Source organism: Rhizobium sp. GR12, from assembly GCF_036596185.1.
Lineage (GTDB): Bacteria > Pseudomonadota > Alphaproteobacteria > Rhizobiales > Rhizobiaceae > Agrobacterium > Agrobacterium nepotum.
Map to the genome: position 1 here is coordinate 115,343 of NZ_JASXTH010000008.1, position 57,139 is coordinate 172,481.

The following is a 57,139-nucleotide window of genomic DNA, read 5'->3' on the forward strand; positions in this document are numbered from 1 at the left end:
TGTTCGAAGCGGGCTGCCGCAATTTCTTCGTTGCCCATATCGATGAGGCGCTGGCGCTCCGGCTTCGCCTTTCAGCGCAAGCGAATATTTTCGTCCTCAACGGTCTTCAACCCGGCAACGAGACTGCCTGCGCCGCCATGGCCGTCACGCCAGTTCTGAATTCGCTCGAACAGATCGCACAATGGGCGGCCCATGCCAAAAAGCTCGGCAAGCCGCTCACCGCCGCAGTGCAGATCGATACCGGCATGTGCCGCCTTGGCCTCTCGCCTGAAGAGCTCGAAGTCCTCGCCTCCCGGCCACAATTGCTTGATGGTATCGACATCGCTTTCGTAATGAGCCACCTCGCCTGCGCCGACGAGCCGGATCACCTCTCCAATGCCGCGCAGCTCTCCGTGATGCGAAAAGCCGCCATCGCCTTTCCTCACGTGCCCGTCTGTTTTTCCAACTCCGGCGGCATCTTTCTCGGCAATGATTATCACAACCACCTGCTGCGCCCAGGCATTGCGCTTTACGGCGGCGCGCCCTCCGTTGCCCGCCCAAATCCGATGAAGCCGGTCGTCCGTCTGGACATCGCCGTCATCCAGACCCGCACGGTTCCGGCCGGCTCGCTGGTCGGTTACGGTGGCTCCTTCGAAGCGCCCGGCCCGACGAGCCTTGCGACGATCGCCGCCGGTTATGCCGATGGCCTGCCGCGTTCGCTCAGCAATCGCGGCGCGGCATGGTACGATGGCGTTCGCCTGCCGATTGCGGGACGTGTTTCGATGGACAGCATCATTCTCGACATATCCGCCCTGCCCCAGGGAACATTGACGCAGGGCAGTCTCGTGCAGATGATCGGGCCTGACCAGACGCTGGAAGACATTGCAGGCGATGCGGGTACGATCGCCTATGAAATCCTGACCGGCCTCGGACGCCGTTACCGCCGCACCTATATTCAGCCGGGCGAAACCCCGGCCGCCGCTTCAACATCTGTCAGCCATAAGTGAGACGATCATGAACGTCACTATTCTCGGAGCCGGCGTCATCGGCGTGACCTCCGCCTGGTATCTGGCCAAAGCCGGACACAAGGTGACGGTGATCGACCGCCAGCCGGCCGCAGCGCTCGAGACCAGCTTCGCCAATGCGGGTGAGGTTTCCCCCGGCTATTCTTCACCATGGGCTGCTCCCGGTATCCCGATGAAGGCCATGAAATGGCTGTTCATGAAACACGCACCGCTCATCATTCGCCCGACCGCCGACCCGGCAGCGTGGCGCTGGATGAGCCAGATGCTGCGCAATTGCACATCGGCCCGCTACGCCACCAACAAAAGCCGCATGGTGCGCATCGCCGAATACAGCCGCGATTGCCTGATGGCGCTGCGCGACGAGACCGGCATAGAATATGACCAGCGCATGCAGGGCACACTGGAGGTGTTCCGCACCCAGAAGCAATTCGACTCCATCGGCAAGGATGTGGATGTGCTGACCGCGGGCGGTGTGCCTTTCGAGATTCTCGACCGTGATGGCTGTGCCGCCATCGAACCCGGTCTTTCCCCCGCTAAGGAAAAGATCGTTGGTGGCCTGCGCCTGCCCGGAGACGAGACCGGCGACTGCTTCATGTTCACGACCGAACTTGCACGTATGGCGCAAGAGGCGGGCGTTACTTTCATCTACGATACCGGCATCATGCGCCCCATCGTCGAAGCGGGCCGCATCAAGGCCGTGGAGACCACCAAAGGGTTGGTGGAGGCCGATATTTTCGTGGCAGCACTGGGCAGCTATTCTCCGCAATTCGTGCGCCAGCTCGGCCTTACCCTGCCGGTTTATCCGGTCAAGGGTTACTCCATTACGGTTCCGATCGTGAAGGAGGAGCGCGCACCGGTTTCCACCGTCATGGACGAAACGTTCAAGGTGGCGATCACCCGGCTCGGCTCGCGCATCCGCGCCGGCGGCATGGCGGAGATCGCCGGTTTCAGCAAGGACTTGCCCGAAGCGAGAAAAGAAACGCTGGCCCATTCGGTGGAAGACCTGTTCGGTGGCGCGGGCGACCAGACACAGGCGAAATTCTGGTGCGGCCTGCGCCCGATGACACCGGACGGAACACCGGTCATCGGCGCTACCCGTTACAGCAATCTGTATCTCAACACCGGCCACGGCACGCTTGGCTGGACCATGTCCTGTGGCTCGGCCCGAGTGCTCGCCGATCTCATCAGCGGGAACAAGCCCGAGATAGACACACACGATCTGGCACTCAGCCGTTACGCAGCCTGAGGCGCGGCAGAAATGCCGATCCCCCACGAGGGGATGGGCAGCCGTTCAAAGCGCCAGCGCATCCTTCAGCGCCAGACCTTCCTTCATGCGAAGGTCGAGATCGGCCTCAATGTGGTCGAGATGCTGCAGCATGAGCGCGCGGCCCTTCGCTGCATCCTTCGCCTCCAGCGCATCGAGCAGGTCGGCATGATCGTTGTGGCCGCAGCTTGAAACACCCGAGCGCCCGTAGAGCGCGATGACCAGCGATGAGCGAGCGACCAGCTCGTCCATGAATTTTTCCAGAATGGCATTGCCCGCAAGCGAGGCCAGCATCAGGTGGAAATCGCCCGACGCCTTGATTTCCGCGCGCCTGGCGTTCGGGCCACGCTCATGCTGGTGGCGGCTTTCCTGAACCAGATGCTCTCTCAGCTGTTTCACCGCCGCAGGCGTGATCTTTTCGATTGCCGCGTCCAGGACGCCGGGTTCTATCAGCCGGCGCGAGGCGAAAACCTGGCGCGCCTCATCCGGTGTCGGATTGGAGACGAAAGCGCCGCGGTTGCGCTCGGCCTTCACCAGCCCCTCATAGGCCAACATCTGAAGTGCAGCGCGCACCACCGTGCGGCTGACGTCGAACAGCGTTCCCACTTCCGATTCCGACAATTTCGTTCCCGGTGCGAGCCGCCGGTCGACAATGGCGTCGCGCAGCGTATCGCGAATGGTCTGGGCACGGTCTTCATGCGACGAATCGGAATTGACGGTTATCTGGGCAAGGCTCATGGGCGTGTCCTGTTTGTTCTTGAGTTCTAGCGCGAAGCGTGCGGACCAAGCAAACAGGAATTGAGTATCGCCGCCGGCCCGCCACAATTCATTCAGCGGCCGTTCAGCAGGGGAGCTATATTTCTTTAACCATCGAATTTGCAACTGGCAGCGCCCTGCCAACCCGGATGGAAAAAGACCATGTCGTCCTTTGCAGCTAAAACCGTTCTGACTATCGCAGTCGCCGCTGCGACGATCGTTCCTTTCAACAGCGCATCCGCCGATGACTGGGGTCGCCGCGACCGTCGCGATGCCGCCATTCTGGGTGGCGTTCTCGGTCTTGCCGCCGGTGTCGCCGTTGGTTCAGCCCTTTCCCGCCCGGCACCCGTGGACGATGAGCGCGTCTATGTCGACCCGCCCCGCCGTTATGAGCCGAGCTACGTCTATGAAGAGCCGGAGTACCGGAACTACCAGCCGCAGCCGGTCTATCGTCCTGCCCCCGCCTATCGTCCGGCACCGGTTTACCGCGCGCAGCCCGTCTATGACAGCCGCCCCGTATACGGTCAGCGTCCCGCCTATCGCACCATCGAGCCGTGGACCAATGCGTGGTACGACTATTGCTCGCAGCGTTACAGAAGCTTCAATACCCGGACCGGCACCTTTACGGACTATGACGGCCAGCGCCACTTCTGCGTAGCGGGCTAATCGCGAGAGCGAGTTCCGGCAGGAGCCACAGCCGAGAGGCTGCGGCTCTTTTCACGCCGCGCCGTTCTTCACATAATCCGCCCGATTGATGCCGTGGCGTTGCAACTTGTCGTAAAAGGTCTTGCGGGCAATGCCGAGCGTTGCGATGGTTTCCGCTACGTCTCCGTTCGATTGCGCCAGCGTTTCGCGGATGATCTGCGCCTCGATCTGGTCCATGCGCTCCGGCAGGGTGCCGGAAGCCGGGATAGCGGTTTGCGAAACCGGCGCAGCCGCCGCTTCCGTCTCCAGCCCCAGCACCACCCTTTCGGCGAAATGCCCGAGTTCGCGCACATTGCCCGGCCAGTCGTGATCGTTGAGACGGCGGGAAACGCCGGCGCTTATCTGCGGCACCGGCATGTTGAAACGGTTGGCGGCCTTGGTGACGAAGTGGGAGAAAAGTAGCGGAATATCCGCCCTGCGTTCGCGCAACGGCGGGATGGATAGTGTCACCACATTCAGCCGGTAATAAAGATCCTCGCGAAAGGTGCCGCGCTCGGCCGGATCGCCAAGATCAACCTTGGCTGCCGCCACCACGCGAATATCGACCTGCCGCTCCTCGTTGGAACCGAGCGGCGAGACCTCGCGCATTTCCAGAACGCGCAGCATCTTCACCTGCACGGCAAGCGGCATGCTTTCGACCTCGTCCAGAAACAGCGTGCCGCCACTGGAATGCTCGATGCGGCCGACGCGCTTTTTTTGCGCCCCGGTGAAAGCCCCAGGCTCATGGCCGAAAAGCTCGCTTTCGATCACCGTTTCCGGCAACGCCCCGCAATTCAGCGCCACGAAATTACCCCTGGAGCGCTTCTTGCTCCAGCGGTGAAGCGCCGTTGCCACCACTTCCTTGCCGCTGCCCGTTTCGCCCGCCACCAGCACATCCACATCCGTATCGGCAATGTGCCTGAGCGTGGTGCGCAGGCGCTCCATGGCGGGGGTCTGGCCGATCAACGGCAGATCGTCCTCCGCTTGAGCCCCTGCCCGACGAAGGGCACGGTTTTCCAGCACCAGACGGCGCTTTTCCAGAGCGCGGCGGGCACTTTCCACCATGCGTTCGGCCGGAAAAGGCTTGGCGATAAAATCGTAAGCCCCGTTGTGAATCGCATCAATCGCCATCGGCACATCGCCGTGGCCGGTGATGAGGATGACCGGCAGATCGGCGTCGATCCTGCGCACACGCTCGAAGAACTCAAGGCCGGTCATGCCGGGCATGCGCACATCGGTGATAATGATGCCGTCGAAATCCTCATTCAGGGCCGCAAGCGCCTGCTCGGCGCGGGAAAAGGACGTGACCGGTAATCCGTCGAGTTCCAATGTCTGCACCATCGCCTTGCGCAGTTGGGAATCGTCGTCCACCAGAAATATGGTTCCATCCATCGTCATGTCATGCTCGCTTCAGATAAACGGAAAAAGACGTGCCCGCCCCGGTGCTCGTCACCTCGATGCGACCGCCATAGTCGGAAGCGATATCGTTGGAGATGACGAGGCCAAGACCGAGGCCGCTTTCCTTGGAGGTATTGAAGGGCGAAAAAAGCTGGGCGCGGATGGCTTCGGGGATGCCTGCGCCATTGTCGCTGACCGAAAGCACGACCATGTCGCTTTCTTCGCGCACACGCACCTCGACGCAGGCAGCGCCAATCTCTTCAGTGGCTTCCAGCGCGTTTTGCAGAAGGTTGATGAGGATTTGCTCGAGCCGGATGCGGCTGCCGAGCACTTTCATATCCTGATCCGGCAACACGATATCCAGCGCATCCATCTGTCCGGAAAAACGGCTGCGCAACAGCATGACCGCACCTTCGACGACCAGTTTGACGCTTACAGGCTCGGCGGCGGTGCGGCCCTTGCGGGCCAATATCTTCAGGTCGCCGGTGATCGTGCCGATACGCTCGGTCAAGGCCGCGATGTTTTCGAGATTTTCGGTCGCCTCGGACACGCGGCCGCGTTTCAGCAGGGTGCGGGCATTGTCGGCAAAGGTGCGGATTGTCGCCACCGGCTGGTTGATCTCATGCGCCACCCCCGCCGCCACCTGGCCGAGAATGGAAAGGCGGTTGGCCTGCACCAGTTCGTGCTGCACATTGCGCAATTCGCCTGTCGTCTTTTCATGCAGGGCAATTTCCGCCTGAAGGTGGTCGCGGGTTTTCGTCAGGTCGCGCGTCCGCTCCTGCACCTTTATTTCCAGCTCGGAACGGGCGCGCTGCTCCTCTTCCTTTTCCCGCAGCGCCTTGTGCCTGCGCCACAGCCACAGCGCCGAAAGAGCCATCAGCGGCATCAGCATCGCCAACGCCACCACCCTGCCCTCGCGGATGGCGGCGTTCAGCGCCGGTGCGACGGGTTGCAGATAATGCAATGTCCATGAGGTCGTCGGCACCGGCATTTCCAGCCGCAGATAATCGCCGCGCTGCCCGCCGGGTTCGCCAACATGGACGAGCGGAGCCCCAACCTGCGGCGACCGGATTGCCCGGAAGGGCAATAAGGAAAGTGCTTCGTTGCCGAATTGCAGGCTTTCGGAAATGGCTTTCCGCCGCGCCTCGTCAATCGGTGCAACGGTCTTGAAGCGCCATTCCGACACGCTCGTCATCAGCACGACGCCGTTTCCGTCAACCACATAGACCGGCTTGCCGCCGATGTTCCAATCCGCTTCCAGCCGGTTGAACTCGACCTTGGCAATGACGACCCCAAGTGGTCTCCCGTCGGCGGCATCGACGCGGCGGGAAATGTAGAGACCCGGCCGGCGGCTGACATTGCCGAGCGCATAATGTTCGGACATGCCGGTATTCATCGCCGCCTGAAAATACTCCCGGAATGCATAATTGGTGCCGACGAAGCTGTCGGCCTGCCGCCAGTTGCTGGATGCAATGGTCAATCCGGTCGGCCCGGTGACATAGATCACCGAGGATTGCGTGCCTTCGATCAGCCCTTCCAGCTTGCGGTTCAGCCGGTCAATGGCGGAGGCCCCGCCGCCGTCCAGCGCGGTGGCCAGATCGGGATCGCCGGACAGAACCAGCGGAATGGCGCGGGGCCGTTCCAGCGCTACATTCAGAAGCGCAATCTTCAGTTCCGCATCCGTGGAAGCTTCAAGCCCCGTCGTCCGCATCGCCCGGATACGGGCGAACTCATCCGCCGCCAGCAGGATGCCGAGACTGACGAGCAGCCACAGGCCCGCCAGCGCCAGCCATTGCGCCCGCCGTTTCGCCTGGGAATGAGATACCTGCTCTTCATGGGCCATGCGACAATTGTGCGGATTTACACACAGATCGCAAGGGATTTTGTCCGGAATTCCACACAGATGTCTCCGGGCCGGCAAAGCGCCAATAAAAAGTACTTTTCAAATCAGTCAGTTACACCAAATAAGCACATCTGGCATGCGTATTGCTCATGACTCCTCAATCGGCGCGAAGCCGTCAACGTCATGGCGATCCCGGGAGGCCAATAAAGGCAGGGTGAGGCCGAGGAGGAAAAAACATGATCGATACGACAGCCGTGGCTGCAGGCCACGCCAAGCAGCCATTCTACAAGCACCTGTATTTCCAGGTTCTGGTCGCCATCATCGCCGGTATCGCGCTCGGCCATTTCTATCCGGCCTTCGCTGAACAGCTGAAGCCGCTGGGCGACGGCTTCATCCGCCTCGTCAAGATGATCATCGCTCCCGTCATCTTCCTCACGGTTGCAACCGGCATTGCCGGCATGAACGACATGAAGAAGGTCGGACGCGTGGCCGGCAAGGCTATGATTTACTTCCTCACATTCTCCACGCTCGCGCTCATCGTCGGTCTCATTGTCGCCAACACGGTGCAGCCGGGCGCCGGCATGAACATCGATCCGTCCACGCTGGATGCCTCGGCCGTCGCGACCTACGCCGACAAGGCCCATGAGCAGACCATCACCGGCTTCCTGATGAACATCATCCCGACCACCATCGTCGGTGCATTCGCCAGCGGTGATATCCTGCAGGTGCTGTTCTTCTCCGTGCTGTTCGGTATCGCGCTCGGCATCGTCGGCGAGAAGGGCAAGCCCGTCACCGATTTCATGCATGCCATGATGTACCCGATCTTCAAGCTGGTCGCGATCCTGATGAAGGCAGCCCCCATCGGCGCTTTCGGCGCCATGGCTTTCACCATCGGCAAATACGGCATCTCGTCCGTCACCAACCTCGCCATGCTGATCGGCACCTTCTACATCACGTCCGCCCTGTTCGTGTTCGTGGTTCTCGGTGCCGTCTGCCGCTATAACGGCTTCTCCATCGTCGCCCTCATCCGCTATATCAAGGAAGAACTGCTGCTGGTTCTCGGCACGTCATCTTCCGAAGCCGCCCTGCCCGGCCTGATGAGCAAGATGGAAAAGGCGGGCTGCAAGCGCTCCGTCGTTGGTCTCGTCATCCCCACCGGTTATTCCTTCAACCTCGACGGCACCAACATCTACATGACGCTGGCGGCTCTCTTCATCGCGCAGGCAACCGGCATCCACCTGTCCTTCGGCGAACAGATCCTGCTGCTGCTCGTGGCGATGCTGTCGTCCAAGGGTGCTGCCGGCATTACCGGCGCAGGCTTCATCACGCTGGCCGCAACGCTCTCCGTCGTGCCTTCGGTTCCGGTTGCGGGCATGGCGCTGATCCTCGGCATCGACCGCTTCATGTCGGAGTGCCGTGCACTTACCAACTTCGTCGGCAATGCGGTCGCCACCATCGTCGTCGCCCGCTGGGAAGGCGAACTGGACGAAGATCAACTCGCCCGCGTGCTGAGCGGTCAGGAAGAATTCACCGGCATAGCCGATGTGGATCAGCTTCCGGGTGCGGTTCAGCCCGCCGAATAATACGGCCTCCCAAGGTCCGCCTGTCCCGGTTCTGTCCGGGCAGGCTTTCGCATGAAGGCCGGCGCATCACATCGATGCGCCGGCCTTTCATCGTTTGAAGCCTTCATAACCGCCGAAAACAGTTTTTAACGCCGTGCCGATGTTATAGGCCAGATCAAGCAAGAAGGAATGCGAAGAACGGAGTAGGCCCACATGAAGAACCTGTTTCTGGCCTGGCAATTCTGGGCGCTGCTATCGGCGGCTTTCGCGGCATTGACCGCGATTTTTGCGAAGATCGGCATCGAAAACGTCAATTCCGATTTCGCCACCTTCATCCGCACCATCGTCATTCTCGCGGCCGCTGGCCTGATGGTTTATTTCACCGGCAACTGGCAGCAGCCCTCCACCATTTCGGGGCGCACCTGGCTATTTCTCGTGCTCTCGGGTCTGGCGACCGGCGCTTCGTGGATATGTTACTTCCGGGCGCTGAAAATCGGCGATGCGGCCCGCGTCGCTCCTATCGACAAGCTCAGTGTCGTCTTCGTCGCCGTCTTCGCTGTGCTGTTTCTGGGAGAACGGCTGTCGCTGCCCAACTGGCTGGGAGTGGCGCTGATCGCCTGCGGCGCGGTGCTTGTGGCATACCGGGGATAAGGCGACTGAACAGCTATGCCCGGCCGGATAAACCGGCCGGGACCATTCGCAAAGTCGTCAGGCGCGTGCCGCCGCGACCTTGTCCAGACCGCGCTTCACACCGGCGAACAGGTCGTCAAGCTGCTCGGCCGTGATGATCAGCGGCGGGCAGAAGCAGATGGCTTCGCCGATCGGCCGGGTGATTACACCCTCCTCCTCGATGGCAACGGCGATGGCCAGCGTCGCATCGCCCGGCTTCGTGCCCTCCCATGGCTTTATCTCCAGCGCGCCGAGGAGACCGACGCCACGCGAGGAATGCACCAGCGGGTGGTCCGCAAGCGCCTTCAGATGATCGAGGAACTTGCCTTCCAGCCGGGCGACATTGCCGACCAGATCGCGCTCCTGAATGATCTTCAGGTTTTCCAGACCCACAGCCGTCGCGACCGGATGGCCGGAGGCGGTATAACCATGGCCGAAGGAACCAATGCGGTCTGACTGGTCGGCGATCGGCTGGTAGAAATCATCGTTCATGATGATCGCCGAAAGCGGCATGTAGGATGAGGATATCTGCTTGGAAACGACAAGCACATCCGGCTTGATCCCATAGGTCTCGCAGGCGAACATCTTGCCGGTGCGACCGAAACCGCAGATCACCTCGTCCACGACAAGCAGAATGTCGTATTTCTTCAGGATCGCCTGCACGCCTTCCCAATATCCTTCAGGTGGCAGGAGCACGCCGCCCGCACCCATCACCGGCTCGCCCCAGAAGGCGGCGACAGTTTCGGGGCCTTCGCTCAGGATCAGATCTTCGAGTTCCTTCAGGATACGCGTGGTGAAATCCGCCTCGCTTTCGCCGTCCCTGCCGAAATGCACATAGGAGGGGCAGGCCGTATGCAGCATGCGGTCGAGCGGCAGGTCGAAGCTTTCATGGTTGCGCGGCAGACCGGTGATCGAGGCCGAAGCGATCGTCACGCCATGATAGCCCTTGATGCGGCCGATGATCTTTTTCTTGTCCTTTTTGCCGAGCGCATTGGAGCGATACCAGACCATCTTGGCGACGAGATCGTTCGCCTCCGAGCCAGACGAGGTGAAATGCACCTTCGACATCGGTACCGGCGAAAGTTCGATCAGAAGTTCGGCAAGATCGACGGATGGGCCGTGCGTCTTGTAAGAGAACGTATGGTAATAGGGCAGCTTCTGCATCTGCTTCGTTGCAGCATCCACCAGCCGCTGTTCACCGAAGCCAAGCGCTACCGACCAGAGCCCCGCCATCGCCTCGATATAGCGCTTGCCGCTGCTATCGGTCACGTAGATGCCCTCACCACTCTCGATCACCAGACCGCCGGTCTTCTCGAATTTGCGCAGGTTGACGTTCGGATGCATCTGATAGGCGATATCGCGTGCCTCGACGGAATTCGGCAGGATGGTCATGGATAAAGGCTCCGTTTCGGTTGAATGGGCTGAAGCGTCAGACGTGCTGGCCGCCATTGATGAGAATTTCTGCGCCGTTGATGTAGCTCGATTCTTCCGAGCAAAGGAAATAGATGGTTTGCGCCACTTCCGCCGTGGTGTCGGCAACGCCGAGACGGCTTCCGCCTTCGCCCTTCGGCGAGATACCGGCATTGTTGACGAGAGCGGCAAGCTTACCTTGTTGATCCGGCGCGCATTCAGACAGCATGTTAGAGCGCTGCAACCCGCTGACAAGCGCTTTTTTGCCACATCCCCCGAACGGCGGACAGAGCACGGGCTAATCCCATTTGATGTGGGCCTTTCACCCGAAGGGAATATTTGAAGCCGGCGATTTGCCCCTAATAATGCAGCCTCCCGAAAGTGTGATCTGTATTGGGAGGGGGACGAATGCGTATCGACATCATCGACACCGACGCCGGCTTCAAGGCGATCCGGCAGAACTGGGACGCGGTGTTCACGGCCGATCCCCACGCCCGGCATTTCCTGTCCTGGGGATGGCTGCGGGATTACATGCCGCGACGCAAGCGCTGGTTCATTCTGGCGCTGAGAGAACGCCCGGAAGGATCGCCCTATGTCGCGTTTTTTCCATTGCGCATAGTCACCGAACCGGACAAGAAAACCGGCCGCTTTCACGACAGCATCGTCATGGCCGGCAATGCGGCGGCGGATTACACCGGCTTCATCACCCTGCCGGAATATGAAAATAACGCGGTCGCCGGTTTCTGTTCCTATATTCGGCAGCAGAACTGGACGGAACTCAAGCTCGACTATCTCTCCGGCCCGCCGAAACGGCGCGATGCGATGCTCCGCGCGCTTCAGGGTCCGCTCGTCATGTTCCGCGACAACATGCCGACCAACTCCTACAACATCAACAATTGCATCTGCCCGGTCGTGACCCTGCCGGACAGCTTCGACGGCTATCTCGACAGCCATATGAGCAGTCAGACACGCCAGAAGCTGCGGCGTTTCATGCGGAAGGTGGAGGGTGGCGACGAATACCGCATCACTTTTGCGACCAGGGACACGATCAAGCGGGATATGGACATCCTGTTCGATTTCTGGCGCATCCGCTGGGCGCCTCACAAGGGCAAGGAGCGCACGGAACTTCTGATCGGCGCGACACGGCAGATGCTGATGGACTGCTATATTCGCGGTGATCTGGAAGTGCCGGTTCTCTGGTTCGGAAACCAGCCGCTGGGTGCGCTTGCCAACATCATCGACCGGCAGAAAATGTCGATACTGTTTTACATCACCGGCCGTGACGAAAACTGGAAGACCCCCTCACCCGGGCTGGTCCTGCATGGGCACTGCATCCGCCGCGCCATAGAGCAGGGTTTCAGGACCTATGATTTCCTGCGCGGCAACGAGCCGTATAAATATTTCTTCGGACCGGAAGAACAGAAGCTCAGCTGCACGCTGTTCCGCACCCGCTCCGGCGACAATCTCGGCGGCACACTCCACCCGCGCAGCATTCGCTTCGTCTACGAAGAGGGCCTCAAACTTTACAAGATGGGTAAGAAAGCGGCCGCCAACATCGCCTTTTCCCAGGTACTGGCGGCAGCGCCCGATCACCTTGGTGCGCAATTCGGGCTGGCCAATCTGACCTTTGACCGCGGCGAATTCCGGGAAGCGGAAATCGCTTTCCTCGGGCTCCTCGGCAGCGGTCAGGACCCGGTTCTGCTGTGGATGCGCATCGGCGAAACGCGGCTGGCGCAACAGCAATACCACGAGGCATCCGAAGCATTCCGTCAGGTGACCAATCGCGCACCCTTCCACCGCGAGGCGCTGTACAAATGCGCCGTCGCCCTCATTGCGGCCGAAAGAACGATGGAAGGCGCCGAAATCCTCGACAGGTTGCAGCATTATCATTCGGACGACGCGGCGCATCTGGAATATGCGGAAAAGGCGCGGACCGCCCTTGCCCGGCTGGAACTGGCAAAGACCAGGGTTTCGCTGCCGGCTGACGTCATCACCCTTGCCGCGAAGCCGAAAACAACGGGCAAGCGCTGGCACCCGCCAAAGGTTTTGCATTGAAGGCATTGATCTGTAAGTTGCGGCGGGAAAAACTGGCCGGACGACTTGCAAGGATTTTTGATGTTTCTGACCAACAAGGACATGCTCGATCTTGTCGAGCTTCGCCATGATCTGCACCGCCATCCGGAAATTTCCGGCGAAGAGAAGGAAACAGCACGGCGCATCCGCGCTTTCCTCGAGCAGGCAAAGCCCGATCGGCTTTTCGCCGATCTCGGCGGCCATGGCGTGGCAGCAGTCTATGACAGCGGGAAAAGCGGTCCGGCGATCCTGATCCGCTCGGAACTCGATGCCCTGCCTATTCACGAAAAGAGTGAGGCAGAGCACCGTTCCGGCACCGACGGCAAGGGCCATCTTTGCGGCCATGACGGTCATTCCACCATTCTGACGGCGCTGGCGCTCGGCCTGTCCCGAAAGCGTCCGCAGACCGGCAGCGTCATCCTACTTTACCAGCCGGCGGAAGAAACCGGTGCCGGTGCGGCGGCCGTCATCGCCGATCCACGCTTTTCGGAGATAAAGCCGGACTATTCCTTTTCGCTTCATAACCTGCCCGGCCTGCCGTTCGGCCATGTCAGCGTGGTGGAAGGTCCAGTCAACTGCGCCTCGCGCGGTATCAAGATACGCCTCTCCGGCAAGACAGCGCACGCATCCTCCCCGGAACACGGCGTCTCGCCGATGCGGGCGATATCGGAGTTGATGCCGGCTCTGACCGATCTCGGTTCCGGCTTTCCGCCGCAGCCCGATTTTTCGATGGTAACGATCACCCATGCGTCAATGGGCGAAACGGCCTTCGGCATTTCCCCGGCAGACGCAGAAATCTGGGCGACGCTCAGGACGCTGACCGACGACCGGATGGAAAAACTTTGCGCGGATGCAGAAGCGCTGGCGAAAAAGGTTGCGGGCGACCAGAAACTGACGCTCGACATCGCCTATGACGATATTTTCCTGCATTGCGAAAATTCCCCGGAGGCCGTCGAACAAATCCTGCGGGCGGTGGCGGGAGAGAAGATTTCTCATGGTTCGGAAGGCCTGCCCATGCGGGCCTCGGAGGATTTTGGCCGGTTCCGCGCCGTCTCGTCATCCGCCATGTTCTTTCTTGGCGCAGGCAGGGATTATCCCAATCTGCACAATCCGGACTACGACTTTCCGGATGCGCTGATCGGCATCGGCGCGCGTATCTTCATGCGCATCATCCGCAACCTCACCGAAGAACGGCAATGAAGTACAGGGGAGAACTTCGCTTGCCGCACAGGACGGTGGAACCAATCACGCCGGCATGGGTTCGCTGGGCGTGAGGTCGATAATTTTACGGTTGCAGCGCAATATGTCCCATGGTCTACTTGCCTCTATAGTTGCGTATTTTTATTGACCTACTTTTTTCATTCAACTGTAGAAACAGAGAGTTGACGCATGACTGTGCAATTTCCGAGTATCGCTCAGGCGCTTGCCGAAGAGATAGGAACATTACGGAAATGGCTGGACGAAGATGCCCTGCCGCTATGGTGGGATGCGGGTTCCGCCCGTCCGGACGGCGGCTTTTACGAACGCCTCGGCCAGGATGCGAAACCGGTTTTTTCCGATGATCGCCGCGCCCGCGTGCAGCCGCGTCAGGCCTATTGTTTCGCCGCCGCCGGCCAGCACGGCTGGCAGGGTCCGTGGAAGGAGGCGCTGCTGCATGGTTTGAGCTGGTTCGAAAAGGTCTACCGTCTCGACAACGGCCTTTACGGCAACCTCGCCGACCAGACCGGCAGGCTGATCGACCCGTCCTTCGATCTCTACAATCAGGCTTTCGCACTTTTCGCCGCCGCACAGACCGCCGCAGCGCTTCCCGACCGCAAGGACGAGATGCGCGGCCGGGCGCTGGATATCCTTGCCATCCTCAAGCGCGACTACAAGCACCCCGTCGCCGGCTTCGAGGAGGCAAATCCGCCGCGCACGCCGCTCTGCTCCAATCCGCACATGCATCTTTTCGAGGCGATGCTGGCCTGGGAGGCGCAGGATCCCGAAGGCCCATGGTCGGCGCTGGCCGACGAGATCGCCGGCCTTGCGCTCACCCGCTTCATCGACAGCGGCAATGGCGGGCTGCGCGAATTCTTCGGTCATGACTGGATGCCCTATGAGGGTGACAAGGGCCGCATCATGGAACCCGGCCACCAGTTCGAATGGGCCTGGCTTCTGGTGCGCTGGGGCAGCCTGCGCAATAATGACGAGGCGATCGCCAAGGCCAAACGCCTGTTTGCAATCGGCGAGGAACACGGCATCTGCCCGCGCCGCAAGGTGGCGATCATGAGCCTCTATGATGATTTCACCGTGCATGACGCGTTGGCGCGTCTATGGCCGCAGACGGAATGGCTGAAGGCGGCGGTGCGCCTTGCCAGTGTCACGTCCGGCGAGGAGAGACAGCGTTATCTCGCCTCCGGCCTAAGGGCCATCGGCGCGCTACAGCCCTTCCTCGATACGCCGGTCAAGGGACTTTGGTTCGACAAGTGGCCGGCCGACAGGCCGATGCTGGACGAACCGGCACCGGCCAGCACCTTCTACCACATCGTCTGCGCCATCTATGAGGCGGAGGCGGTGCTGGCGGTCGGCGGTTAAATGTCCGGGCGGGCGAACGGGCCGGGCGTCCGCTCGGCCCGCACCGGCCTCAGTTAAACCTTGGCCGGACGCACCACGCGCCAGTCGGGCTTACCGAGATTGTGCGGCCATGGGTGTACTTCCTTGTCGTTGAAGTAGACGACCTCTTCCAGCTTCGGAAAATCCGCCTGTTTCAGCGTCACGTCGTTCATCCATGGACGGACATAGGAATCGCCGCCTTCATAACCCAGTTCGGCAACCCAGACCGGTTTATTGAAGGTTTCGACAAGCCCGTAGCCCTTGCGCAGAAGATCGGAGAACTTCTGCGGCCCGCCATATTCGATCTTGTCGTAACCCTCGAGACCGAAGACCGAGAGACCGACCAGATCCGCGTAGTTGTCACCGGGATAGTAGGCACGCAGACCATCCAGGCCTTTTGGAGACCACATCACCTTGACACCGGGGACCGCCTTGCGGGTCATGTCCACCATGCGCTTATACGCCGTGATATAGTCCTGCGGGTTCCAGCCCGACCACGAGAAGCGGCCGGACGTGTCTTCCATTTCCTGCCCCCAGCGCAGGATGAGCGGGCTTTTCATCGCCGACATGCGCGCGGTGATCGCCTGCATGTTCTTGTCATAGTCGCCTCCCAGCACCTTGCGGCGCAACTCGTCGGAGGTAAGACGCCAGTTGACGTCCCAGGACCATGGCTCGACCGTGATCAGAACATTGCGCTTGCGCTCCAGGGCATAGGCGTCCGCGAGCGCTAGGCTGTCGAGATCCACGTCCTCCCAGGGCAGGAACAGATGTTCCGTCGCCACCCCGGTCTGTCCGGTGAAATCGCCATGCGGATCGTAAGCGCCAAAGCGGATACCTTCCGCATGCAATGTCGGGCGTTTGTCGGCAAGCGTCGTCATGCCGGTGGAGCCCATGGGCGCGACCCCCTGAGCATCCAGTTTGAACATGGGGTACATGCTGGCTGAAGCAGCGACAGCAGCCCCACTTGCGAAGAGCAGTCTTCTTCTTGTTATTTGCATGACACTTCCTCCTACCTCGTCGCAGTCATCGCCGTGCCATAGGCGGCGATCTGCGGAGTGACGTCGTCCTTGCGGACAAGTTTCAGGAACTCATCTCCGGGCCGCGGCGGGTTGTGTCGGAACACGTACCAGGGGCCGCCCTGTTTGCGCTGGTAAAGCACCTGGCCGATACGGCCGTGGTCGAAGCAGGTATTGGCCTTGCCGCTTCCCGCCACGCTTTTCCACGTGGCGCGCATGCACAGCGTGCCATTGGCATCCACTGTCCAGCGGCCTTCGCCGACCGACTTCGTGCCTTTCTCCGCCGTGGCGGCAATGAACTTGCGGCCATCGGCGATGAAACGTCCGCCGCCCGCGTCCCATTTCCAGGTCTTGTCGAAGTACATATCCACGACTTCGCTGGTCCGTAGCGGTTTCGGCGTCTTCGTGCCGCCTGCGGCGTGGACCGCGCTAGGCGCGGCCACCGCAAGGCAAAGTACGAAAGCGGAGAATCCGCATTTGCTTATTGTTGTTCTCATCACAGCCTCCTCCTTCTAATGTCCGACCCTATTGTCGGCCAGCATGATCTCTCCGGTCATCACCGGCGACGGCACCACGGTGGGTTCCGCCTGCACTTCCCGATTTCCGGGCAGCCCCGGCACGGTAATGCGCAGCTTCAAACGCACCGATCTCGCACCTTCCACGCCCGCACCGGCGACCGTGAACCGCGTTTCGGTGAAACTGACATAAGGTTGCCCGTGCGACAGGGCTTCCAGCCCGCCAATCGCGTGGGAACTGAGTTCCGCAGCACTACCGGCCACCAGCAGCAGCGAACAGGCGGCGGCAGTCGCCCCGCCGCGCAATGCCGGCAACCGTGGCAGGCCGTTTTCCACCGTGTGACGAATGAGAAGAAATACCGAAAGGCCGGCATAGATCACCACATTGATCGCCGCGAAGATGAAGAAGCCTTCCGCCCCGCTGTCACGCGGCGCCAGCGCCATGGCCAGAAGGCTGAGCGCCGCCAGAACCATGTAGGGCGCTATAACCCTGAAAGGCAGTGGCGGCTTTGCCTGGGTGCCCTTGGGCGTGATGCGGAAATCCACGAAATCGCCACGGATCGTATCGCGTATCGCCGCCAGCACACCCATCAGCGACCAGGGCCAGCGCAGGAACAGGAACACCATGGCTTCCCAGCTGAAAAGCCTCGCATCATGCGGGCGGAAAACCCCCGTGGCCCGCCAAAAGAATGCGAACACGATCATGATGAGCGAAATCGGCAGGAAATGCGCCAGAAACACCGGATAGGATGCATTGACGAGGACACGGCCGCTCAACAGCGCTACGGCGGGAAGCACGAACATCAGCGCCATGAAGCCTGAAAACAAGGGATACCACAGCTGCGAAAACAGGAACTGGAACTTCAGCCGCAAGGGTAGCTTCGTCACATACTGCCTTGAATATTGCAGCAAAATGGTCATCAGGCTGCGCGACCACTGGAATTCCTGCACCACGAGATCGGTAAAGGTCACCGGTCCGTCGCCGTGCGCAATGGCATTGACGGCATGAGCGCCGCGCCAGCCGCCGGCATTCATCAGAAGCGTGGTGGAATGGTCCTCGGCAAGCTCCGGTCCAAGGCCGCCCACTTCACGCAGGGCCTTCGTGCGAACGGCATAATGCGAGCCGATGCACAGCGGCGCCCAGCCATTATTGTAACCGAGCTGCAGCGCGCCATGCAGGCTCGCTTCGGCATAAAGCCTGCCGCGCGCGGCCCAGCTTTCCTCGGCATTGGCATCGCAAATGCTCGGCGCGGAGACATATCCGATCGCCGGATCGGTAAAGGGACGGATGATTTCGCTCAGATATTCCGGTTCTGGCACGTGATCGGCATCGAATTGCGCGACGAAATCATAACGCTCGTAACCGTAATGATCGTAGAAATAAGCGAGATTGCCTTCCTTGCAACGGGTACGGCGCGGCCAAGTTTTGCGGTGATAATCAGCGACACCCTTTCGGGTCGAAACGAAAACGCCGTGCGCGCCGCACCATTTCAGCGTTTCCGCATCGGGGTCTTCATCCGCAAGCCAAACATCGAATTCCAGACCCTTCTGCTCCAGCATGGCCAGCAGCGTCTTTCGCACCACGGCGAAAGGCTCCGACGGCGCCTTGGTGACGACCATCGCCACCCGGCCCTGCGGCAAAGGGGAACGGCGGTCGACGATCCTGGCGTTCAGGAAGATAAAGATGAAATAGGACGGCAGAAGCGTGATCCACGCCAGCGTGACGGTGACGACGGTATAATAGGGCCAATCGATGACGCGGTCGCGATCGAGCCACCAGGCCCAGAAATAGACAAGCGTCACCAGCCAGCCGCCGATGCCGAGACGATAGGCCATGCGGTTCCAGCCGCTGAAGACCTGTAGCATCCGCAATTGATCTGTGGCGGCCCGCGATGATGTGACGGAAGGGGTTGAGCGGGCTTTCATGACAGCACCTCCAGCCCGAAGCCGGGACCGGCCGTGCGGATGATGGTGTCGATATCGGAGCGGCTCGGCGCAAAGCCGAGCGTCTTCTTCGCCCTCTCTATGTCGGCGAACAGGGCCGGCGGATCGCCAGCGCGTCTTGCACCGAAATGCACCGGCACCGCCTGCCCCGTAACCCGATGGATCGCCCGGATGATATCGCCGACCGACGTGCCGTGGCCGGAGCCGAGATTGACGCGCAGCGTCTCGCCGCCATTGACAAGATGGTTGACGGCAGCCACATGGGCATCGGCCAGATCGCTGACATGGATGTAGTCGCGAATGCAGGTGCCGTCGCTGGTGTCATAATCCGCGCCGAATACATCGAGCTGCGGCAGCCGTGCGGCGGCGGCCATCAGGGCGCGGGGGATGAGATGGGTCTCCGGCTCGTGGCGTTCGTAAAGCTCGCCGTCCGGGTCGGCACCCGCCGCGTTGAAATAACGCAGCGCGACGAAACGCACGCCATAGGCCGCGGCATAGTCATCGAGCGCCATTTCAAAAATCAGCTTCGTGCGACCATAGGGGTTGACCGGCATCTGCGCCGTTTCCTCGCGGATCGGCAATTGCGGCGGCACGCCATAGGTGGCGCAGCTGGAGGAAAACACCAGCCCGCCGATATTCTGGTCGAGACACGCATCCAGCAGCGCCAGGCTGCCGCCGACATTGTTGCGGTAATATTTGCGCGGATCCTCGACGGATTCGCCGACATAGGCATTGGCGGCGCAATGGATAACGAAGGCCGGTGAGAATTCCTTGAGCGTGGCTTTCAAAAGGCCACGATCAAGGATGTCACCCTCGATAAAGGGACCCCAGCGAACGGAATCCGCGTGACCCGTCGAGAGATTGTCGTAAGCGATAGGCTTGAAGCCGGAATGCGCCAGCGCCTTGCAGATGTGGCTGCCTATGAATCCGGCCCCGCCCGTGACGAGGATTGTGCGGGGCATCTCATACGGCCTCCGCGACCTTCTTGCCGGTCAGCAGCGCATCGAAATAGGTGATGGTTTTTTCCAGCCCCATTTCGAGCGGTACGCGCGGTTGCCATCTGAGCAGTTCCTTCGCCCGCGAAATATCGGGACGGCGCTGCTGCGGATCGTCGATCGCAGCGGGCAGATGCACGATGCGCGAGCGGGAATTCGTCATACGGATCACGATATCGGCCAGTTGCCGTACCGGGATTTCCGTGGGGTTACCGAGATTGATCGGCCCCGTGCAGTCCTTCGGCTTGGCCGAGAAGCGCAGGAAACCATCGATCAGATCGTCGACATAGCAGAAGGAGCGTGTCTGGCTGCCATCGCCATAAATGGTGATGTCCGTGCCCTTCAGCGCCTGCACGATGAAGTTGGAAACCACGCGTCCATCGTCCGGGCGCATACGCGGCCCATAGGTGTTGAAAATGCGTCCCACCTTGATATCGACGTCGTGGCAGCGATGATAATCGAAAAACAGCGTTTCGGCGCTGCGTTTTCCTTCATCGTAGCAAGCTCGCGGCCCGATTGTATTTACATTGCCGAAATAGCTTTCCGGCTGCGGATTGACGAGAGGATCGCCATAGACTTCCGAGGTCGAGGATTGCACCACGGTTGCGCCGCATCTGCGGGCGACTTCCAGCACATTGACGGCGCCGAGCACATTGGTGAGCAGGGTGCCGACGGGATCGCGCTGATAGTCCGGCGGCGAGGCCGGCGAGGCGAAGTTGAAGATCAGCGAAACGTCGATGTCATAGGGTTTGCGGACATCATGCTCGATCAGCGAAAACCGCTTATTGTCGCGCAAATGCTCCACATTCGCCATCCGTCCGGTCGAAAGATCGTCGAGACAGATCACCTCGTGGCCGCAGCCCAGCAGACGTTCGCAAAGATGGGAACCAAGGAAACCGGCCCCGCCATTAACAAGAACGCGCTGGCCTGGCCGCCACTCGGAATAGATTGTGACGCCGTTGTCGTGCTCGTTGGGAACGAAATTACGCATTACACACTCCTCCCCATGAGGAATCAGCCCGGCTGATTCGACTTTATCTAGAACAAACTCCCGATTGTGGGATATCTTGAATATAGACCTCCGGTTTTTATTTCTTCTGGAGGTTTTAATATTCGGATTCTATATATTTCAACTTTTATGATAGGCTCGTCAAAAAGCAGGTCAACTTTATTTTAGAGAAATATTACAATTGATTACCCGGAATTACTCAAAATAACCCTTTTGTTTAATACTTTTTAACTACGCCTCCATTATGCCTTTCTTATTGAGCATTAGCGCAAGCTTCACTCAACCAGTCGGGACTATTCTGGTTTTGTAAGGCTCGGTCCACCGGGACAAAACCGCCCGGCGAGATACGACAGACAGTCGATTTCAGGGGACATACACGATGAATGAAATGCCTTATTCCCATGGCGGCAAAACAGCCCGCCACCGCCGCCTCGCACTTGTCGCCGCAGCACTTGCGGCTTTCACTTTCGCGACGGCTTCTTGCTCCGTGGTCGAGGATGCCGTTCTGATCAAGACCGCATCCGCGAATACGGCGACGATCAAGAGCCGGGTTGCTCCGGCAAAGGCGTCCTACGGCTACGACAAGACAGGCAACGCGGCTGTCATGCTTGTTGCCGACGCTTCCGATGCGCCCGCAATATCGCTGCGGCATTCCTATTCAGGTTCTTCTCCCTATATCTGCTCGCCGAGCGGATTTGGTCAGAAGTCCCGCTGCTTCCTGAGGCCCTGAGCCTCCGGGATATCCTCTGCTGGAAACTGACGCCCGGGCGGCCCTGGCCTGCCTGAGGATCAGTTCTTCCAGCCGGAGAAGGCTGCGTCGTCATCCTTGTGGAAGAAACGTGACGCCGCCTCCGTGCGGTTACGCACGTTCATCTTCTTGTAGATGTTGCGAACGTGTACCTTCACGGTGTTCTCGGACAGATGCAGCCGGTCGGCGATGATCTTGTTTTGCGTTCCCTTGCAAAGCAGGTCGAGGATCTGTACCTCGCGCGTCGTCAGCGCCGCAATTTCGCTCCTGCTGACTGCAAGGGCATCGGCGCGGTTGGCGATAACGGCGTCGTCTTGAACGCTCTTGCCATTGACGGCCTGGGAATAGGGCGTGAGCCTGCCGAGAAGAGCGGCCGGAAAATGCTCCCCGCCTTTCATAAGCAGATCCACCGCCGCCATGAAGACGTCGAGCCGCAGATTAAGCGGCAGCACGCCATCAATGATACGCATCTCCACCAGCTGCTTCAGCCGCTCCTCGACCTTGTCGATGGATTCGACGACGAGCGCTATCGGTGCGTCCGGGTGCTTTTCACGGACCGCCGACAGAACGGCATGAAGCCGCTCGCCCGACATGCGGTACGGCAGCACCAGCCGGACATTGGCGCCGTAGTCATCGTCGATCTTCTCCGACGACGCCACGCTCACCACAGCGAATGTTGGGAACTTTTTGCCCAACGCCTCCACGAGACATTCGGAAAACAGATCCGGATCCGCTATGATCAATAAAGTTCCATTTACAGGAGCAACGGCACTACTCTGTTTTGCCGCATAATCTGAAGTTCCCATGAACATTGACGCCTCCCTAAAGCGCTTACGCATTACATTCTTTTTGGTTGTGCAGTCCGTCATTCGCCGGGACATCCCTAAAAACAAAGGGGGCGATTCCCGCTTCAAGCCATGTCAACTATCATTAATTACCCGTTAATTAAGGAGGCTAATACGAAAAGCTGTGTAAATAAATGGCCCAAACGGGTTATTTCTTGCAATTGACGTACAAAATTGGTTACGCGGATATAGAATCATTCATCTCGGAACCATTACAAAAACAAACACATCGGAAAAGCTTCCGCTGCGGTTTCGCAATCCTAGAAAATATAACTTTTAGTTGATATCCCTTTACATAGCTGCCCGGCGAACAACCTCCCCGGACGTGCCATTTCGGGATAACGGTGTTTTTCCGCCGTAATAAACCATGTTTTCAAAAATGCCGCTTTCTCCTGCCGAATCCGCTGTTATTTGCGCCTGAGCCTACGGGAAAATCCCGATCGGCCACCTCTCGCATATATATTCGGGCGAAGGCGTCGATATGTTTAGCCCGAATTGATAGCTAGGAAGTCCGATTTTTCTCCGGCACAGTCTGGCCGTCGCTGAAAACGGCGATCGATGGAAAGACACCCCCGGCCTTTGACGTGTGTTTGCAAACGCCGGCTCCTTTTCAAGACATAACGACAAGCAAAAAGACGAAGCCACCGCGCTCCCCATCGGAGCGAGGAACGGATTTGTGCGCCTTTATATCGAGTAGCGCACAAGGGCTGAACGAAAAGAGCCCGGTCACGGGCCAATGCTGAGCCGCAGATGAAACGTACCGAGTGCATCTGCAAAACATCAATCTTTGTGCAACACGGAGCAAGCGCGAAAAAATCCCGTTTTAGATGAGAGGGATTTCGAAAGCTGCTCCGAGCTTTTTCGGAGGAAATCGAAATGGGTTACAATCCACAGCCTGCGGGCGATGACATCACCAAGATCGGCGCGCTTTCCGAGGGTTTTGCCAATACCTCGACCAATGACGCCAAGGTGGAAGACAGCAATGTCGGCACCGCAAACGGTGAAAACCGCAACAACGACAATAGCGACAACAGCACCAATGTGGATGTTGACGCCAAAATCGATGTGGCAGTCGGCAATGGTGACAATCGCGACAACGATTATGACTGGAGCTATGACAGCAAGTCATACAGCGACAACGACACCACCACCAAGACCAGCACCGAAACAAATACCGACATCAAGACCGATTACGACTGGAGCTACGAAAGCAAGTCGTACAGCGACAACGACACCAATGTGAAGACGGTCACGGATACGGACACCAAGACCTTCTCCTATTCCGACGACGACACGACAACAACAACCACGACGACCTCCGACAGCTTCAACTCCGCTGACAGTTTCTACAAGTCGGATGACGACTTCGGCAACATCACGGGCGTCAAGGATGTCGGCAATCTCGGCATCGCCGGCGGAGACCTCACCTTCAACCTCGGTGACGACTTCTCCTTCACGCTGGACGTCGACAACATCCTCAACGGCTCGCTCAACGGCGACGGCAACGACACGGGCTTCAGCCTTGTGCAGGCCAACCACCTGGCAGATCAGGATCAGGCCTGGGATATCAAGATGGACAACGGTGGTGCCCAGAACCACCTGAGCGCCAATGCCGGTGACGCCTATGGCGCCGAAGGGATGGACGGCAAGGGATGGGACCTCAAGGCCGGCGACGACGCTGCCGGTACAAGCACTGCGGATGCATCGGCAATTCTTGCAAATTCCGGCTTCCATCTGGAACTGGTGCAGGGCGCCAACATGCTCTCCAATGCCGTTGACGCCACGATCACAGGCGGTAACTCGCACGTTTCGGACGTCGGTGAAGATCACTCCTGATAATCACCTCTCTACGAAAAGAGCTGCACCGGCACCCGCCGGTGCAGTTCGCGGTTAAAAGACCAGGCTTGGCGAAATGAAGCACCGCCTCTGAGATGTGTGCCCGCCATTCCAGGGTCCTGCCGCGAGGATCAGGGAGGGACCTGCAATGCATATCGACAGAATTTCAGACATGATCGCGCATTTCATCGGCCTGTTCGACACGGTAATCGACGAAGCGCGCCTGAGAAGCAACCCTACCGAAGGGGCGGTACAATCGGATCCCGACCGGTTGCCGGACGACGAAGCGGCAAGGCTGCTCGACAAGAATTATGACGTTCCGCTGCAGGATTATGATCCCGGCGTCAAATACCACGCCGGCTATTACGACTTCGACTATCTGCAACCACATTTCGCCCGCATGGTCGAACACGACATGCAGCAGCTTGCAAATGCGATACCGGTCGATATTTCAGCCGCGCATTTCCGCTTTCCCGGCCGTCTTTCCTTTGAGGAAGAGCGCGAACTGGTGGTGCATACCGGCCCCGGCTCCGTCATTGCCCATATCGCGCAGGTCAATATTCTTCAGGACGATGACTATCTGAACATGACGGACGGCCCAAATGTGGCGCGCGACACCAGTTTCGTGACCCAACGCACCGTCGAGTTCTATAACGAAGCGGCCGTCTTCACGCCTTTTTCCGTTTTCCAGCGCACCGACAGCTACGACGCGTTGCAGGCACTGGCCAAATCCGCCCATGATTATATCGATCACGCCCGTGAAAACGATGTTACCTCCCTCGGCACCGGCGCGGATCAGGATTTCGTTCTGGCCGGCAACGAGATCAACGGCCTCTATATCAATGGCTCCATAGCCAGCGAAAAGCCGACACTCGACGACTTCATGCCGGATCGTGGCATTGCCAAGCCGGCTGAAGAGCCGGAGAAGAGCGATGTTTCCCTGCATGAGGACAGCCCCGCCGGCAACAGCCTTGATGTGGCGGCCGGCGCCAATATCGTCGCCAACATCGCCACGCTGGTCAATACCGGCGTCATGACCTCCGTTACCGCCGTCATGGGTGACTATCACCAGATCGACGCGATCACCCAAGCCTATATCTATAGCGACCGGGACGACATCGCCTCCGTTTTCACGCAATCCGAAGACCACGCGGCAACTGCCGCCTACAATATCGCCAGCTTCGAACGCAGCGTCTATCCGGGGGCGGAAGACACCGCCAACAGCAGCAACGATAACGGTGAAACGCCGATATTTCCCACTGCCTGGCGTGTCAGCGTGCTTGAAGGAGACGTGTCCTTCGTGCACTGGATCGAGCAGTACCAGTTCATCAGCGATAACGACACGCTGACGATCACCACTGCGGGCGCCAGCGTCAGCCTGCTGACGGGCGGCAACGCCGCGCTCAACATCGCCAATTTCCTCGGCATCGGCATGCAATACGATCTGATCATCATCGGCGGCAATGTGCTGGACATGAACATCATCAGTCAGATCGCCGTGCTTTACGACAATGACTGGGCGCGCGCCAATGCCGGTGCGCCCGATGGCGCCACCATCCAGTCCGGCAACAACCTGCTGTGGAACGATGCCGCCATTCACAACGTCGGCGGCAACGACCGTTTCGAAACCATGCCAGACTACATGACGCAGACGGTGAACGCGATCAACGAGCGCGACCCCAACGTGCCGGATGCGCTTGCCCATGATGTCAATTTCGCCGGCTATGAGGGGCTGAACGTTCTCTACATCACCGGCAACCTTTATGACGTCAGCATCATCAAACAGGTGAGCGTGCTGGGCGATTCCGACGATGTGACGCAGGCCGCATCCAAGGTTCTCGAAAACAACGAAAACGCCACCGTCCACATCGACACCGGCAGCAATGCCGTCGTCAATCTAGCGCAGATCATCGATTACGACAGCTTCGGTTCGACAACCTACGTTGCCGGCGGAGTGTATTCCGACGCCATACTGATACAAGGCGGCATCATCGAAAACGATGCGTCGCAACCGGGGCAGAACGGCCAGCTGGCGAACGAGATCATCGCCTTTCTTCACGACGACCCCGCCACCATCCAGAATGAATCCGATGGCATCATCAATGCCGGGCACGACATGTCGTGGTCGAGCGCCCATTCATCCGACGTCATGCAGGGGGTCACTGCATAGGTTTTGGCGGGCGGAGGAGGAAACATCCGCCACCGAAACCGCAGACACCGCAAGATTACCGAGGGGACCACTATAAATGGATCATATTTCAAGAAAAACCATTGCCGACGGGCGCTCGCTGGACTTGCCGCTGGATCAGGACGCGGAAGACAGCAAGCTGACGGATGCCTGCATCTCAGCCATCAACGAAGCCGTCGAGAACCTGCGCCAATTATCCGGCGCGGAACAGGTGGCGAAAACAGCTCCCTCCTCCGCCGAAACCCCACTGACGCCGCCTCTTTCGCAACCCTCCCCAACCGCACAACCGGCGCAAATGCGCGACGCTCCTCGGGAAAGGCCCGCGCCGCAGCAGGACCGGCAGCCCGCCTCCCCGCCGGCACCGCAGGCCAAGGTGGACAATACCGAGCTGAAGACCGCGCACGAACTGCCTTTCGTCAAGACCATCGACAATAATGACGGACCGATCCGTGAAAACGAACGCCGGCCGGTGACGGGCGGCGGCGGCAACGGCAAGGATCCCTTAGACAATGGCGGTGGCGGCGGTGGTGGCGGCGGAAGCCAGAGCGGCTTCCACAAGCGCAGTGAGCCGGTCAATTTCGCCGCAAGTCTCGCCAAGGGCATTGCTGCCGTGCGCCGTAACATGGTGGTGGTGATGCTGTTTACCGTCGCCATCAATGTCCTGCTGCTCGCCATTCCGCTCTATCTGTTCCAGATTTCGGATCGCGTGCTGACCAGCCGCTCCATGGATACGCTGGTGATGCTGACGGTCGCTGTCCTCGGCGCGGTTCTGCTGCAGGCCTTCATGGATGCCATTCGGCGCTTCATCCTGATGCGCACCGCCGTCGAGCTGGAAGTGCAGCTTGGCGCGCCGATCCTTTCGGCCGCCGCCCGCGCCTCGCTGCATGGCAGCGGCAAGGACTACCAGACATTGCAGGACTTGCAGCAGCTGCGCTCCTTCCTCACCTCCGGCACCTTGATCGCCTTTCTCGATGCCCCGCTGATGCCGCTATTCATCGTGGTGGTTTATCTCGTCCATCCGCATCTCGGCATCATCATCATGGTCTGCTGCGTGGTGCTGTTCATCATCGCCTGGCTGAACCAGCGTTTCACCGCCAGACAATTCTCCGAAGCGTCCGGTTATCTTAGCCGCGCCAATTTCCATCTCGATTCCATGTCGCGCAACTCGCAGATCATCAACGCGCTGGCGATGATCCCTGAGGCGGTGAAGATGTGGGGCCGCGAGACAGCTGGATCGCTGAAGTCACATGTGGCGGCGCAGGATCGCAACATCATGTTTTCCGGCGTCTCCAAGGCCGCCCGCATGATAACCCAGGTGGCATTGCTGGGCTGGGGCGCGCATCTCTCGCTTGCCGGCGAACTGACCGGCGGCATGGTGATTGCAGCCTCCATCATTTCCGGCCGCGCGCTCGCGCCCATAGAAGGGGCGATTGAGGGCTGGCACCAGTTCAACAAATCCGCCGCTTCCTATGGCCGCATCAAGCAGCTTCTCATCAGTTCGCCTTTAAACTTCCCGCGCCTGCGGCTGCCCAATCCGGAGGGCCGGCTGGATGTGGAGCGTATCCTCTTTGTGCCTCCGCCGCAGAAGAAGGTGATTTTGAACGGCATTTCCTTTTCGCTGAAAAAGGGAGAGTCGCTCGCCATCATCGGCAATTCCGGCTCCGGCAAGACGACGCTCGGCAAGATGCTGGTCGGCTCTATCCTACCCACCTCAGGCAATGTTCGTCTCGACCTTATGGACCTGCGCAACTGGGATCAGCGGCAATTCGGTGAGAGCATCGGTTATCTGCCACAGGACGTGCAGCTTTTTCCCGGCACCATCAAGGCCAATATCTGCCGCATGCGCGACGACGTCGAAGACCGGCAGATCTATGAGGCGGCCGTGCTGGCCGACGTGCACGAGCTGATCGCCGGTTTCCCGCAAGGCTACGAGACGGTGGTCGCTGCCGATGGCGCACCGCTTTCCGGCGGCCAGAAACAGCGCATAGCGCTTGCCCGCGCCTTCTTCGGCGACCCCAAATTCGTGGTACTGGACGAGCCCAACTCCAACCTCGACACGCAGGGCGAACAGGCGCTGGCAAAGGCCATTCTGCACGCCAAGAAACAGGGCATCACCACCGTCACCATCACCCAGCGACCGGCACTTCTTCAGTGCGTCGACAAGATCATGGTGCTGAAGGACGGATCTGTCGCCATGTTCGGCGAACGGATGGACGTGCTGAAGGCCATTTCCGGCAATGCCCGGCCAAGCGGGCAGTCTCCGCAGATCGAGGGTTGAGGATCGTCATGTTCAGGAAAAAAACTGCCATCGCCGAGGTAAAATCCCAGGGCCAGCTCGAATGGTACAGCGAAGTGCCGCGTTCCATTCGCCTGCACAGTTCCATCGGTCTGGCCGTGCTGCTTGCCTCCTTCGGCGGGTTTGGATACTGGGCGGGCACGGCGCCGCTCTCTTCCGCCATCATCGCCCAGGGCAGCTTCGTCGCCACCGGCAACAACAAGATCGTCCAACATCTGGAAGGCGGCATCATCAAGGAAATGATGGTGAGCGAAGGCGACACCGTCAAGGAAGGCGACGTTCTGCTGACGCTCGACAAGACGACGGCACTCGCCAACGAACGCATGTTGCAGCTGCGGCGGCTCCGCCTTGAAACCATCGTGACGCGCCTGCGCGCCGAGGCGCAGGGGGAAAAAAGCTTCAAGGTACCTGATATCGTGATGAAGGAAGCTGGCGATCCGGATATCAACGCCATCATCCAGAGCCAGAACATCGTGTTCCACAGCAAGCTCGTCAAGCTTGAGGAACAGCTGAACCTGATCGACAAGAACATCCGGTCGCTTGAGTTCCGCTATACGGGCTATGATGGACAAAAACAGTCCTTCGACCGGCAGCTGGCGCTTTTGACGCAGGAGCGAGATTCCAAAGCAAAGCTCGCCAGGGATGGCGTCATCCGCAAAACCGATATGCTGGCGCTGGAACGCGCCATTGCCGACGCCATGGGCGATATCGCCCGTCTGACCGGCGAGATGAACCAGAGCGAGGCGGAAATCGCCAAGTTCCGGCAGGAAGCGGTCATCGCCCTTAATGCCAACAAGCAGGCAGCGCTCGATGCGCTCGAAACGGCGGAGTCTGATCTCGACAGCGTACGCGAGCAGGTGCGCGGCGCCGCCGAAGTCCTCGATCGCACCATTATCCGCTCACCGGTCAACGGCACGGTGGTACGCGCTTATTACCATACATCTGGCGGCGTCATCACCACCGGCAAACCAATCATGGAAATCCTGCCCGCCCATGTTCCCCTGATCCTTGAGGCGCAGGTTCTCAGGACCTCGATCGACCAGCTGCATGAGGGCCAGACTGCTGCGATCCGTCTTTCGGCGCTGGACCGCCGCACGACGCCAGTCTTGAACGGCAAGGTCTTTTATGTCTCCGCCGATAGCATCGAGGAAAATGCAGGCATGCAGGTCAAGGACGTCTATATCGTGCGCGTGCAGATTTCCGACGAGGAGATCGCCAAGGTCCATAATTTCCACCCCGTGCCCGGCATGCCGGCCGACGTTCTGATCCAGACTTCGGAGCGCACCTTCTTCGAATATCTGACCAAGCCCATTTCCGACAGCATGTCCCGCGCCTTCAAGGAAAGATAAAGAAATAGAGCATTTCCGGTAAAAGTACGCACCGGTTTTTAGGGCATACACTGTCAATCCTGCACTGACGGGCATAGAATGCCAGTATATTTCATTGGGGCGGGAGAATCAGCATGGCGGCGATGTCGGATGTATTGTTGATGGTCGGCAGGCTGAATTACGTTTGGACCAACACCGAAAGCCTGATGATCTATCTGATCGTCCATCTCCTGAAAGTGGAGAAGGAAGCGGCCATCGTCGTGTTCCTGACGCTCAACACCACGCGGGCGCGCATGGACCTCATCGAGCGTCTGGCAAAGCTTCCCTCAACGCCCGCGCCGGACCGCAAGACCATTCTCTCCATCATGGCGCGGCTCAAGAAGGAAGCGAAGACGCGCAACAAATACAATCACTGCATCTACTCCTTCGACGAGAAGGGCGAGATCGCCAGCACCCAGCTGATGCGGCTGGTGGAGGACGACAGTCAGGTGCGTTACGGCAAGGTCGAACGTATGGACGAGAAGGAAATCAAGCACCTCGAAAAGTCGATCGCGGACATCGTCGAGGTCAGCAAGGACATGTGGAGCTTCATCCACGCCAGCCCGCACGTCTCGGCGGATTATCTCTAGGCTTGGCCCGACCGGACGCTCAAGCTCTCGTCTGCAACCGCACGCCAATCGCCGGGTGGCTTTCGCCGTTCTGCGCGGATTTCGCCGGAAGGCAGAGTTTTCCGGCGGCGAAATACAGCAGGAACGAGCCGATCTGGAAGGGGAAGATGATATCGATCTCCACGAAGGAGCGAACGACGAACAGCGCGCAGATGGCAAACAGAATGACGCCCTGCGGATCGCTATGGCGCATCAGCACCGAACGTAGATGTCCGAGCAGCGTTCCGTAAAGCACCATGCCGAGCAGCACCATGCCGACGATCCCATTCTCCACCACCGTCTCGATATAGGTGTTGTGAAAGTGGAAGCCGCTGCGTCCGGTAATGAAGAAGTCGTTCCACAGGCGTTCGGCATCGGCGAAACCCGCCACCCAGAACCCCTGATAACCGACGCCGAGGATCGGCGTCTGTTTCGCCGCCTCGATGCCCTGCTGCCAGAGATAGGTGCGGCCGGTCAGCGTCGAATCCTTGCCGAAAAGGCCGAGAATGGCATCAAGCAAGCCGAATTGCAGGGAGGCGACCACCAGCAACACGCCAAGACCGCCGAGTGCGAAAAAGGTCATCTTGCGGTTGGCCGGCGAAAGCATGCCGATCGGGATGAAACCGATAATGAGGGCGACCACCGCCGCCGTGGTAATGGTGGATGTGGCCGATTGCGACGCGATGAGGCTATAGGCCGACAAAAGCCCGGTGACGCCGGCGATGGGCAGCCAGATTCCCCTTTGCTTCAGAACCAATACGGAGGATACGGCAAAAATAACGCCGAGCGAGGCGTAAAAGCCGAGCTGGTTCTTCGACGAGAAAGCGCCGACGAAACTGTAGGTTCCATCCAGCGCATCGAAGAGGTGGACACCGAACAGCAGCGAGTAGAGCAGCACGACGGCGATACCGATCAACCCGCCGCGCGTCAGCGTGCGGATGGAAATCACCCGCATGGCGATGAGCGCGCAGACGATATGCGTCATATACTGGATGGAGGCGCGCATGGTCACCGACGCGGCCTCCGACCAGAAGCTCGATAGCACGGTCAGAATGCCGAAGGCGGATATCCACAAATAGCGCGGATAATTGCCGAGTACACGCCGGTAATTGACCACCACCAGCGGTAGCCACGTGCCGTAATAGGCCAGAACCGAGATTTGCCCGAAACGCGAGGAATAGGCGAAAACGAAGAATGACAGCGCAATCGCCGCCATTCCGTAGACTTCATTGCGTTCGGGATCGATCAGCGCCGATTTGGCGATCCGCATGAAAACCTCACTGCATCAGGATTTCGGACGCGACCTTCACGACATCGCCGGGCTGGAGAAGGGCGTTTTCATCCACCTTCACTTCCTTCGGCTTGCCGTTTTCCTCACGCACCACGACGTAGCTGATCGTGGCGGATTTTCCCGAGGGGTCGAAACGGATTGCCTCGGCCGATTGCGCCAGCGCCTCCGACATCAACTCGCGACTGGTGGTCAGCTGCAGATTGAGCTTGTCCAGTTCCGCTTCTGTATCCTGCAATTCCTTCGAGCGTTGCGCCACCCAGTCGTTACGCAGGTTGATTTCATCCTGGGTCGCCTTGTTGATGTCCTGCTTGGCACGCAGCGACTGCGTGTCGATATCGAGCAGGGTGGATTCCACCTCCGCCGCACGTTCTTCCGCAGAAATACGCCGTTGCGACAGCGCAAGCCCCTGCTCGTTCAACCGGTTGACGCGGTCGCGGTCCTCATTGGCGAGCTGAAGTTGGCGGTTTTGCGTTTCCGACTTTTTCTTCAGCGATTCGACTTCGCTTTCCAGAAGCGCATGCAGATCCGTCAGCGCCTTGAGCTGCAGGGTGTAACGCTCGGTCCGGGATTTCATCAGCGCGCTTTCGCTGGCCAGAAGCGTATCGATCTCGGCGATCTTTTCCATTTCGGGCGTCTTGGCGATGTTTTGATCACCCTTCACCTCGGCGACCAGCCGCGCCTGGCGGGCGAGCAGCCTTGCCCGCTGGTTGTCATAGACGGCAGCATCGCCGCGCGCATTGATGAAGTCGCGGGCAAAACGCTGCCCGGCGTCGGAGCGCCTCAGGCCGCCGGCAAGGCTGACAGCCTTCAACACGGTGAGATTGGCGGCATAGGGATATTCGCCGGGCGTCTGCACGTCGCCGCTCAAAAAGATCGGTCGGAACTGGGCGATTTCGACGGATGCCGACGGCAGGTTGCGAAGCGCGAACTTGCTCTGAAGCTGCGCGCCGATCGCTTCACCGACTTCCGAGGGCGTTTTACCCGCGACGTCAAGCTGGCCGATAAAAGGCAAGGACAGCGCGCCGGACGGACCAACGGAATAATCGCCGTTGATGACGTCCCAGTTGCGGATGCTGCCATCGGCGGGCTGCCATTCCGCAACGCGGATGCGCAGCTTGTCAGCGGTACCGAGCGTATAGTTGGCGCCATCCGCAGCCAATGCGGAAAGCGGCGCTCCAAATGCGACGGATGCGGCAAGCAGAAGAGCGGTGAAAGTCTGTCCGGCGGTTTTTGTGGCAAGCGGACGGCTGGTGGCGGCAAAAAGGCCGTTCATCGGGAAACTCCCTGTTTGCGGATCGCCACGCGGGCGATCAGGCGATAGAGCAGCCGGACAAGGTCGGCTGCGCAGCGCCGCAAAAAGCGGCCATTACGATTTACACCAATGACGCACCCGAAGACCGGACTTGGGATCCCGGTCGGGGTGCGTGTCAAAACAAAGATCGATAAAGCCAAACTCAATATCGGTATCAGTAGCTTCCGCGCGAAAGGCACACGGCTGGAATGGTCTTGACGATGATGAAGACATCCTGTCGCATCGACCAGTTCTGAACATATTGGGTGTCGAAAGCCACGCGGGTCTTGTAGCTTACGTCGTTGCGGCCGCTGATCTGCCAGAGGCCGGTCAGGCCCGGACGGGTGCTGAGATAATAAGCGGCATCGCTTTCGTAGTAGCTCAGTTCCTCGTCAACGACGGGGCGTGGGCCAACGACGCTCATTTCACCGCGGACGATGTTGAGGAGCTGCGGCAACTCGTCGAGGCTGAGCTTGCGCAGAACGGCGCCAACCGCGGTCACCCGCGGATCGTTCTTGAGTTTGCGGGTGGCGCGCCATTCCTCGGCGGCCTCCGGGTTTGCGGCAAGATATTGCCGCAACATCTCGTCGCCGTTCATCGCCATCGTCCTGAATTTCAGGCAATGGAAATAACGGCCGTTGTGTCCCACACGCCGGTGGCCATAAAAGACCGGGCCGGGATCGGACAATTTTACCAGTGCGGCGATCAACAGGAAAATAGGGCTGAAGATGAGCAGCGCAAGCACAGCCGATGCCATATCGAAGCTGCGTTTTGCGATGCCCCCGATAGGGAAACTGACATCGAAATCTTCGGAACTGCTGAGTGTCTGTTCAGCCGATTGGGTCGCGGACTTCATAGAGAGAACTCCATTTATGTTTTGCGATTGGTCGGTGCCCGGAGGCGCGTCTTTCCGTCTAAAAGAGATAACAAGTCTGTGTTCGGAATTTGATGCTAATGGATTTTTTGTAAGGCACATTGCCTATCACCGTCTATGCGATTTCTTGCGGGAGCCGCCGATCACCGTCCGGGCAATATTAAGGGTTGCATAAAAAAGCAACAAATGTGCTGGCGGCCATGTGTTGAGAGCATGGGTAGCGTTCCCGCATGTATTGGGTTTTCGACCTTCGGCAGTCTTTTCTTATGTGTTTCTTGTGACTTAATCAGGTGAGACAGGAACGCCAAGAACAGCCAAGGATGGAATGGACTATTAAATTTTTTTGCACCGCAGCAAGATTGCGGCAATGCATATAAAATTTGACATATTAGCCGGGATTTTTTTACCGGGTGGACTGGTTTGACCAAGAAAAAGCGATGTAGAAGTTGGAAGAGCGGCGCAAAAGCGGCAAAACAGTGGCAAGAATCTGTATTGAAGACCCACTGAATCGTAGAAAACCTTTCCAGACAGACCGAATTCTCTCAATTCGCAACGGCCTGATTGCTCTTCAGGTGTAGCTTGATGCAAAAAACAGGGGAATCAAAAGGTAGGAGGCGTGCAGGCGCTGATGACCTCGCACGGCACGGGACCGACGCAACGGAAGCGATGCGGCCTGCGGCTTTCGAAATAATAGGCATCTCCCGGCCCGAGCACCCGCCTCTCTTCGTCCACCGTCACTTCCAGACGCCCGGAGAGGATTATACCCCCTTCCTCGCCGTCATGAACCAGCGGCACCTTGCCGGTGTCGGCGCCCGGCTGGTAACATTCCTTGAGGATCTGCAGGCTGCGTCCGAAAACATTGTCGCCCACCTGCCGGAAGGATATCGGCCCCTTGCCGATCTCGACCAGTTCATCCGCCCGGTAAAACGCCTTGCGGCTCGTCTCAGGCTCGAAGGCGAAAAACTCGGCAAGGCCGATCGGTATGCCGTCGAGAATACGTTTCAACGCACCGACAGACGGGTTGGAGGTGTTGGATTCGATCAGTGAAATCGTCGAATTGGTAACGCCGGCGCGTCTTGCCAGTTCGCGCTGGGAAATATTGTGTCGCAGCCGCACATGGCGCAAACGCCCGCCTATATCCACCGACATGCTGCGGCCCCCGTTGCCGTTGTTCGAAATATCGAAAACTATCTCTCCCGCCTATAACATTTTCAATGGCTTGGCCACAGAAAGAAAAGGGCTTGTTCAGTCCGGAAAATAGCTTTCAATCACCGCAATGAACAGGAGAACCACTATGGATAACCCGAGCCGATCAAATTCCACCTCGCTCGACAGCTATTGGATGCCGTTTACCGCCAACAGGCAGTTCAAGGACAATCCCCGGCTGCTGACAAGCGCCGAGGGCATGTATTACACCAGCAATGACGGCCGTCAGGTTCTCGACGGCACGGCTGGCCTGTGGTGCGTCAATGTCGGCCATGGCCGCCACCAAATCGCATCCGCCGTCAAGCACCAGCTTTCGACCATGGATTATGCGCCCTCCTTCCAGATGGGCCATCCTGTCGCCTTCGAATTCGCCGAGCGTCTGGCGGAAATCGCCCCCGGCCCGGAAGGTGCGAAACTTGACCGGGTGTTCTACACCGGTTCCGGTTCGGAATCGGTCGATACGGCGTTGAAGATCGCCATCGCCTATCAGCGCGCCATCGGCCAGGGTACCCGCAGCCGCCTGATCGGCCGCGAGCGCGGTTATCACGGCGTCGGTTTCGGCGGCATCTCCGTCGGTGGTCTCGTCAACAACCGCCGCGTTTTTCCGCAAATCCCCGCCGACCATCTACGCCACACCCATGATCTGGCCAAAAACAGCTTCGTCAAGGGCCAGCCCGAACATGGCGCCGAGCTTGCCGACGATCTGGAACGTATGGTCGCCCTGCATGGCGCGGAAACCATCGCCGCCTGCATCGTGGAGCCGGTGGCCGGCTCCACCGGCGTGCTGGTGCCGCCGAAGGGCTATCTGGAACGCCTGCGCGCCATCTGCGACAAGCACGGCATTCTCCTGATCTTCGATGAGGTCATCACCGGCTTCGGTCGCATGGGCTCGTCCTTCGCCAGCAACTATTTCGGCGTGACGCCGGATATCGTCACTGCTGCCAAGGGGCTGACCAATGGCGCGATCCCCATGGGCGCGGTCTTCACCAGCCGCAAGGTGCACGATGCGCTGATGCATGGGCCGGAGAACCAGATCGAGCTGTTCCACGGCTATACCTATTCCGGCCATCCCGTCGCCTGCGCTGCCGGCATCGCCACGCTCGATATCTACCGCGACGAGGGGCTCTTTACCCGCGCCGCGGAATTGCAGGATGTCTGGCACGATGCCATCCATTCGCTGAAAGGCCTGCCGAACGTCATCGACATCCGCACCATCGGCTTCATCGCCGGCATCGAGCTGCAATCGCGTGATGGCGCCATTGGTGCACGCGCCTATGACATCTTCGTGGATTGCTTCGAACGCGGCCTGCTCATTCGGGTCACCGGCGATATCATCGCCCTTTCGCCGCCGCTGATCGCCGAGAAATCCCATTTCGACGATATTGTTTCCATCCTTGGCGATGCGCTGCAAAGATCGAAATAAGACTATGTAAAAAGGCCGCGCATCGAGCGCGGCCTTGTATCTGAGGTTTTCAGTAGGTCTGCATCGGTTGAGACAGGCCGTCACCGACCACGCCGCCGCCATATTGCGCCACGGGCACGCCCGCTTCGCCGATCGGCACGCCCTGCTGCGCAGGTCCGAGCGCCGTCACCACAATCGGCGTACCATCAGGCACCCGGTTGTATAGATCGACGATATCCTGATTTATGAGGCGCACGCAGCCGGAGGATACCGATTTGCCGATCGTCCACCATTCGGGCGAACCGTGCAGACGGTAGATCGTGTCCTTGCCATCCTTGAAGATATAGAGCGCACGCGCACCGAGCGGGTTCTTGAGGCCAGGCTCCATACCGCCATTGCGGCCGCTATAGGGTTCCAGTTCCGGCTGGCGCGCGATCATCTCGTCGGGCGGCGTCCAGCGCGGCCATTGCCGCTTGTACTGGATCACGCCGCGACCGGCCCATTCGAAACCGGCGCGGCCGAGACCGACACCATAACGCATGGCCTGGTTGTTCTCATAGGTGAGATAGAGGAAATGGTTGGCGGTATCGACCACGATGATGCCGGGGCGCTCACCCGTTGGGTTTTCCACCATCTGCCGCAGGAATTGACGCGGGATCCGCTTGTAGGGAATTTCCGGCAACGGAAACTGCTCGTCCGGCTTGGGGCCGTACATCATGGCATACATCGGATCGTCGGCGGGCGCGGCGGGCCGTGCGGTCTCGCGCGCCGTGGTGTTGCAGCCCGCAAGGCCGGCAAGCGCCAGTCCTCCGGCTCCAAGCAGGAAGCCCCGCCGGGTCGTTGTCGTGTCGTTCAATTGAAAAACCTCATTTACGTCATCTCGCACTGGCAAAGGGATCTGCCAGCGCCGCCTCGGGGCGGCTGATAGGGTACTTCGTGCCGGAAACCTGCGATGCCATGGACTTGGCACCGCTGGATTTCAGAATGGCACGGAAGCTCGGATGCATGCCGCCGTCTACATACGCGCTGATGGGGGCGGAAGTTCCCTCGTTCATCGCGGCGGCAAATTTTTGTTGCTCCTCGGCCAGTTTCGAAGCCACCAGCGGGTCCTGCTGGTTGATGGCCGGCGGGCACGCCGCCAGCGGATCGGCGGGTTCGCCTTCGGCAAATTCGCTGTTGAAAACATATCGCCGGCCGCACACCGAAACCTTCGGCTGACGGCGCGTCACCTCGAAATAGTCGTAGCCTTCCTTGAGCGTACGCCAGAACGGCATGTTGGGATCATCCCGATGCGCCACCATGTTCCGCGCGCTCATGCGGAAAGGATAGGCCTGCACCTGAAAGCGGTCCTGCCCACCCTGCAGCGCGCGGGCGACGACGGCGTAAATCTCGCCGACCTGTTGATCGGTCATCGCGTAGCAGCCCGACGACGAACAGGCGCCGTGCACCATCAGCGCTTCGCCGGTGTAACCGAGCGCCGATTCCAGCCGGTTGGGATAACCGAGATTGAAGGAGACGTAATATTGCGAATTGGGGTTCAGCATGCTGGCGGAGACATGATAAAAACCTTCCGGCGCCTGGCGGTCGCCCGTCTTCATCTTCGGCCCAAGTTTTCCGGACCAGCGGCACATCGGGTAGGCCTTGAGCAGAGCGTAACTTCCGGTCTTGTCGATCTTCCAGACCTCAAGTTCACTTTCCTGCTTGAAGATGCGCACCAGAACCGGGCTTTCCGGGCGCATGCTCCTGGCGGACATCTGCGCCATCATCTTGGATGACAGCTTCGGCGGGTCTTTCTTGACGCTGTCGAGACCCATGGAAGTGCACGCCGCAAGGCTGCCGCCGATCGCGACGACCGCAGCTATTCTCACCCCTGCCTTTACCCTGTGCCGCAGCCCCGCAACTGCGAAGTCCAGCAATGCCTTCATGCCCATGGATCGTTCAGCCCGCCTGATTTGCCCGCCATTCCGGCAGACGCTTACCTAACGAAGGTGGCCATATGGCGGCAACCTCGCACCTGGACAAAGTCTCGTGAACAGACGTTACCCTTTGGTTAATCATAGGCACACAAGCCTGTGATGGCACGCCGCTACCGCAGCAGCCCCTGCCCGCCGTCGATCCATACCGGCGTGCCGGTTATATGACGCGAAAGGTCCGATGCGAGAAAACCGATCAGTGCGGCGACATCGTCGCTCGATCCCGCCTCGCCGCCTGTGACCGGAATGTCGCCCGCCGGAAAACTGACCGGCACCTCGGTCTTTTCGCGCCCGCGTATGTCGGTATTGTCGTCGATCGCTGTTTCGATCTGCCCCGGACACACCGCGTTGACACGAATGCGATGACGCCCAAGCTCCAGAGCCAGTTGCTGGGCCATGGCGAGCTGCCCGGCCTTGGTCACGGAATAGGCGGTAGCGCCCGGCGAGGTGAAGGTGCGCGTGCCGTTGATCGAAGAGACAATGACAATTGAGCCGCCGCCCGCCGCCTTCAGATACGGCACGCTGGCATGAACGGTGAGATAGGTGCCGCGCAGGTTGATGCGGATCGTGTCATCCCATTCGGAAGGCTTCAGCTCGTCGATAGGCGCCCAGACACCGTTGATGCCGGCATTGGCCACCACGACATCCAGGCGGCCGAACGCCTGCACCAGCGTCGCGATTGCGTCGTGCATGGCGGCTTCGTCCGCTATGTCGGCAACGAGAGTTTTCGACGAGCCGGATTTGGCGGCAATCTCGTTTTCGACCACCTTCAATTCGGATTCGGTGCGACCGAGAAGGCCGACGGCAAAACCTTCCGCAGCCAGATGGAGGGCAGCAGCCCGACCGATGCCGGAACCTGCGCCCGTGATGAGGGCAACCTTACCGTAAGCCAATGTCACAGCCCTCCTTTTCTGGAAGCGATCGAGGTGCCGACCGCCGAGACCGGATCGCTGGCTGGAAAGCTTTCTTCCAGCCCTTCATCCAGTTCCTCCTCCAGAATGTCGCGGTCCTTGGATGTGCGGGCGCTGGCCTGCCCGTGAGGGGCCTCGTCCCGCGCCGTTCCGAGAGCGGAGCGTTGCGAGGGCGCATCCGCGATGACACGCGTTCCGAATGCCGTCAACTGTGCGATCATCGCGCTGGCGCGTTTGATGGCTTCCGCGTCGTCGATCCCCTTCAGACTGTCGGCAAGGCGAACCGAGACCTGCTCGCCGTCACGGCCGACGAATTCGACGGAGACGACGCCGTTATCCCGTTTTACATAGGTCGTAGAAAGTTGCATGACATGCCCTCCGGTTTGGATCACTAAATCCTGAATTCACAACGATGGCAGAGCGGAAGGGGTTCCAGATGGATCAGGCCTTTGGCCCGGAAATGCAGGAGAGGTTGTTCCAGCGCGATGCGGTGGACGTGGCCCGCGCCCTCATCGGCGCGGAATTCCGCATCGGCAATACCGGCGGCATCATCGTGGAAACCGAAGCCTATCATCCGGACGACCCGGCATCGCACAGTTTCAACGGGCAAACCCCGCGCAACAAAGCGATGTTCGGCCCGGCCGGCCGTCTTTATGTCTACCGGTCCTATGGCATTCACTGGTGCGCCAACTTCGTCTGCGCCCCCGGCTCCGCGGTGCTCCTGCGCGCCATCGAACCCCTGACCGGCATGGACATGATGAAACTGCGGCGGGGAACAGACAAGCTGAAACTCCTATGCTCCGGCCCCGGCAGGCTTTGCCAGGCTCTGGCCATTACCGGAGAGATGGACGGGGCACCGCTGGACAGTCCGCCGTTTTTCCTCCGCCTGCCGAAGGAGGCCGCCGCCGTCACCAGTGGCAGACGCATCGGCATCAGCCGCGCGCAGGATTATCCGTGGCGTTTCGGGCTTGAAGGCTCGGCCTTCGTCAGCAAGAAATTCGAAAAGGTCTGAAAACTATAACACCTTCGGCGGCTCGTCGTTTTCGTCGGGATTGGGCACCGGCACCTCGTCCGGCAACCTGTCGGGCTCCGGCTCCTTTACCGGCGGTATCTCAGGCTGCGGCGGTACCGGCATCGGCGGTTCGGGATAAGGTTCGACGGGGACGGTCGACATTGCGGCCTCCTGACATAAACGCTCTTTGTCTTACACGGACCGAGACTGCGCTTTCATCTGTTGGGACAGCGCAATCGCGCCGTCGCTACTCAGGCGGCGCAGCGTCAAATTTGCCCGCCGGTCAAATGCCGGTCAGGTCCCTTCGGTCCTTTGCGCCGCCCTGCGGGTCGTGCAGGAAAACGCGGGGAAGCGCCGGTCAGTTCCATTTTCAGGAGAGCTTTTGCGATGGCTCAGGCAAAACCGAGCGCGCTGCGGGAGATATCGCGGGTTTCGCAATAGTCGCGGGAGTGGGCCTCGTGACCGTGCTCGCGAGCGGTGGAACGGTTCAGTTCCGGGCTTGGCACGTTGAGCAGCGCATCGGCATAAGTGCCGGTTGCCTCCACGTCATCGATCACAGTCTGCTGTTGCGGTTTCAAGAATCCAAACATCCGTCCTCCTCCTTCAACACGTCCCCTAAACGCGCAGATCCGGGTCCTGTTCCAAACGCCCGTGACAATCCCGATTATACATGAGATGGCGCCGCCGTATAGACGACGAAAGGCGAACGGCAATCAATTGACGTTCACAAAATGGAATGGAATCAGTGAGCTATGACGACAAGCTCAGGCGGGACCGACCGATTCCCGCAGGATCAGTTCCACGGGCCACAATTCCTGAACCTCGCGGACGGGACGACCGCCGACGATCTGCAAAAGCAGGTCCGTCACCCGCATGCCCGCCATACGCATGGGCGAACGGGTGGTGGAAAGCGGCGGCATCATGCTTTCCGGCGTAAGGTAAGGAAACACGTCGTCATGGGCGATGACGGACACATCCCTGCCGATCGTCAATCCCAATTGTGTTGCGGCGCGATATACCCCCTGCGCAGTCATCATCGCACCCGCAACGAAGGCTGTCGGGCGCGGCGTCTGCTCCAGCAGCGAGCGGGCGAAACGGAAAGCCGCATCCTCGCTGAAATGCTCGCTCATCATGAAGCGCGGGTCCGGCGTGATGCCGTGGGTGGCCAGCGCTTCACGAAAACCCTGCTCGCGATCCTGCACGAAGGTGCGGCCGACGGGGCCGTTGATGAGGGCAATGCGGCGATGGCCGCGCTCCAGAAAATGGATGGTGGGACGGTAAGTCACGTCATGATTATCGATATCGAGCCAGGCATGCTCGAACGCCGTTTTCGAGCGGCCATGGACGATGAAGGGCACGCCCAGCCGGTTCAGCAGCGCGATACGCTCATCCGCCGGGCGCGGCGAATGCACGATGATGCCGTCCACCCGGCCGCTTGATGCCAGCCGGCTGAAAATCGCCAGCTCCTCGTCGAGATTGTTATCGACGGTGACGCTGACGAGAATATCGGTCTCTTCGCCTTCCAGCCGGGTCGCCATGCCGCCCATGAATTCCGAAAAGAAATGCCCGCCGCCGGACCGCCCCATGACGACCCCGATCGCGCCGGCCCTGCCGGTTGCCAGACGCACGGCGTTGGCGTTGGGCCGGTAGCCGTATTTCAGCGCAGCATCCATCACACGCTGGCGCGTTTCCTCGCGCACCTCCGGATAGCCGCCCAGCGCGCGGCTGACGGTGGTGGGCGACAGCCCGACCTTTTCTGCGAATTCCTTGAGCTTCATGTTTTTTGCCAATTTGCCCTTGCTTGCGTTGCCGCTGCAGATTTTTCAAGCCGACAAAAATTGAAAACGATTTCAATTTTTCCTCACCTGAAACCTTACAGTTCATCATTCCCAAAGGCAAACCGTGAAAATTGCATGCAAAAACTCCCGATTTTCCCGCTATCAGAAAGAGTATTGACAGATTGCTTGGCTTTTGCGAGCCTCATATCAGTCAAAAGCGCTTTCAATTTTGAGGATGATCGGAAGCGTCAACGGAGGAGTTTGACAATGAATATTTCCATGAAGACTTTGTTCCTGTGCGGCAGCGTACTTTCTGCGGCAGTTTCGGCGCAGGCAGCCGAGCTTTCCATCGCCGCCAATTCGACCGGCAAGAACGTTGCGTTCTTCCGCGAGCGGATAGCCGCCTTCGAAAAAGAGACCGGCCATAAGGTCAATCTGGTCACCATGCCGTCGTCGTCCAGCGAGCAGTTCAGCCAGTACCGGCTGTGGCTTGCCGCCGGCAACAAGGATGTCGATGTCTATCAGACGGACGTGATCTGGGCGCCGCAGCTGGCCGAACAATTCGTGGATCTGACCGAGGCGACCAAGGATGTCATCGGCGACCACTTTCCCTCCATCGTGGCGTCGCAGACCGTGGACGGCAAGCTTGTCGCCATGCCGATGTTCACCGACGCACCGGCCCTGTTCTACCGCAAGGACCTTCTGGAAAAATACGGCAAGCAGCCGCCGAAGACCTGGAAGGAACTGAGCGAGACCGCCAAGGAAATTCAGGACAAGGAGCGCGAAGCCGGCCAGAAGGACCTCTGGGGCTTCGTTTTCCAGGGCAGCGCCTATGAGGGTCTGACCTGCAACGCGCTGGAATGGATCGCATCCGCCGGCGGCGGCCATATCGTCGAAAGCAATGGCGACATCTCCATCAATAACGAGAAGGCCGCAGCGGCCATCGAAGCCGCCAAGGGCTGGGTCGGCACCATCGCACCGCAGGGTGTGCTCGCTTACAAGGAAGAGGAAGCGCGCGGCGTCTGGCAGACCGGCAACTCCGTCTTCATGCGCAACTGGCCCTATGCCTACGCGCTTGGAAACGGTGCCGACAGTGCGATCAAGGGCAAGTTCGGCGTAACGCCACTGCCGGCGGGCGCAGAGGGTGAAGCCCCCGCTTCGACACTCGGCGGCTGGAACCTTGCCGTCTCGAAATATTCCGACGAGCAGGAAGCGGCCATCCAGCTGGTGAAGTTCATCGCATCGAAGGAAACCCAGAAGATGCGCGCCGTTCAGCTCTCCAACATGCCGACCATCGCTTCGCTATACGACGACAAGGATGTGGCCGCTGCACAGCCCTTCATGCCGACATGGAAGCCGATTTTCGAGACCGCCGTTCCCCGTCCCTCCGCCTCGGCCAAGGTGAAATATAACGAGGTTTCGGCCAAGTTCTGGGGCGCTGTTCACAACACGCTCTCCGGCAACGGTACGGCTGCGGAAAATCTCGAACTTCTCGAGGTTGAACTGACCGATCTCAAAGGCAACGGCTGGTAATCCGGCTCGCGCGGGAAGCGGTCTTGCCTGATCGTTTCCCGCGCCCCAACCGCGAGATATTCCCATGAACGACATCGCCCTTCAAAGACCGGTCGCGGCATCCGGCACAGGCTCCGACCTTCAGTCGGAACGTCTGAAATCCGCCTGGCTTTTTCTTGCCCCGACGTTTCTGGTGCTTGCGATGGTGGCCGGCTGGCCGCTCGTGCGCACCGTCTGGTTCAGCCTCACCGACGCGTCGCTGACCAATCTCGACGGCGCGCAATTCGTCGGCCTCAAGAACTACCTTACCTGGATCACGCTCAGCAGCGGACGCACCATCTATCGCGGCCTGCTGGCCGATCCCGCCTGGTGGGGTGCGGTTCTCAACACGCTGAAATTCACCGTCCTCTCGGTCAGTTTCGAAACAGTTCTCGGTCTCATCGTCGCACTGGTGCTGAACGCCGAATTCAGGGGACGCGGTCTGGTGCGCGCCGCCATTCTGGTGCCGTGGGCCATTCCCACCATCGTTTCGGCGCAGATGTGGGCGTGGATGCTGAACGACCAGTTCGGCATATTGAACGACCTGTTCCTCAATCTCGGCCTGATCTCCAACAAGATCGCCTGGACCGCCAATCCGGACACCGCGATGGTCGCCGTGCTGATCGTCGATATCTGGAAGACGACGCCGTTCATGGCGCTGCTCATCCTTGCCGGTCTGCAAATGGTGCCGAAGGACATGTATGAGGCTGCAAAAGTCGATGGCATCCACCCCGTCAAGGTGTTCTTCCGGGTCACCCTGCCGATGATCCGGCCAGCACTTATGGTCGCCGTCATCTTCCGCATGCTGGATGCGATGCGCGTTTTCGACCTCATCTATATTCTGACGCCGAATAACGCCCAGACCCGCACCATGTCGGTGCTGGCGCGCGAGAACCTGTTCGATTTCGACAAGTTCGCCTATGGCGCCGCCGCCTCCACAATGCTGTTCCTCATCATCGCCTCGATAACAGTCGTTTACATGTGGCTCGGGCGCGTCAACACTGATGGAGCTTCGCGATGACCCTGCCAGGCATCCTGAAAACCACCGCCTTTTATGCGCTGGTCGCCATCATCATGGTGATATCCGTATTCCCGTTTTACTATGCGATCCTGACCAGCCTGAAATCCGGCTCGGCACTGTTCCAGGTCAACTACTGGCCCCGTGACTTCTCGCTGACCAACTACACTTTCGTCATCGGCAATGGCACTTTCCTGCGCAATCTCGGCAACTCGCTATTCGTTGCATCTTCAGTCGTCGTGCTGTCGCTGTTCCTTGCGGTAACCGCATCCTATGCATTGGCTCGCGTTCGCTTCCGGGGCCGTTCGCTGCTTCTGCTCACCATCCTGTCGGTTTCGATGTTCCCGCAGATCGCCGTTCTCGCCGGCCTGTTCGAACTCATCCGCTGGGCGGGCATCTTCAACACGCCCTTGGCGCTGATCTTTTCCTACATGATCTTCACCCTGCCCTTCACGGTCTGGGTGCTGACCACCTTCATGCGCGACCTGCCGATTGAAATCGAGGAAGCGGCGATCGTCGACGGCGCGACGCCATGGGTCATCATAACCCAGGTCTTCATGCCGCTGATGTGGCCGGCACTGGTCACGACAGGGCTTCTCGCCTTCATCGCGGCCTGGAACGAGTTCCTCTTCGCGCTCACCTTCACCTCATCGAACGAACAGCGCACGGTGCCGGTCGCCATCGCACTTCTGTCGGGCGGTTCGCAGTTCGAAATCCCCTGGGGAACGATCATGGCGGCATCCGTCATCGTCACCGCCCCGCTCGTCGTCCTCGTTCTGATCTTCCAGCGACGCATCATTTCCGGCCTCACCGCCGGCGGCGTCAAAGGCTAGGAGAAATTAAAATGACCACCATTCAACTGCGCGATCTTCGCAAATCCTTCGGCGCCTTCGATGTCATCAAGGGCATCGACATGGATATACGCTCCGGCGAATTCATGGTCTTCGTCGGCCCTTCCGGCTGCGGCAAGTCCACGCTTCTGCGCCTCATCTGCGGGCTGGAGGAAATCACCGGCGGAACGCTTTCCTTTGATGGAGAGGCCGTCAACCGCCTGCCGCCCGCCAAACGTGGCGTCGCCATGGTCTTCCAGTCCTACGCGCTTTATCCGCATATGACCGTGTTCGAGAACATGGCCTTCGGCATGAAACTGTCAGGCGCGGACAAGGAACAACGCCGCAAACGCGTGGAGGCTGCCGCCGAAATGCTGCAGCTCACGCCCTATCTGGAACGCCTGCCGAAGCAGCTTTCCGGCGGCCAGCGCCAGCGCGTCGCCATCGGCCGCGCCATCGTGCGTGATCCCAAGGTGTTCCTGTTCGACGAACCCCTGTCCAACCTCGATGCGGCGCTGCGCGTCGCCACCCGTCTCGAAATCGCCAAGCTGCACCGCTCGATGCACGACACGACGATGATCTACGTCACCCATGACCAGGTGGAGGCTATGACGCTCGCCGACCGTATCTGCGTGTTGCGCGACGGCCGTGTCGAGCAGATCGGCACGCCGCTGGAGCTTTACGAAAGCCCTGTTAACACCTTCGTCGCCGGCTTCATCGGCTCGCCGAAGATGAACTTCCTCTCAGGCAAATATGCCGAGACGGAAGGCGCCGCCACCATCGGCATCCGCCCCGAACACCTTTCCATCGCTGCCGGTGAGGCCGGGTGGAACGGCGAAATCATCCATTCGGAAATGCTGGGATCGGACAGCTACATCTATGTCGAGATCGGCGCAGGCGAACCTGTCGTCGTCCGCGAGGAAGGTGTGACCGACCGCAAGCCGGGAGAAAACATCGTCCTCGTGCCGGACACGGAGCAAATTCACCGTTTCGATAAGGAAGGCCAGGCGCTCGCCCGAAATCCCGTGCGCGGCGCTGCCTGAACAGTCAACTTTCGCCGGATCACCCAAGTTTCCGGCTTTCACCAAGGAGCATGAAAATGACCATCAACACCGTTGTATGGGGCGAGAATATCCACGAACACATCAATGAGACGGTGCGTTCGATCTATCCTGATGGCATGCACAACACCATTGCCGATGCGCTGAACCAGAACCCGGAAATCAACGCCACCACCGCCACGCTTCAGGAGCCGGAACACGGACTTTCGCAGGAGCGTCTGGACAAGACCGACGTTCTGGTCTGGTGGGGTCACAAGGACCACGGCGCGGTAGAGGATGAGATCGTCGAGCGTGTCGCCAAGCGCGTATGGGAAGGCATGGGCCTCATCGTCCTGCATTCCGGCCACTTCTCCAAGCCGTTCAAGCGGTTGATGGGCACCCCCTGCGCCCTGAAATGGCGCGAGGCCGGTGAACGCGAGCGTCTGTGGACGATCAATCCGCGCCACCCGATCGCAGCCGGCCTGCCCGAGCATTTCGAGCTGGAAAACGAGGAGATGTATGGTGAGCAGTTCTCCGTGCCGGAGCCGCTGGAAACCGTCTTCATCTCCTGGTTCCAGGGCGGCGAAGTCTTCCGTTCCGGTCTCACCTGGCGTCGTGGCGCGGGCAATATCTTCTATTTCCGCCCCGGCCACGAAACCTATCCGACCTATCACGACGCCAATGTGCAAAAGGTCATCAGCAACTCGGTGAAATGGGCCTATAATCCGGCCGGCGCACTGACGAGCATCCACGCTGCTCCCAATGTTCCCGTCGACAAGGCGCTGGAGCCGATCGAAGAACGCGGTCCCAAGCTGCACAAGGCAGGCGAAGCAGGTTACAGGTAAAAATCCATGAGACTTCTCATTCTCGGAACTGGCGGCATGGCCAACAACCATGCCACATATTTCTCGCAAATCCCCGGCGTCGAACTGGTGGCGGCGGTGGATGTGGACGATGTGGTGGTGCGGGGCTTTGCGCTGCGCCACAACATTCCGCTCTCCTTCACCTCGCTGGACGACGCGATTGCCTGGGGCGAATTCGACGCGGCGGCGAATGTCACGCCGGATGCCATTCACCACCCCACCAGCCTGAAATTGCTGGCGGCGGGTAAACATGTTTTCTGCGAAAAGCCGCTGGCGGAGAATTACGCCAAAGCCGCCGAAATGGCAGATGCCGCCGAAAAAGCGGGCCTGGTCGCCATGGTCAACCTCACCTATCGCAATGTCGCCCCCTTGCAGGCGGCACGTGAAATGGTGCTGGCTGGCAAGATCGGCAAGGTGCGCCATCTCGAAGCCTCCTATCTCCAGAGCTGGCTCGTTTCCAAGGCCTGGGGCGACTGGATGACGGAAAGCAAGTGGCTGTGGCGGCTTTCCACCAAGCACGGCTCAAACGGCGTTCTGGGTGATGTCGGCATCCACATTCTGGACTTCGCCTCCTATGGCGCCGGCAGCGATGTGGAGCGCATCTTCACGCGGCTGAAGACCTTCGACAAATATGAGGGCAACAAGATCGGCGCCTACGATCTCGATGCCAATGACAGCTTCACCATGACCGCCGAACTGGAAAACGGCGCCATGGGCGTCATTCACGCCAGCCGCTGGGCGACGGGCCACCTCAACGAACTTCGCCTGCGCATCCATGGCGACAAGGGCGCGCTGGAAGTCATCCACACGCCGGATTATTCCAGCCTGCGCACCTGCGTTGGCGAGGATGTGGAGAAGGCAATCTGGAAGACGATCGATGTCGATCCGGTGCCGACGAATTACGAAAAATTCGCCAAGGCCGTCATGGAAGGCGGCGTCGCCGACCCAGACTTCCGCCACGCGGCAAACTTGCAGAAGGTGCTCGATCTCTCGATCATCGCGGATCGCGAGCGGCGCGAAGTGGCCGTTTCGGTCTGATGCTAAGGGGCGGCGGCGTTAGCCGCCGCTTTGGAGGCCGATAAACGCGTCTCCAAACTCGGCGTCATCCTCGGGCTCGACCCGAGGACCCACGTCCTCAGCCGCGAGTGGATCCTCGCCTCAAGGGCGAGGATGACGGCGTATGGCGTACCGAACACCTGTAACTCACACCCCCCGCTTGTTCCCCCACAACAGCACATGCAGCTGCGGCAATACACGGGCCGAAAACCAGCGGTCTTCGTTCGCCTTGTCCACCAGCCACAACATGCGGTCCATGACCCCGTCGATATCCACGCGCGCGTCGTCGTCATCCGGCGGTGGCGGCGTGTGGTTGCCGGGCTGGAGGTAAACGGGCAAATGCGGGAAACGCGCCGACGCCGCTTTGGCATAGGCATAATCCGCATCATCGAAGACCACGATCTTCAGTGCCACCTGCGGTCCGTCGCCGGCGGCGGTGAGACAGTCTGCGAAGGCCTGCCAGTCCGTTTCCATACCGCTCGACGGTGGTTTGGGGCTGAGCACCAGATGGTCAAGATCGGCAAACCAGTCTTTTGCGATGCTGCCCTGCGTTTCCAGCGCGAAGCGATAACCCTCGCCATGCCCCTTTACGATCAGAGCCCCGAGCGGCTGGATGGCCGGATTGCCGCCTGACAGTGAGACCGTCAGCGGCACGCCGCCGGAGAGCCGCCGCACCTCCTGCCAGATGGCCTGGACCGACATAGGCAACCATGTCTCGCGATACGCGCTATCAACGGCATGCAACGTATCGCACCAGGAGCAGCGATAATCGCAGCCGCCGGTGCGCACGAAAACGGTCGGAACGCCGATCAGCGGCCCTTCGCCCTGAATGGTCGGGCCGAAGATTTCGCTGATGCGGATCGCCGTTTCCCTCGCTGCAACCTTCCGTGCAGCCGCCGTCATGGCCGGTATTCCGCCCAGGTCTTGGCCGTTTCGCTCACCCGCACGGCGCTGGTTTCGGGCAGGCTCGTCTTGCACCAATCGTAGAAGTGCTTCGCCAGACATTCAGCCGTCACCCGGTCATGGCCGAGAACGTCGTTCAGGTGGCGATGGTCGAAATGATCATCGATATAGTGTTTGAGCGGTGCAAGCTCGTGATAGTCGCGCACGAAACCGTGCTCGTTCAGCTCGCCGCCTGATAGTTCAACCTCGACGATGTAATTATGCCCGTGCAGACGGGCGCACTGGTGGTCGGCAGGCAGGCTTTTCAGCTGGTGAGAGGCGGAGAAATGGAACTCCTTGGTGATGCGAAACATCAGCGCACCTCCTGCGCCGCATAGGCATGGGTGGCGGCCACCCAGAAATCGGGGTCCTCGTAGTCGGTCGGGTCGGTGACGCCAGCGAGATGAAAGGCCTCACGCCGTTCCACGCAGGTGCCGCAGCGGCCGCAATGGCGCAGGCCCCCCTTGTAGCAGGACCATGTTTCGCCGAAGGGCGTACCGTATTTCACGCCGTCGGTGACAATCGCCGCCTTGGAGACGGTGACATAGGGCGCGAAAAGCGTGACGTTGGCGTAACCTTCGAGCGCATGCGCCTGCATAGCATTGAAGCTATCGATGAAGCCCGGCCGACAATCGGGATAGATGAAATGGTCGCCGCCATGCACGGCGATCGCCACCGCATCCGCCTGTTGCGCGGCGGCCAGACCGAAGGCGATGGTGAGCATGATGGCGTTGCGGTTCGGCACCACGGTGGAGCGCATGGTCTCTTCCGCATAATGCCCGTCCGGCACCGCAATGTCGTCCGTCAGCGCCGAGCCGGTGAGATGCGCGCCGATGGTGCGGATATCGATGACATGATGCGGCACGCCGAGACGCCTTGCGCAATCGGCGGCAAAATCCAGCTCCTTCTTGTGGCGCTGGCCATAATCGAAGGAAACGAGAGCGAGAAGTTCATGTTCCGCCGCGATTTTATGCGCAAGCGAAACGGAGTCCAATCCGCCGGAGCAGATGACGATGGTTTTCATAATTTGGGGTCCCTTGTTTTGACCGGGTGGGCTGCGACCGGATACGGCGCGGCTTTAAACCAAAGCGAAGGGATTGTGAAGGGCTTTAAGATGAGAGCGATGATGCGCCGTCGTCGCTGAAAACAAAAAACGGCGGAGTCGCCTCCGCCGCTTGTCTGATCGGTCGCCCCTTAGCGCAGCAACGCCTGCGCTTCCTCGATGCCAAGTGCGGCCGGCTGGGTGCAGGTCGTGGTCATCTCGATGAAGCGGCCTTCTTCCCCGGATTTGAGGATCGAGGTCATGACGTCGATGCCGTGCAGGGAGCGATCCAGCGAGCAGCGGGCATCGCGGCCTTCCAGAATGGCAATCGCCATATCGGCAAGGCCAGCAGTGCGGTAATTGGCACGCGGGCCGTTCGGGCTTTCCTGATTAGCGATGCCGAAAGGGTGCGCCCAGTCTTCAAGCGGCTGGATATTCTTGTCGCGTCCACTCGCCTCCACTACACCACCGAAGAAGTTGGGATCCGGCACGTAGACGGAGCCTTCGGTGCCGTAAAGCTCCATATTGGCGTGGCGGTGCGACCACACGTCCCAGCTCGCCGAAAGCGTGATCGTCGCACCGTTCACGAATTCCAGCAGCGCGTGGATGTTGGTCGGCGTTTCGACCGGAATAACCTCACCGTTCAGCGGTTGGCTGGTCACCGTGCGGGTGGGGTTCGCCATTGATGTCAGTGCGCCAACGCGCTTGACCGGGCCGATGAGGTTGATGAGGTTGGCGACGTAGTAGGGGCCAAGGTCGAGGATCGGCCCGCCACCCTTCAGGAAGAAGAAGCCCGGATTGGGGTGCCACATCTCCATGCCGGGGCTCATCACGTGGCATGTGCCGGAGGTGATGCGGCCGATCTTGCCCTCATCGATATATTGCCGGGCGAGCTGGTGCGCGCCGCCAAGGAAGGTATCTGGCGCGCAGCCGACGGAGAGGTTCTTTTCGCGGGCGATGCGCCGCAGTTCTTCGCCCTCTTCCAGCGAAAGCACCAGCGGCTTTTCCGAATAGACGTGTTTGCCCGCCTCCAGCGCCGCTTTCGACACCGGGAAATGCGCGGCGGGAATGGTGAGGTTCACCACCACGTCTACGTCCTTGTTGGCAAGCAGTTCCTCGATGGACTGCGCGGTAACGCCGAATTCTTCCGCCCTCAGTTCCGCGGCATTGCGGTTGAGGTCGGCGCAGGCCAGCACCTTGATGCCCTTGAAGAGCGGCGCCAGCGAAAAGTAAGCAGACGAGATGTTGCCGCATCCGATGATGCCGACGCCAAGTTCCCTTTGCATGATGAAAACTCCGGAGATTGAACTCAATAGGTTTTGAAAGATGCAATCGAGCGGGTAATCAGCCGATCGATGTCCTTGGGATTGTCGTGCTCAACCACGAAATGTTTCGTGGCGGATTTTGTCTTCAGTGCGGCGATAAGGCCCTTCCAGTCCACGGTGCCGTGGCCGACATCCGCCCAGCCGTCCTCATCCGCATGTTCGCCTGATGGTGCGATATCCTTGACGTGCACGGCGGTAATGCGCCTGCCGTAGCTTTCGATCCACGCGAGCGGATCAGCATTGCCTCTGATAATCCAGGCGATATCCGCTTCCCATTTCAGGTCCGGTCCGCCGGCAAAAATCTGCTCCTGCGGGGTGGAGCCGTCGGGGAGCACCTTGAACTCGAAATCGTGGTTATGCCAGCCGAAAGTCAGCCCGGCATCCACGAAGGGCTTGCCCGCCTCCTGCAGACGCTTGCCGAAAGCGAACCATCCGGCCGCATCCGAAGGGCGCTGGTCGGGCATCAGGTAAGGGCAATAGATTGCCTCCACGCCCAGAACCCTGGCGATGTTCAGGGCTTTTTTCGGATCGCCCTCCAGAAGGTCGAGGCCGAAATGGCCGGTCGGCATGGCAAGACCGTTGGCGTCAAGTTCGGCGCGCAGGCTGTTCAGCCCGGCATCATCAAGCGAGGCGTACATGACCCCGTAACCTTCGACCTGTTTGTAACCCGCCGCCGACAGCTTCTTCAAAATATTAGAAAAAGGCTGGAAATTACGGGCGCTGTAAAGCTGGAAACCGAGTTCTGTCATTATCTCCTCCATAGAGATGTGGGGGCTTGGGATGGTGTGGGGTTAAAAACGGGGCCTTTCTAAAGCCGCTCTTCGCTCTGCGCGTCGAACAGCGAGGCCATTGTCAGGTCGAGGCCGAGGCGAACTTTGGTGCCAGGCGAAAACCGCCTGTGGCCGCCAACGCGCACCGAGAGGGTGTGGCCGGCATGTTTCAGCCAGATCAGATTGTCGGCGCCCATCGGCTCCTCGATATCGACGATCGCCTCATGCACCTCGCCGCCGACAATGTCGGCATCGACGCGCACATGTTCGGGGCGAACGCCCAGAACCACGGCGCGGCCGGCAACGAGCGGCGTCTCCGGCTGATAGCCATCAAGCGAGAAACTGACGCCATTGGTGGTGAAGACCACCTTGCCGTCCTTCTCGATCAATTCGCCACGCAGGAAATTCATCGAGGGCGAACCGATGAAGCCGGCGACGAATAGGTTCCTTGGCTTGTTGTAGATGGTGACGGGATCGGCCAGCTGCTGGATAACGCCGCTTTTCATGATCGCGATGCGGTCTGCCAGCGTCAGCGCCTCGATCTGGTCGTGCGTCACGTAGATCATCGTGTTTTTCAGCGCCTGGTGCAGCCTCTTGATCTCGACACGCAGTTCCGAGCGCAGCTTGGCGTCGAGGTTGGATAGCGGCTCGTCGAACAGGAACACATCCACGTCACGCACCAGCGCCCGGCCGATTGCCACGCGCTGGCGCTGGCCGCCGGAAAGCTCGGCGGGCTTGCGTTTCAAGAGAGGCTCGATCTGCAATATGCCGGCCGCTCTTTTGACGCGCCGGTCAATTTCCTCTTTCGGCACCTTGGCGACCTGAAGGCCGAAGGACAGATTCTTCTCGACTGTCATCTGCGGATAAAGCGCATAGGACTGGAACACCATGCCGATGCCGCGATCCTTGGGCTCCTCCCAGGTGACGTTGCGCTCCTTGATGAAGATTTGCCCGTCCGTCGGCTCCAGAAGCCCGGCGATGCAATTGAGAAGCGTCGACTTGCCGCAGCCGGAAGAGCCGAGCAGCACGAGGAACTCGCCGTCGTAAATGTCGAGATTGAGGTCTTTGAGCACGGTCACCGCGCCAAAGGACAGGGAAAGATCGCGAATGGAAACGCTTTTGTTCATATAACTCAACCTTTTACTGCGCCTGCGGCGATGCCGCGGACGAAAAGCCTGCCGGAAACGAAATAAACGATCAGCGGCACGGCCCCGGTCAGAAGGGTTGCGGCCATGTTGACGTTGTATTCTTTCACGCCCTGCACGGAGTTGACGATGTTATTGAGCTGCACGGTCATCGGGTAATATTCCGGCCGCGTGAACACCACGCCGAACAGGAAGTCGTTCCAGATGCCGGTAACCTGCAGGATCATCGCCACAACGAAGATCGGCAGTGACATGGGCAGCATGATGCGGAAATAAATCTGCCAGAAATTGGCGCCGTCGATGCGCGCCGCCTTGAACAGTTCCTCCGGCAACGAAGCGAAATAGTTGCGGAACAACAGCGTCAGGATCGGCATGCCGAAGATGGTGTGCACGATGACGAGGCCGGTCAGAGTGCCATAAACGCCCATTTCGCGCAGCACGATGACGATCGGATAGATCATCACCTGATAGGGGATGAAGGCGCCGATGATGAGGATCGAGAAGAACAGTTCCGAACCCTTGAATTTCCAGTTCGCGATGGCGTAACCGCTGACGGAAGCGACGATGATCGAGATGACGACCGAAGGCACGAGAATGCGCACCGAGTTCCAGAACCCGCGTGAAAGCCCGTCGCAATTCAGTCCGGTGCAGGCATTCGCCCAGGCTTTCACCCAAGGCTCGAAAGTGATTTCCACCGGCGGCGCGAAGATGTTGCCGAGCCGGATTTCCGGCATGCCCTTCAGTGAGGTGACGACCATCACGTAAAGCGGCAGCAGGTAATAGGCGGCGGCGACAAACAGCGTGCCGTAAAGAATGATGTTGCGCCGGGAAAAGGTTTTTCTCGGCTTCTTGCCGCGCGGGCCGGAAAGCTCACCGGCAACCGCATCGGTTGCGGCAGCGACCGTGTTCAATGTGCTGATATTAGCCACGCTTCTTGCCTCCAAATTCGAGGTAAGCCCATGGGATGACGATGATGGCGACGGTCAGAAGCATCATGGTCGAGGCGGCGAAGCCCTGCCCCAGGTTCTGCGCCTGAAACATGTAGTCATAGACATATTTCGCCGGCACTTCGGACGCGATGCCCGGCCCGCCGCTGGTCTGCGCCACCACCAGATCGTAGACCTTGACGATGCCGCTGGCGATGATGACGAGCGTGGTGATGAAGACCGGCCGCATCATGGGAATGATGATGAGGATATAGGTTTTCCACATCGGGATGCCATCGACGCGTGTCGCCTTCCAGATGTCCTCGTCGATACCGCGAAGACCGGCCAGCATCAGGCACATCACGAGCCCCGTACCCTGCCAGAGCGCCGCGATCAGGATGCCGTAGATGACGATCTGCGAATTATAAAGCGGATCGAAGGTGAAGCTTTCCCATCCCATCGAGCGAACCACGGACTGGATGCCGAATTCCGGGTTCAGCAGCCATTGCCAGACAAGGCCTGTCACGATGAACGACAAAGCAAAGGGATAAAGAAAGATGGTGCGAAAGGTGTTTTCGAAGCGGATCTTCTGGTCCATCAGCGCCGCCAGCACGAAGCCGATGAAAAGGCTGAAAATCAGCGACAGTATGCCGTAGATCGCCAGATTCTGGATGGAAATGATCCAGCGCGGCGCAGCCCACAGCCGTTCATATTGGTCGAAACCGATGAAGCTCGCACGCGGCAGAAGCTTGGAATTGGTGAATGAGTAAATCACCGTCCAGACCGTTCCGCCGAGAAAAATCACAACGGCGGTCAAGATCATGGGAATGGATGCAATCTTCGAATTGAGATTGCGAAAAAGTTGGTTGGGGCGGCCGGAGCGCGCTTGACCCGCCATGGATGACCCTCCTGTAACGTTACCGTTGATAGCCAGGCAAGGCCACGAAGGCCTCGCCCAATCCTCCGGATTGCGTGTTTACGCGTCCCGCAGGGAGCTTACGGCGGATGGATGCGCCACCCGCCGCACAAGAGGTTGCGGTCAGTCAGCCGAACCGATGAGGTCAACGAAGCGCTTTTGCGCATCTTCAGCAGTCATCGCGCCGGCGAAAAACTCCGCCATCAGGTCTTCTTTCTGCTTCTGGGTATCGGCGGAAATCAGCTGGTCCGTGCTGGTCAGCGCATTACCCTTGGCCAGAATTTCCAGACCCTTCTTCATGCAGTCATTGGCCGCATTGAGGTCGACGTCGCCGCGGATCGGCAGCGAGCCTTTCTTCAGGTTGAAAGCGACCTGCGTCTTCGGGTCGACGATGGTCGCGGCCAGTATGTCCTGCGCCTTGGTTTTCGCCTCGTCCTTCAGAACCGGGAAATAGAAGGCGTCGCCGCCGGTGGTGATGTAGTCGTTGAGGCCGAGTCCCGGCAGGCAGGTGTAATCCGTACCGGCCTTCTGTTTTGCAAGCTGGAACTCGCCCTGCGCCCAGTCACCCATGATCTGGCCGCCGGCCTTGCCGGTGATGACCATGTTGGTGGCCTGGTTCCAGTCCTGAACATTCGTACCCTTGGCCATGTCGCGGGCCGCGACGGCAGCTACGAAAATCTTCGCCATGTCGGGACCGGCCGCCACTTCGTCATCCTTGTCGCCATAGACTTTCTGATAGAGGTCCTTACCGCCGATCGACAGCGTCAGCGTGTCGAACAGACCGTTGGCCTGCCAGGCCTGACCGCCAAGCGCGAGCGGCTGGATGCCTGCCTTTTTCAGAGCCGGTGCTGCGGCGACGAACTCGGTCCAGTTCTTCGGAACCTCGATACCCGCCTTCTTGAAAGCTTCGTTGGAAAGCCACAGCCATTGCCAGGAATGGATGTTGACCGGGGCGCAATAGATCTTGCCGTCGATGGTGCAGCTGTCGAGCAGGCTTGCCGGTTTGATGACCTCTTTCCACTTGCCCTTTTCGGCAACGTCGCTCAGGTCGCGCATCAGGCCGGCCTGCACCAGCTCTTCCGCCTGTCGGCCATGGTTGAACTGGGTAGCGCCCATCGGGTCGCCGCCGGTGATACGGCTGATCATGATCGGGCGGGCGGTGCCGCCCGAGCCGGCAATAGCGCCGTCCACCCATTTGTTGCCGGTGGCATCGAAAGCCTTGGCGAGTTCGGCAACGGCCGCGGCTTCGCCGCCCGATGTCCACCAATGAGTAACTTCAAGATCAGTAGCCCCGGCGATACCTGCCGGAATCATGACACTGGCCAAAAAGGCCGCAGAAATAACGCGCATTCGCA

52 protein-coding genes and 1 pseudogene (2 of these 53 cut by a window edge) are annotated in these 57,139 nt (G+C 59.6%); 22 read left to right on the forward strand and 31 right to left on the reverse strand.

All coding sequences use genetic code 11. The features are described from left to right. Both alr and QSK43_RS15475 read left to right on the forward strand, forming a co-directional pair. Positions 1–986: the 3' portion of an alanine racemase gene (gene alr, locus QSK43_RS15470; protein ID WP_332304174.1), read on the forward strand. 181 nt of this gene lie to the left of the window's left edge; only the last 986 of its 1,167 coding nucleotides appear in the window; the start codon falls outside the window, past its left edge; the stop codon is at positions 984–986. 7 nt (positions 987–993) lie between these two features. Further along, positions 994–2,250 (forward strand): D-amino acid dehydrogenase, encoded by a 1,257-nt coding sequence (locus QSK43_RS15475; RefSeq protein WP_332304175.1) that lies wholly within the window; start codon positions 994–996, stop codon positions 2,248–2,250. 45 nt (positions 2,251–2,295) lie between these two features. Here the strand turns inward: QSK43_RS15475 and QSK43_RS15480 are convergent, their stop codons facing one another. Beyond that, positions 2,296–3,006: a GntR family transcriptional regulator gene (locus QSK43_RS15480; RefSeq protein WP_332304176.1), complete on the reverse strand. Its 711-nt coding sequence runs from the start codon at positions 3,004–3,006 to the stop codon at positions 2,296–2,298. Between the two features lie 180 nt (positions 3,007–3,186). On the opposite strand from QSK43_RS15480, the gene QSK43_RS15485 reads away from it, so the two are divergent. Then, a complete protein-coding gene (locus QSK43_RS15485; RefSeq protein ID WP_045017812.1) occupies positions 3,187–3,690 on the forward strand; it encodes a BA14K family protein in 504 nt (167 codons plus the stop codon). 51 nt (positions 3,691–3,741) lie between these two features. Here the strand turns inward: QSK43_RS15485 and QSK43_RS15490 are convergent, their stop codons facing one another. Then, positions 3,742–5,106 (reverse strand): sigma-54-dependent transcriptional regulator, encoded by a 1,365-nt coding sequence (locus tag QSK43_RS15490; protein WP_332304177.1) that lies wholly within the window; start codon positions 5,104–5,106, stop codon positions 3,742–3,744. Between the two features lies 1 nt (position 5,107). Beyond that, complete coding sequence (locus tag QSK43_RS15495; protein WP_332304178.1) at positions 5,108–6,949, reverse strand: sensor histidine kinase; 1,842 nt, start codon at positions 6,947–6,949, stop codon at positions 5,108–5,110. Between the two features lie 236 nt (positions 6,950–7,185). Here QSK43_RS15495 and QSK43_RS15500 point away from each other — a divergent pair, with 236 nt between their 5' ends. Both QSK43_RS15500 and QSK43_RS15505 read left to right on the forward strand, forming a co-directional pair. After that, the gene (locus tag QSK43_RS15500) at positions 7,186–8,532 is read left to right on the forward strand and encodes a dicarboxylate/amino acid:cation symporter (RefSeq protein WP_332304179.1); all 1,347 of its coding nucleotides are present in this window, start codon (positions 7,186–7,188) and stop codon (positions 8,530–8,532) included. 192 nt (positions 8,533–8,724) lie between these two features. Further along, the gene (locus tag QSK43_RS15505) at positions 8,725–9,162 is read left to right on the forward strand and encodes an EamA family transporter (RefSeq protein WP_332304180.1); all 438 of its coding nucleotides are present in this window, start codon (positions 8,725–8,727) and stop codon (positions 9,160–9,162) included. A gap of 57 nt (positions 9,163–9,219) precedes the next feature. On the opposite strand, the gene QSK43_RS15510 is transcribed toward QSK43_RS15505, so the two are convergent. Beyond that, positions 9,220–10,572 carry an aspartate aminotransferase family protein gene (locus tag QSK43_RS15510; RefSeq protein ID WP_332304181.1) on the reverse strand — a complete coding sequence of 451 codons (1,353 nt, stop codon included), beginning with the start codon at positions 10,570–10,572 and terminating at the stop codon, positions 9,220–9,222. Positions 10,573–10,609: 37 nt separating this feature from the next. Next, positions 10,610–10,702 (reverse strand): annotated as a pseudogene (locus tag QSK43_RS15515) (SDR family oxidoreductase); the annotation flags it as partial. A 296-nt stretch (positions 10,703–10,998) separates the two neighbouring features. On the opposite strand from QSK43_RS15515, the gene QSK43_RS15520 reads away from it, so the two are divergent. The 3 genes from QSK43_RS15520 to QSK43_RS15530 all read left to right on the forward strand — a co-directional run bounded on the left by QSK43_RS15520 (position 10,999) and on the right by QSK43_RS15530 (position 15,237). Beyond that, a complete protein-coding gene (locus tag QSK43_RS15520; protein ID WP_332304182.1) occupies positions 10,999–12,645 on the forward strand; it encodes a GNAT family N-acetyltransferase in 1,647 nt (548 codons plus the stop codon). Positions 12,646–12,705: 60 nt separating this feature from the next. Continuing rightward, positions 12,706–13,863, forward strand: coding sequence for an amidohydrolase (locus QSK43_RS15525; protein ID WP_332304183.1), 1,158 nt, complete (start codon positions 12,706–12,708; stop codon positions 13,861–13,863). A 189-nt stretch (positions 13,864–14,052) separates the two neighbouring features. Next, positions 14,053–15,237: an AGE family epimerase/isomerase gene (locus QSK43_RS15530; protein WP_332304184.1), complete on the forward strand. Its 1,185-nt coding sequence runs from the start codon at positions 14,053–14,055 to the stop codon at positions 15,235–15,237. A 53-nt stretch (positions 15,238–15,290) separates the two neighbouring features. Here the strand turns inward: QSK43_RS15530 and QSK43_RS15535 are convergent, their stop codons facing one another. From QSK43_RS15535 to QSK43_RS15555, 5 genes are read right to left on the reverse strand one after another with little or no spacing between them, the layout of a single operon-like run. After that, positions 15,291–16,253 (reverse strand): glycoside hydrolase family 26 protein, encoded by a 963-nt coding sequence (locus QSK43_RS15535; RefSeq protein ID WP_332304185.1) that lies wholly within the window; start codon positions 16,251–16,253, stop codon positions 15,291–15,293. Between the two features lie 11 nt (positions 16,254–16,264). Continuing rightward, positions 16,265–16,768, reverse strand: a complete 504-nt coding sequence (locus QSK43_RS15540) for a DUF995 domain-containing protein (protein ID WP_045017794.1) — start codon at positions 16,766–16,768, stop codon at positions 16,265–16,267. 15 nt (positions 16,769–16,783) lie between these two features. Continuing rightward, entirely contained in the window at positions 16,784–18,712 is a 1,929-nt protein-coding gene (locus QSK43_RS15545) for a glycosyltransferase family 2 protein (protein WP_332304186.1), read from the reverse strand. Continuing rightward, positions 18,709–19,692 (reverse strand): UDP-glucose 4-epimerase GalE, encoded by a 984-nt coding sequence (gene galE, locus QSK43_RS15550; protein WP_332304187.1) that lies wholly within the window; start codon positions 19,690–19,692, stop codon positions 18,709–18,711. Before galE ends, QSK43_RS15545 begins: the two co-directional genes overlap by 4 nt. 1 nt (position 19,693) lies before the next feature. Further along, positions 19,694–20,716 (reverse strand): UDP-glucuronic acid decarboxylase family protein, encoded by a 1,023-nt coding sequence (locus tag QSK43_RS15555; protein ID WP_045017788.1) that lies wholly within the window; start codon positions 20,714–20,716, stop codon positions 19,694–19,696. A 397-nt stretch (positions 20,717–21,113) separates the two neighbouring features. Here QSK43_RS15555 and QSK43_RS15560 point away from each other — a divergent pair, with 397 nt between their 5' ends. After that, a complete protein-coding gene (locus tag QSK43_RS15560; protein ID WP_332304188.1) occupies positions 21,114–21,464 on the forward strand; it encodes a hypothetical protein in 351 nt (116 codons plus the stop codon). 59 nt (positions 21,465–21,523) lie between these two features. Here the strand turns inward: QSK43_RS15560 and QSK43_RS15565 are convergent, their stop codons facing one another. Next, complete coding sequence (locus QSK43_RS15565) at positions 21,524–22,294, reverse strand: helix-turn-helix transcriptional regulator (protein ID WP_332304320.1); 771 nt, start codon at positions 22,292–22,294, stop codon at positions 21,524–21,526. A gap of 909 nt (positions 22,295–23,203) precedes the next feature. On the opposite strand from QSK43_RS15565, the gene QSK43_RS15570 reads away from it, so the two are divergent. From QSK43_RS15570 to QSK43_RS15590, 5 genes are all read left to right on the forward strand, one after another. After that, the gene (locus tag QSK43_RS15570; RefSeq protein WP_045017779.1) at positions 23,204–24,163 is read left to right on the forward strand and encodes a fibrinogen-binding protein; all 960 of its coding nucleotides are present in this window, start codon (positions 23,204–23,206) and stop codon (positions 24,161–24,163) included. 148 nt (positions 24,164–24,311) lie between these two features. Next, on the forward strand, positions 24,312–26,333 hold the full coding sequence (locus tag QSK43_RS15575; RefSeq protein ID WP_332304189.1) for a hypothetical protein: 2,022 nt from the start codon (positions 24,312–24,314) through the stop codon (positions 26,331–26,333). Positions 26,334–26,409: 76 nt separating this feature from the next. Next, positions 26,410–28,629, forward strand: a complete 2,220-nt coding sequence (locus tag QSK43_RS15580) for a type I secretion system permease/ATPase (RefSeq protein ID WP_332304190.1) — start codon at positions 26,410–26,412, stop codon at positions 28,627–28,629. 8 nt (positions 28,630–28,637) lie between these two features. Then, positions 28,638–29,996, forward strand: coding sequence for an HlyD family type I secretion periplasmic adaptor subunit (locus QSK43_RS15585; RefSeq protein WP_332304191.1), 1,359 nt, complete (start codon positions 28,638–28,640; stop codon positions 29,994–29,996). A 113-nt stretch (positions 29,997–30,109) separates the two neighbouring features. Then, positions 30,110–30,604: a hypothetical protein gene (locus QSK43_RS15590; RefSeq protein ID WP_332304192.1), complete on the forward strand. Its 495-nt coding sequence runs from the start codon at positions 30,110–30,112 to the stop codon at positions 30,602–30,604. Positions 30,605–30,623: 19 nt separating this feature from the next. Here QSK43_RS15590 and QSK43_RS15595 read toward each other — a convergent pair whose 3' ends face one another. The 4 genes from QSK43_RS15595 to QSK43_RS15610 all read right to left on the reverse strand — a co-directional run bounded on the left by QSK43_RS15595 (position 30,624) and on the right by QSK43_RS15610 (position 35,227). Beyond that, complete coding sequence (locus QSK43_RS15595; protein WP_332304193.1) at positions 30,624–31,892, reverse strand: O-antigen ligase family protein; 1,269 nt, start codon at positions 31,890–31,892, stop codon at positions 30,624–30,626. 7 nt (positions 31,893–31,899) lie between these two features. After that, the gene (locus QSK43_RS15600) at positions 31,900–33,186 is read right to left on the reverse strand and encodes a polysaccharide biosynthesis/export family protein (protein WP_332304194.1); all 1,287 of its coding nucleotides are present in this window, start codon (positions 33,184–33,186) and stop codon (positions 31,900–31,902) included. 193 nt (positions 33,187–33,379) lie between these two features. Continuing rightward, the gene (locus QSK43_RS15605) at positions 33,380–34,060 is read right to left on the reverse strand and encodes a sugar transferase (RefSeq protein ID WP_045017761.1); all 681 of its coding nucleotides are present in this window, start codon (positions 34,058–34,060) and stop codon (positions 33,380–33,382) included. A 618-nt stretch (positions 34,061–34,678) separates the two neighbouring features. Next, positions 34,679–35,227 (reverse strand): cupin domain-containing protein, encoded by a 549-nt coding sequence (locus QSK43_RS15610; RefSeq protein WP_332304195.1) that lies wholly within the window; start codon positions 35,225–35,227, stop codon positions 34,679–34,681. A 145-nt stretch (positions 35,228–35,372) separates the two neighbouring features. Here QSK43_RS15610 and QSK43_RS15615 point away from each other — a divergent pair, with 145 nt between their 5' ends. Then, positions 35,373–36,707, forward strand: coding sequence for an aspartate aminotransferase family protein (locus QSK43_RS15615; RefSeq protein ID WP_332304196.1), 1,335 nt, complete (start codon positions 35,373–35,375; stop codon positions 36,705–36,707). Positions 36,708–36,756: 49 nt separating this feature from the next. On the opposite strand, the gene QSK43_RS15620 is transcribed toward QSK43_RS15615, so the two are convergent. The 4 genes from QSK43_RS15620 to QSK43_RS15635 form a co-directional block, all read right to left on the reverse strand. Further along, complete coding sequence (locus tag QSK43_RS15620) at positions 36,757–37,542, reverse strand: L,D-transpeptidase (protein ID WP_332304197.1); 786 nt, start codon at positions 37,540–37,542, stop codon at positions 36,757–36,759. 19 nt (positions 37,543–37,561) lie between these two features. After that, a complete protein-coding gene (locus tag QSK43_RS15625) occupies positions 37,562–38,617 on the reverse strand; it encodes a murein L,D-transpeptidase family protein (RefSeq protein WP_332304198.1) in 1,056 nt (351 codons plus the stop codon). Positions 38,618–38,772: 155 nt separating this feature from the next. After that, complete coding sequence (locus tag QSK43_RS15630; RefSeq protein WP_332304199.1) at positions 38,773–39,558, reverse strand: SDR family oxidoreductase; 786 nt, start codon at positions 39,556–39,558, stop codon at positions 38,773–38,775. After that, complete coding sequence (locus QSK43_RS15635) at positions 39,555–39,938, reverse strand: hypothetical protein (protein WP_332304200.1); 384 nt, start codon at positions 39,936–39,938, stop codon at positions 39,555–39,557. Before QSK43_RS15635 ends, QSK43_RS15630 begins: the two co-directional genes overlap by 4 nt. A gap of 68 nt (positions 39,939–40,006) precedes the next feature. Here QSK43_RS15635 and QSK43_RS15640 point away from each other — a divergent pair, with 68 nt between their 5' ends. Then, the gene (locus QSK43_RS15640; protein ID WP_332304201.1) at positions 40,007–40,582 is read left to right on the forward strand and encodes a DNA-3-methyladenine glycosylase; all 576 of its coding nucleotides are present in this window, start codon (positions 40,007–40,009) and stop codon (positions 40,580–40,582) included. Positions 40,583–40,585: 3 nt separating this feature from the next. Here the strand turns inward: QSK43_RS15640 and QSK43_RS15645 are convergent, their stop codons facing one another. The 3 genes from QSK43_RS15645 to QSK43_RS15655 form a co-directional block, all read right to left on the reverse strand. Next, positions 40,586–40,744 carry a hypothetical protein gene (locus QSK43_RS15645; protein WP_332304202.1) on the reverse strand — a complete coding sequence of 53 codons (159 nt, stop codon included), beginning with the start codon at positions 40,742–40,744 and terminating at the stop codon, positions 40,586–40,588. 230 nt (positions 40,745–40,974) lie between these two features. Beyond that, positions 40,975–41,172 carry a hypothetical protein gene (locus QSK43_RS15650; RefSeq protein WP_045017739.1) on the reverse strand — a complete coding sequence of 66 codons (198 nt, stop codon included), beginning with the start codon at positions 41,170–41,172 and terminating at the stop codon, positions 40,975–40,977. A 174-nt stretch (positions 41,173–41,346) separates the two neighbouring features. After that, positions 41,347–42,360: a substrate-binding domain-containing protein gene (locus tag QSK43_RS15655; RefSeq protein WP_045017737.1), complete on the reverse strand. Its 1,014-nt coding sequence runs from the start codon at positions 42,358–42,360 to the stop codon at positions 41,347–41,349. Positions 42,361–42,627: 267 nt separating this feature from the next. On the opposite strand from QSK43_RS15655, the gene QSK43_RS15660 reads away from it, so the two are divergent. The 6 genes from QSK43_RS15660 to QSK43_RS15685 all read left to right on the forward strand — a co-directional run bounded on the left by QSK43_RS15660 (position 42,628) and on the right by QSK43_RS15685 (position 48,700). After that, positions 42,628–43,893 (forward strand): ABC transporter substrate-binding protein, encoded by a 1,266-nt coding sequence (locus tag QSK43_RS15660; RefSeq protein WP_332304203.1) that lies wholly within the window; start codon positions 42,628–42,630, stop codon positions 43,891–43,893. A gap of 64 nt (positions 43,894–43,957) precedes the next feature. Next, entirely contained in the window at positions 43,958–44,932 is a 975-nt protein-coding gene (locus QSK43_RS15665) for a carbohydrate ABC transporter permease (RefSeq protein WP_332304204.1), read from the forward strand. After that, positions 44,929–45,762, forward strand: a complete 834-nt coding sequence (locus tag QSK43_RS15670; RefSeq protein ID WP_045017731.1) for a carbohydrate ABC transporter permease — start codon at positions 44,929–44,931, stop codon at positions 45,760–45,762. Before QSK43_RS15665 ends, QSK43_RS15670 begins: the two co-directional genes overlap by 4 nt. A gap of 11 nt (positions 45,763–45,773) precedes the next feature. After that, positions 45,774–46,802, forward strand: a complete 1,029-nt coding sequence (locus tag QSK43_RS15675) for an ABC transporter ATP-binding protein (protein WP_332304205.1) — start codon at positions 45,774–45,776, stop codon at positions 46,800–46,802. Positions 46,803–46,858: 56 nt separating this feature from the next. Further along, entirely contained in the window at positions 46,859–47,644 is a 786-nt protein-coding gene (locus QSK43_RS15680) for a ThuA domain-containing protein (RefSeq protein WP_332304206.1), read from the forward strand. Between the two features lie 6 nt (positions 47,645–47,650). Continuing rightward, positions 47,651–48,700: a Gfo/Idh/MocA family protein gene (locus QSK43_RS15685; RefSeq protein ID WP_332304207.1), complete on the forward strand. Its 1,050-nt coding sequence runs from the start codon at positions 47,651–47,653 to the stop codon at positions 48,698–48,700. A 165-nt stretch (positions 48,701–48,865) separates the two neighbouring features. Here the strand turns inward: QSK43_RS15685 and queE are convergent, their stop codons facing one another. From queE to QSK43_RS15730, 9 genes are all read right to left on the reverse strand, one after another. Continuing rightward, positions 48,866–49,621 (reverse strand): 7-carboxy-7-deazaguanine synthase QueE, encoded by a 756-nt coding sequence (gene queE, locus QSK43_RS15690; protein ID WP_332304208.1) that lies wholly within the window; start codon positions 49,619–49,621, stop codon positions 48,866–48,868. Next, positions 49,618–49,974, reverse strand: coding sequence for a 6-carboxytetrahydropterin synthase QueD (gene queD / locus QSK43_RS15695; RefSeq protein ID WP_332304209.1), 357 nt, complete (start codon positions 49,972–49,974; stop codon positions 49,618–49,620). The genes queE and queD overlap by 4 nt, the downstream gene beginning before the upstream one ends. Continuing rightward, positions 49,974–50,684 carry a 7-cyano-7-deazaguanine synthase QueC gene (gene queC / locus QSK43_RS15700; protein ID WP_332304210.1) on the reverse strand — a complete coding sequence of 237 codons (711 nt, stop codon included), beginning with the start codon at positions 50,682–50,684 and terminating at the stop codon, positions 49,974–49,976. Before queC ends, queD begins: the two co-directional genes overlap by 1 nt. 170 nt (positions 50,685–50,854) lie before the next feature. Beyond that, the gene (locus tag QSK43_RS15705; RefSeq protein WP_045017880.1) at positions 50,855–51,988 is read right to left on the reverse strand and encodes a Gfo/Idh/MocA family protein; all 1,134 of its coding nucleotides are present in this window, start codon (positions 51,986–51,988) and stop codon (positions 50,855–50,857) included. 23 nt (positions 51,989–52,011) lie between these two features. Beyond that, positions 52,012–52,776 carry a sugar phosphate isomerase/epimerase family protein gene (locus QSK43_RS15710; RefSeq protein ID WP_332304211.1) on the reverse strand — a complete coding sequence of 255 codons (765 nt, stop codon included), beginning with the start codon at positions 52,774–52,776 and terminating at the stop codon, positions 52,012–52,014. A gap of 59 nt (positions 52,777–52,835) precedes the next feature. Further along, entirely contained in the window at positions 52,836–53,924 is a 1,089-nt protein-coding gene (locus tag QSK43_RS15715) for an ABC transporter ATP-binding protein (RefSeq protein WP_332304212.1), read from the reverse strand. 5 nt (positions 53,925–53,929) lie between these two features. Next, on the reverse strand, positions 53,930–54,871 hold the full coding sequence (locus QSK43_RS15720; RefSeq protein WP_332304213.1) for a carbohydrate ABC transporter permease: 942 nt from the start codon (positions 54,869–54,871) through the stop codon (positions 53,930–53,932). Further along, positions 54,864–55,766 (reverse strand): carbohydrate ABC transporter permease, encoded by a 903-nt coding sequence (locus QSK43_RS15725; RefSeq protein WP_332304214.1) that lies wholly within the window; start codon positions 55,764–55,766, stop codon positions 54,864–54,866. The genes QSK43_RS15720 and QSK43_RS15725 overlap by 8 nt, the downstream gene beginning before the upstream one ends. Before the next feature lie 141 nt (positions 55,767–55,907). Beyond that, on the reverse strand, positions 55,908–57,139 hold the 3' portion of the coding sequence (locus QSK43_RS15730; RefSeq protein ID WP_332304215.1) for an ABC transporter substrate-binding protein. 1 nt of this gene lie beyond the right edge of the window; the window shows 1,232 of its 1,233 coding nt (coding positions 2–1,233); the start codon is cut by the window's right edge — 2 of its three bases fall inside, at positions 57,138–57,139; the stop codon is at positions 55,908–55,910.

Excerpts from the sequence above, each read along its gene's own strand:
- QSK43_RS15475 (WP_332304175.1), top strand. The coding sequence starts at position 994 with ATGAACGTCACTATTCTCGGAGCCGGCGTCATCGGCGTGACCTCCGCC.
- QSK43_RS15480 (WP_332304176.1), bottom strand. The coding sequence starts at position 3,006 with ATGAGCCTTGCCCAGATAACCGTCAATTCCGATTCGTCGCATGAAGAC.
- QSK43_RS15485 (WP_045017812.1), top strand. The coding sequence starts at position 3,187 with ATGTCGTCCTTTGCAGCTAAAACCGTTCTGACTATCGCAGTCGCCGCT.
- QSK43_RS15490 (WP_332304177.1), bottom strand. The coding sequence starts at position 5,106 with ATGACGATGGATGGAACCATATTTCTGGTGGACGACGATTCCCAACTG.
- QSK43_RS15495 (WP_332304178.1), bottom strand. The coding sequence starts at position 6,949 with ATGGCCCATGAAGAGCAGGTATCTCATTCCCAGGCGAAACGGCGGGCG.
- QSK43_RS15500 (WP_332304179.1), top strand. The coding sequence starts at position 7,186 with ATGATCGATACGACAGCCGTGGCTGCAGGCCACGCCAAGCAGCCATTC.
- QSK43_RS15505 (WP_332304180.1), top strand. The coding sequence starts at position 8,725 with ATGAAGAACCTGTTTCTGGCCTGGCAATTCTGGGCGCTGCTATCGGCG.
- QSK43_RS15510 (WP_332304181.1), bottom strand. The coding sequence starts at position 10,572 with ATGACCATCCTGCCGAATTCCGTCGAGGCACGCGATATCGCCTATCAG.
- QSK43_RS15520 (WP_332304182.1), top strand. The coding sequence starts at position 10,999 with ATGCGTATCGACATCATCGACACCGACGCCGGCTTCAAGGCGATCCGG.
- QSK43_RS15525 (WP_332304183.1), top strand. The coding sequence starts at position 12,706 with ATGTTTCTGACCAACAAGGACATGCTCGATCTTGTCGAGCTTCGCCAT.
- QSK43_RS15530 (WP_332304184.1), top strand. The coding sequence starts at position 14,053 with ATGACTGTGCAATTTCCGAGTATCGCTCAGGCGCTTGCCGAAGAGATA.
- QSK43_RS15535 (WP_332304185.1), bottom strand. The coding sequence starts at position 16,253 with ATGCAAATAACAAGAAGAAGACTGCTCTTCGCAAGTGGGGCTGCTGTC.
- QSK43_RS15540 (WP_045017794.1), bottom strand. The coding sequence starts at position 16,768 with ATGAGAACAACAATAAGCAAATGCGGATTCTCCGCTTTCGTACTTTGC.
- QSK43_RS15545 (WP_332304186.1), bottom strand. The coding sequence starts at position 18,712 with ATGAAAGCCCGCTCAACCCCTTCCGTCACATCATCGCGGGCCGCCACA.
- galE (WP_332304187.1), bottom strand. The coding sequence starts at position 19,692 with ATGCCCCGCACAATCCTCGTCACGGGCGGGGCCGGATTCATAGGCAGC.
- QSK43_RS15555 (WP_045017788.1), bottom strand. The coding sequence starts at position 20,716 with ATGCGTAATTTCGTTCCCAACGAGCACGACAACGGCGTCACAATCTAT.
- QSK43_RS15560 (WP_332304188.1), top strand. The coding sequence starts at position 21,114 with ATGAATGAAATGCCTTATTCCCATGGCGGCAAAACAGCCCGCCACCGC.
- QSK43_RS15565 (WP_332304320.1), bottom strand. The coding sequence starts at position 22,294 with ATGTTCATGGGAACTTCAGATTATGCGGCAAAACAGAGTAGTGCCGTT.
- QSK43_RS15570 (WP_045017779.1), top strand. The coding sequence starts at position 23,204 with ATGGGTTACAATCCACAGCCTGCGGGCGATGACATCACCAAGATCGGC.
- QSK43_RS15575 (WP_332304189.1), top strand. The coding sequence starts at position 24,312 with ATGCATATCGACAGAATTTCAGACATGATCGCGCATTTCATCGGCCTG.
- QSK43_RS15580 (WP_332304190.1), top strand. The coding sequence starts at position 26,410 with ATGGATCATATTTCAAGAAAAACCATTGCCGACGGGCGCTCGCTGGAC.
- QSK43_RS15585 (WP_332304191.1), top strand. The coding sequence starts at position 28,638 with ATGTTCAGGAAAAAAACTGCCATCGCCGAGGTAAAATCCCAGGGCCAG.
- QSK43_RS15590 (WP_332304192.1), top strand. The coding sequence starts at position 30,110 with ATGGCGGCGATGTCGGATGTATTGTTGATGGTCGGCAGGCTGAATTAC.
- QSK43_RS15595 (WP_332304193.1), bottom strand. The coding sequence starts at position 31,892 with ATGCGGATCGCCAAATCGGCGCTGATCGATCCCGAACGCAATGAAGTC.
- QSK43_RS15600 (WP_332304194.1), bottom strand. The coding sequence starts at position 33,186 with ATGAACGGCCTTTTTGCCGCCACCAGCCGTCCGCTTGCCACAAAAACC.
- QSK43_RS15605 (WP_045017761.1), bottom strand. The coding sequence starts at position 34,060 with ATGAAGTCCGCGACCCAATCGGCTGAACAGACACTCAGCAGTTCCGAA.
- QSK43_RS15610 (WP_332304195.1), bottom strand. The coding sequence starts at position 35,227 with ATGTCGGTGGATATAGGCGGGCGTTTGCGCCATGTGCGGCTGCGACAC.
- QSK43_RS15615 (WP_332304196.1), top strand. The coding sequence starts at position 35,373 with ATGGATAACCCGAGCCGATCAAATTCCACCTCGCTCGACAGCTATTGG.
- QSK43_RS15625 (WP_332304198.1), bottom strand. The coding sequence starts at position 38,617 with ATGGGCATGAAGGCATTGCTGGACTTCGCAGTTGCGGGGCTGCGGCAC.
- QSK43_RS15635 (WP_332304200.1), bottom strand. The coding sequence starts at position 39,938 with ATGCAACTTTCTACGACCTATGTAAAACGGGATAACGGCGTCGTCTCC.
- QSK43_RS15640 (WP_332304201.1), top strand. The coding sequence starts at position 40,007 with ATGGATCAGGCCTTTGGCCCGGAAATGCAGGAGAGGTTGTTCCAGCGC.
- QSK43_RS15645 (WP_332304202.1), bottom strand. The coding sequence starts at position 40,744 with ATGTCGACCGTCCCCGTCGAACCTTATCCCGAACCGCCGATGCCGGTA.
- QSK43_RS15650 (WP_045017739.1), bottom strand. The coding sequence starts at position 41,172 with ATGTTTGGATTCTTGAAACCGCAACAGCAGACTGTGATCGATGACGTG.
- QSK43_RS15655 (WP_045017737.1), bottom strand. The coding sequence starts at position 42,360 with ATGAAGCTCAAGGAATTCGCAGAAAAGGTCGGGCTGTCGCCCACCACC.
- QSK43_RS15660 (WP_332304203.1), top strand. The coding sequence starts at position 42,628 with ATGAATATTTCCATGAAGACTTTGTTCCTGTGCGGCAGCGTACTTTCT.
- QSK43_RS15665 (WP_332304204.1), top strand. The coding sequence starts at position 43,958 with ATGAACGACATCGCCCTTCAAAGACCGGTCGCGGCATCCGGCACAGGC.
- QSK43_RS15670 (WP_045017731.1), top strand. The coding sequence starts at position 44,929 with ATGACCCTGCCAGGCATCCTGAAAACCACCGCCTTTTATGCGCTGGTC.
- QSK43_RS15675 (WP_332304205.1), top strand. The coding sequence starts at position 45,774 with ATGACCACCATTCAACTGCGCGATCTTCGCAAATCCTTCGGCGCCTTC.
- QSK43_RS15680 (WP_332304206.1), top strand. The coding sequence starts at position 46,859 with ATGACCATCAACACCGTTGTATGGGGCGAGAATATCCACGAACACATC.
- QSK43_RS15685 (WP_332304207.1), top strand. The coding sequence starts at position 47,651 with ATGAGACTTCTCATTCTCGGAACTGGCGGCATGGCCAACAACCATGCC.
- queE (WP_332304208.1), bottom strand. The coding sequence starts at position 49,621 with ATGACGGCGGCTGCACGGAAGGTTGCAGCGAGGGAAACGGCGATCCGC.
- queD (WP_332304209.1), bottom strand. The coding sequence starts at position 49,974 with ATGTTTCGCATCACCAAGGAGTTCCATTTCTCCGCCTCTCACCAGCTG.
- queC (WP_332304210.1), bottom strand. The coding sequence starts at position 50,684 with ATGAAAACCATCGTCATCTGCTCCGGCGGATTGGACTCCGTTTCGCTT.
- QSK43_RS15705 (WP_045017880.1), bottom strand. The coding sequence starts at position 51,988 with ATGCAAAGGGAACTTGGCGTCGGCATCATCGGATGCGGCAACATCTCG.
- QSK43_RS15710 (WP_332304211.1), bottom strand. The coding sequence starts at position 52,776 with ATGACAGAACTCGGTTTCCAGCTTTACAGCGCCCGTAATTTCCAGCCT.
- QSK43_RS15715 (WP_332304212.1), bottom strand. The coding sequence starts at position 53,924 with ATGAACAAAAGCGTTTCCATTCGCGATCTTTCCCTGTCCTTTGGCGCG.
- QSK43_RS15725 (WP_332304214.1), bottom strand. The coding sequence starts at position 55,766 with ATGGCGGGTCAAGCGCGCTCCGGCCGCCCCAACCAACTTTTTCGCAAT.